Here is a 57,671-nt window from a genome sequence, read left to right as displayed (position 1 = left end):
CCAAACTGCTTTTGTCGAGGGCGAGACCTATGTGGAAGTAGTTCATGGGATTGGTGAAGGAATTCTAAAAAAAATGACTATTGACTATGTAAGCTCTCAAGATTTCCTGAAATTAGTAGCAAGACCCGAAATGATCCGCACGAATCCTGGTGTCACACTAGTCGAGATTTTGGCGCCATCGAGTGATAGGCTACGAAAGTATTTAAGATGATTAATAAACAAGATAAAATTCAGATATTGGATGTGACCCTAAGAGATGGGGAACAAACGCAAGGAGTAAGCTTTTCTTCTGAAGAAAAGTTGAATATTGCCAAATTTTTACTGCAAAGCTTAAATGTGAATCGAGTGGAGATTGCTTCTGCTCGCACATCCAAGGGCGAAACTACAACAGTTCAAAAAATTATTTCTTGGGCAAAATCGGAAAATCTAATAGATCGAATTGAAATATTAGGATTTGTGGATGGAACAAGAACAATCGAATGGATGAATGAGACGGGCGTCAAGACATTGAATCTATTGACAAAAGGATCGCTCAATCATTTAGAAAAACAGCTCCGCAAAACTCCAAAAGAACATTTTTCTGATATAGGAGAAGTGATCCATAGAGCCAAAAAAGAAAATATAAAAGTCAACGTATATCTAGAAGATTGGTCCAATGGGTTTCGCAATAGCCCCGAATATGTAATGCAGCTAGTTGAATATCTCAGATCAGAACCGATTCAGTATTTATTTTTACCAGATACTCTGGGAGTTTTGTCACCTTACGAGACGCATGCGGGAATTGATATGATTCTACAGAAATATCCCGACCTGCATTTGGAATTTCATGGGCACAATGATTATGATCTAGCAGTTGCCAATTGCTTAGAAGCTGTTCGTTCCGGTGCAAAAGGAATCCATGTATCCGTGAATGGACTTGGTGAAAGGGCTGGCAATTCACCGCTCGAAGCCGTTATTACAGCTCTTCATGATAAATTGGATGCTCGAACAAGCATTGTAGAAAAAGAAATCACCAACGCAAGCAGGCTCGTTGAAGTTTTCAGTGGCAAGCGGATATCTGCCAATCGCCCGATTGTTGGAGAAGATGTATTCACGCAAACTGCGGGCATTCATGCTGACGGTGACAAAAAAGGAAATCTATACGCAAATCCTATTCTACCCGAACGATTTGGTCGCTTCAGGAGTTATGCTTTAGGCAAGCTTGCTGGAAAAGCGAGTCTATCAGAGAATCTCAAGAGACTCGGCTTGGTTCTGTCTCAAGAAATGGAAAAAGCTGTACTAGATCGTATCATTGAGTTAGGTGATCAAAATAAAACTGTGACACCAGAAGATCTTCCTTTTATCATTGCTGATCTCTCAGGCAACGCAGAAAATATTGTATTCAAGATTACTCGAGCAAAAGTTGAATCAGGTGTTGGCATAAAACCTTCAGCAGAGATTACTGTAAATTACAAGGGGCAAGATTTTTCTGCTAATGGGAAGGGTGATGGAGGCTACGATGCTTTTATGACAGCTCTAAGAGAAATCACAGATTCACTTTCAATCACTTTGCCTGCATTAGAGGATTATGAAGTGCGAATTCCTCCTGGTGGAATGACCAATGCCTTAGTTGAGACTGTCATCACTTGGAAGAAATCCGATGATCCGATTCCACTTCGGACAATTGGAGTCGATTCCGACCAGCAAATTGCAGCAATGAAAGCTACCGAAAAAATGATGAACCTCATCCTTGCTTAATATATGATCAATCATTTTCTTATTGCAGGATTGGGCAATCCGACTACCCGATACGAAAAAACTCGTCACAATATTGGATTTATCGTATTGGATTCCTATCTTTCCAAAAAAGGAGCAACTTGGAGCAAGGACAAAAATTCCGTCTATGCGAAATTAAATGATTCCCAGATCACAATTCATTTTGCTAAGCCTCAAGAATATATGAATCTTTCTGGCAAGGAAGTTGCTCGAATTGCAAAGTTATATAAAATTCCTGTTTCTCAAATTCTGATCATTCACGATGAGATTGATATTCCTTTCGAAAAAATCAAAAACAAAATTGGCGGTGGAACGGCAGGTCACAATGGTCTCGGTGATATCGTTGAAAGGTTAGGGGATAACGGATTTCACAGACTGAGATTTGGAGTAGGTAAACCAATACATCCAGGTTTTGCTGTTGCTGATTTTGTTTTACAGAATTTTAGCTCCGAAGAAAACGAGAAATTGCCAGCTCTATTAGATGAATCCTGCAAACGAATTGATGAATGGATCAAAGAACGAATCAAAGTTTTAAATAAGAATGATCTCTCTTAATTTAGATGATATGGATATATGACAAATGCGGAAGCAGTTAACTTTCAATTGGTTAAAAAGAGTGAATATAGATGAGTGAGAATCTGACTTCAAATAGCGAAGCGGACTCTTCGCAAGAAAGTTTAGTTCGTTTATTTGCACAAACCGCGTTCACAGTTTTTATCTTGGTCACTACAGTTGTGTTGTTTGGGATCTATGCAAGGCAAGAACTTGTTACCGTATCTGAATGGGTGATACAAAAGATTGGCTATCCAGGTCTTTTCTTTGGAATGTTGATTAGTGATTCACTTCCCGCTTTTGTTCCTCCTGATGCATTTTTGATTCTTTCAATAGCTGCAGAAATGGATCCGATATGGGTAATTTTTACCTGCTCGCTTGGATCCATAATAGGCGGGTCGATTTCCTATTGTGTCGGTCGATACTTAATTCCACGTTTTTCTTTAGGCAGAAGGCTTATATTAAAATACGAAGATAAATTGGTTCCTATGATCCGAAGATATGGATTTTGGGCAGTCGTATTGTCTGCGATGACTCCAGTTCCTTATTCATGGATGGCTTATACTGTTGGATCTTTTCGTATGAAATTCTATTATTTTTTTGGCGGTTCGCTTTTTCGAATTTTAAGAATGACAGTTTATTTTTATGCCATGTTATGGGGATGGTTGTGATTGAAGACGGATACTTATTTCCAAAAAGCTTAGATGAGACGATAGCAGAAGTTCTAGATCTCTATGATTTGCCCATGCGAATTCTCCCTTATGTCAAGCGATATCTCTCGGGCGAGATTCCAGAACAATCTTTAGTTTGTTGCCATAGCGGTTGCGATCCATGCAACGAAACGATTTACAATGCTTTGCAAACAATCAAGAAAAGGCTCGGGCAATCGTGAATCTTTTTTCTAGTCAATACATTCCGTTAGCTCATAAATTACGACCAGAGAACTTTGATTTGGTGCTAGGTCAATCTAGAGTTGTGCGAGATCTTATGCGTTTATCTAAACCGGTTTCGATTCTTTTCTACGGACCGCCCGGAAGTGGCAAAACGACACTTGCTAATATTCTTTCCAGAGTATGGGGACTCCAAACGCGTTCACTAAGTGCTGTGAGTGCTGGTGTAAAAGATGTTCGAGATGTTTTCCAAGAAGCAGAAAAATTGGGAACGATTGCACTTTTCCTAGATGAGATTCATAGGTTTAGCTCATCACAGCAAGATAGCTTACTTGAGGCAGTTGAGACTGGCAAAATTATTTTGATTGGTGCAACAACTGAGAATCCTGGATTTCGAATCAATAGACCTTTATTATCAAGATTGCAAGTTTTTCGCTTAGATCCACTTTCTGAAGATTCATTATCAGAGCTTCTTGATAAAGCATTAGAGAAGTATGGTGAGGGACGATCATTAAAAGAGGAAGCTAAACAACTTTTGATACATTCATCCGCTATGGATGCAAGAAAATTACTGACTACTCTCGAAGCAATAATCTCTCTTAGCTCAGCTGATGAGTCCATTGAGACGGAGCAGGTTCGATCCTATCTAGATTCAAGAGTTCTCGCCTACGATAAGAATAAAGAAAATCATTATGATCTAATATCCGCATTTATCAAATCGCTCAGAGGGAGCGATCCAGATGCAGCAATTTTATATATGACATATATGCTAGAGAGTGGCGAGGATCCAGTCTTTATTGCAAGAAGACTTGTGGTATTTGCCTCAGAAGATATTGGCAATGCATCTGTTCATGCACTTCCTCTTGCAGTAGCCTGCCTTACTGTTACAGAACGAATTGGAATGCCGGAAGCAGGAATATCCTTAGCTCAAGTTACAACTTTTCTTGCATCATGTCCTAAATCAAATGCAAGTTATCTTGCATACAATAGAGCGAAGTCTTATATAACAGAAAAAATTTCCACAATGATAATACCGAATCATTTACGAAATGCACCCACATCTATTCATAAAAAGGAAGGAGCTGGGGCGAACTATAAATATCCGCACAACGATCCAAGGGGTTTTGTGGAAGAATTTTATTTCCCCGATAACTTACGTGAGTCTCCGCCTCAATTTTATTTTCCAACTGAATCTGGAATGGATAAAAATCTAAAAAACCATCTAAAGAATCTCTGGCAAAAACTCAATTGGAAGAAATACGACTAAAATCCTAAAAATTTATAAATTCTCTCTTGACTTATGTCTAAGAGGGGAGACTCTAGAGATAGCTCGTCACTATGGGAACCGCACCGGAAACCTTTGCACCAATCGCAATCCAACTCCTTCTTGGCATAGGATTTTCAGCCATTATACTTGTCTTGGCTTTCATACTCAACCCACGCAAATCTAGCAAACCAGCAGACACTTTCGAATGTGGAGTGGAATATTACGGTGATGCCAGAAGCCTTTTTAATATAAAATTTTATATGGTTGCGGTCTTGTTTATTCTATTTGATATAGAAGCTGTTTTTTTATTTCCTTGGGCTGTGAATTTGATATCATTTAAGCAGGCAGGACTTGGAACTTTTTTATTTCTTGAAATGATTGTATTTCTTGCTGTGTTGATCGTTGGACTCTACTATGTTTGGAAGAAGGGAGCCTTGGAATGGGATTGAAAGATTTACTCACTAGACCTGGCGAAATGCTAGGAGACATGGTTCAAGTTGCAAGCATAGACTCTGTTGTTCAGTGGGGACAATCGTATTCACTCTGGCCGTATCCTTTTGCGACAGCATGTTGTGGTGTTGAATATATGGGAGTGTCTTGTTCTGATAATGATATAGCAAGGTTTGGTGCAGAACGTCCATCCTTTTCCCCAAGACAAGCTGATATGATTTTGGTATTAGGAACGATCACTTATAAGATGGCACCGGTTCTTCGTGAAATTTATGAACAGATGGCTGAACCCAAATTTGTTGTGAGCGTTGGTGCATGCGCATCGTCCGGTGGAATGTTTCATACCTACGGAGTTTTACAAGGAATTGATCGAATTTTACCTGTGGATGTTTATGTACCAGGATGCCCGCCTAGACCGGAAGCCATTCTTGATGCCGTCATCAAGTTGCAAGAAAAAGTAAAGACACAAGGCATTGAAGCCCGAAGGCAAGAAGTCATGCAAAAGATTCAAGAAATCAATCTGCGAAACAAACCTTTGGTGGTTCGATGATAGAGCAAGTCGAAGAATTCTTACAAAAGTCTTTTTCTCATTTTCTGATCGATCAGGATAAGAAAAATTCCAATATTCCTCATTTCTATATCAAGCCTGAGGGAATAGTGCCCATTATCCAAGCACTGAAAGAGCACAAAACTTTGGCTTTTCAATTTTTAAATGACTTAACAGCTGTTGATTGGCTAGGAACGAATATTTCCACTCGCTTTGAAGTTCTTTATTTATTGAAATCTCCCAAGAATCAACATTTTCAGATTCAATTGCGAGTTCCTGTAGAAGAAGGGGATTCCGTTCCGTCGATCACATCTATTTTCAAAGGAGCAAATTGGCCTGAACGAGAAGTCTATGATTTGTTCGGCATTGAATTTCTGAATCATCCGTATATGGAGAGAATTTTATTGCCTGACAATTTTGTGGGTTACCCTCTTCGTAAGGACTATCCTTTGGAAGGTCCAGGTCAAGACTACTTGATCGAGAATCTATTAGAAATCCATACCAAAGAAGATATCACGGAGGGCATTTAAGCATGGTCATGTATGAAAAGACACAAGCTCATTTTGAATCCAAATTCAAAAAATTGCCTGAAGGACATATTCTAGTTAACTTAGGTCCATCACATCCTGCAACTCATGGAATTCTTCAAAATGTGATTCAGCTAGATGGTGAGCGTATCGTTGATTCCGAGTCCGTCATCGGTTACGTACATCGCTGCTTTGAGAAGTTAGGCGAAAGATATGATTACAATCAATTTCTAGTTTGCACAGATCGTATGAATTATGTGTCCACGCCTATGAACAATATCGGATGGATACTTGCTGTAGAATCATTGATGAAGATTGAAGTTCCTGATCGTGTAACCTATGTGCGAATGATCATCGCTGAGTTGTCACGGATTATGGACCATATCGTTTGCGTGGGAATTCTAGGTGTAGATATTGGAGCTTTTTCTGGCTTTCTTCATCTATTCCACCAGAGAGAAAATATCTATCAGATTCTTGAGAAATTAACAGGCGCAAGGCTTACCACAACATTTTGTCGTGTGGGTGGTATGGAGAGAGATATCTATCCAGAATTTGAGGCAGAAGTGAAGCTGCTTTGCAAAATGCTAAGACCAGCTCTCAAAGAATTCAATACTCTACTGATTCGAAATAAGATTTTCAATGAAAGAACTGCTGGAATTGGCGGGATAAGCCAAGAAGATGCAATCTCTTATGGTTATACAGGACCCAATCTTCGTGCTACTGGTGTGGATTGGGATGTAAGAAAAGACAAGCCGTACATGTTCTATGATCGCGTAGATTTTGATATACCTGTCGGTGAAGACGGATCTGTTCTCCATAGAACACTTGTTAGAATGGAGGAAATGGAACAATCCATTCGTATCGTTGAGCAGTTAATCAACAAATTTCCATCGGGTGCCTACCATGCAGATATGCCGAATATTTTCCTTCCAGAAAAGAACAGAGTGTACAATAATATGGAAGAGCTGATCTATCATTTTAAAATTATCATGCATGGAATCAAAGTTCCAGCAGGCGAACATTATTTTGCGACTGAAGCTGCAAATGGGGAATTGGGTTTTTATATCGTGTCACAAGGTGAGAAGACTCCTTGGAGAGTTCATGTTCGCAGACCTTGCTTTTGGTACTATCAGTCTTTTCCGGATTTAATTCGGGGAGGATTGCTTGCGGATTCTGTTGCAACTATGAGTTCACTGAATGTTATTGCTGGGGAGCTTGATTGTTGATTATGGCTTATCAATTCTCTTCACATAACGAAGCAACCTTTAATAAAATCAAAGGGCAATTTCCAGATAAGCGTTCCTTGATATTGCCATGTTTGTATTTTGTTCAAAGAGATATAGGGTATGTGGACAAAGAAGGTATGGAATACATTGCAGAAAGAATCGGAGATCCAATATCTTTGGCTCAAGTCTATGGTGTTGCTACATTTTATACAATGTACAATAAGAAGCCTGTTGGTAAGTTTCATATTCAGATTTGTTCTAATATTTCTTGTTATTTAGCTGGTTCTGATTCAATTACAAAAGGTTTCTGTGATAAATTGGGAATCCAAAAAGGGGATACTTCAACTGACAAAATGTATACAGTTGATGAAGTTCAATGCTTAGGTGCGTGCGGTTTTGGTCCTGTTGTGCAGATCAATGATCGTTATCATGAGAATCTGAGAGCAGAAGATATCGATGGATTGATTGCAGCATTGCGAGCGGAGGTACATTAAATGGCAGAGAGACTACTACTAACAAAATACATCGATGATCCAACCTCGCATACTCTAGAGCATTATAAATCAGTTGGTGGATACGAAGCAATTCGTAAAGCACTGTCAATGGCATCCGATGAGATTACAAATACTGTAAAAGAATCCGGATTGCGAGGTCGTGGTGGAGCTGGATTTCCGACAGGTATGAAATGGTCTTTTATTCCAAAGACGGATAAGCCAAAATACTTGATCTGCAATGGTGACGAGGGCGAGCCTGGCACATTCAAGGACAGAAAACTTTTAGAGAATCTTCCTCATATGCTCATCGAAGGAATGGTGATCGCTGCAAAAGCAATCGATTGCCACCAAGCATATATTTATATTCGAGGAGAGTTCAATAAAGGAATTGATATAGTGAGCAAAGCTGTCGATGAGGCTTATGCTGCAGGATTGCTTGGTAAGAATATTCTCGGACTAGGATTTGATTTAGATCTCGCTGTATATGCTGGAGCTGGTGCATATATCTGTGGAGAAGAATCTGCTCTTATCAATTCACTCGAAGGAAGGAGAGGTCATCCAAGATTGAAACCTCCTTTTCCTGCTATTTCAGGTCTTTATAATTGTCCGACTGTTGTCAATAATGTTGAGACTCTTTGTAACATTCCTCACATTATCAATATGGGCGGAGCCGAATACAAGAAAATTGGAACGGAAAAATCTCCAGGAACACGTGTATTTTCTGTTAGTGGACAGGTGAATCGACCTGGTGTATATGAAATTGAACTGGGAACACCGTTGCTTGAATTGATCAATGTGCAATGCCAAGGGATGAAGGATGGAAAGAAGCTAAAGGCCGTGATTCCAGGAGGATCTTCGGCGCCTATCCTAACAGCTGAAGAAGCTGGAACTGCTACAATGGATTTTGAATCGATTGCATCTCTTAAGAGTATGTTGGGTAGCGGTGCAGTAATTGTCCTCAGTGAAGACGCTGATCTGGTTGAGACGACCTATAGACTTGCATCTTTTTATGCTCATGAATCTTGTGGGCAGTGTACTCCCTGTAGAGAAGGAACTCATTGGGTAAAAGATCTACTCGGCAAAATTCGTAAAGGGAAAGGTAGTCAGAAGGAATTAGATCTTATACTTTCACTCTCACGGAATATGGAAGGTGGAACAACAATTTGTCCGCTAGCGGATGCTTGTGTTATGGCGGTTCGTCCAACGATTCAGAAATTCACGTCGGAGTTCACGTCTAGATTTAAGCAGATTGAGGATTCACTAACCAATCAGGAGGAAGCTGGCGTTCCAGCCTGAAGCACTATGGAATTGAATCTAATTCTTGTTTGGTTACTTAAGTCAGTTTCTTTTTTTATTATTATACTCACGGGATGTGCATATTACACTTTGGCTGAGCGTAAATTTGCAGGCTTCATTCAAGACAGACCTGGCCCCAACCGCGCAGGTCCTTTGGGGCTTTTTCAACCTCTGGCTGATGGAATTAAATTCTTGGCAAAAGAAGAAATCATACCTGCAAATGTCTCTAAAACTATGTATTTGGTTGCACCTGCGATTTCTATGACTTGTGCGATCCTTGCTTGGTCTGTTGTTCCTTTGGGTGGAACAATTTTTATTCCAGAATTTATGCAGGAATTTCTCGGGCTGACTTCTATTGATCTATTGGTTGCTAATCCTGATACGGGAATTTTGGTTTTGATGGCTATATCTGGACTTGCAGTATATGGAATCATGATTGCAGGTTGGTCAAGCAATAATAAATATTCCTTGTTAGGTGGGATTCGAGCAACAGCTCAGATGATCAGCTATGAACTTCCCCTTGGCCTATCCATTGTTGCCATAGTTGTTATGTCTGGATCTCTTCGATTGACAGATATCAATGATATGCAGAAAGGAATGTGGAATATATTTACTCCTGCGGGCTTTATCGGTTTTTTTATATTTCTCACTGCGATTTTCGCTGAGACCAATCGATTGCCTTTTGATTTAGCAGAAGCTGAATCAGAACTGGTCGTTGGTTTTCATACAGAATATGGAGCTTTTAAATTCGCTCTATTTTTTCTTGCTGAATACATGAATATGATAACCATGAGTTGTGTTACGAGTCTTCTTTTCTTTGGTGGATACAATGTTCCTTTTGGAATTTTGGAAGGCTCCCAACTTCAGCCACTATTGGGTGTAGGATTTTTTCTTCTCAAGGTTCTATTCTTTGCTTTCTTTTTTATTTGGGTGCGATGGACTCTACCCAGATTTCGATACGATCAGCTTATGGTAATTGGATGGAAAAAACTTATTCCTTGGTCACTTTTTAATGTATTGCTCGCCTCAGTGTACATAATGTACTTCCGAGATACTTGGTGGAATCTTTTTAATTAATTATGGAATTGATCAACTTACAAACCTTTTCCTTTTATTTTTTTGCAACTACAGCAGTTCTATCAGCGCTTGGAGTAATTCTTCACAGGAATCCTATTTCTGCCGCTGTATTACTAGTCCTTACATTCTTTTCACTCGCTGCAATATATGCAACAATCGGCGCTGTGTTTATCGCAACCATGCAGGTTTTAGTTTATGCTGGGGCGATCATGGTTCTTGTGGTATTTGTTTTGATGTTGCTTTCCCTTCGTTTAGAAAATATTTCCAAACTTTGGGACAATCCGATTCGTAAACTAGGTCTATTTGGTGTAGTTGGGATTTTACTGTTTCTCATTGCTGCGAATATAAGTTTAGGTGTTACGTATCCCAAGGTTTCCGGAAAAGGTGTAAATGCAAATGGTGAGTATGAGTATGTATTTGGACAAAATGATTCTCAAACCAATAATCCTAATTCGCAACCTAATGAATTTTCCAGTAAAGAAAATCTATCAAAGGAACTAAATAATATTTCGAGCAAAGGTCAATCCGATTCAAATGTGGTTTCGGCTAAAGGAAATGTTGCAGCGGTTGGGGCGGTTACTTTTCTCGAATATCTGCTTCCTTTTGAGATGATTTCCATTCTATTGTTAGTTGCTCTAGTTGGTGCTGTAATTCTTGCTAAAAAACGTAAGGAAGAGGAGGGGGTTTAATGGATCCACATATTTCTGGAATACCGCTCAATCATTTCCTGATTCTAGCTGGAATACTTTTTTCAATTGGTGTTGCGGGTGTTCTAACTCGTCGCAATGCTGTTTTAATTTTTATGAGCGTGGAATTGATTTTAAATTCAGCTAATATTGTTTTCGTTGCGTTTTCAAAAGTTTTAGGAACGGTAACAGGTGAAGTGATTGTATTTTTTGTAATGGCACTTGCTGCAGCCGAAGCAGCTGTTGGACTAGCAATTGTAATCGCAATATTTAGGCATAAAAAAACTTCCAATGTGGATGAGATCAATCTTTTACGGGGATAAATTATGTTGGAAATTTTTTATTTAGTTTTAATTTTTCCAGTTCTTGGATTCCTGTTCAATGCTTTTCTTATAAATAGAGCATCCAGTCGTGTTGCAGGAACCATTGGAACTTTGGCTGTGTTTATTCCATTCTTAATTGCTTTGGGTGCTTTTTTTGAATTTCATCCTTTAGAGAGAACAGCTCCTCATCTTTTTACAATTCTACCTTGGATTCGTATTGGTGGCTTTGCTGTAGATTTTGCCTATCAAGTGGACCAACTCTCTCTCTATATGACCTTGATCATCACAGGAATAGGAACACTTATCCATCTCTATAGCATAGGTTATATGAAAAAGGATTCAGGATTCAATAGATTCTTTGTTTATTTGAATCTATTCATTTTTTCGATGTTAAATCTAGTCCTAGCTGACAATTTAGTGCTCACTTTTCTAGGATGGGAAGGTGTTGGTCTATGTTCTTATTTATTGATTGGTTTTGATTACGAAAAAGAATCCGCATCAAATGCTGGAATGAAAGCATTTGTCGTGAATCGAATTGGAGATGTCGGATTTATTATAGGAATGGGGCTTATCTATTGGTATACTGGTTCATTAAAATATATCGATATTATTGCGTCCATTCCACTGATAAGCGAGTTCCAATCCGTTATCAATTGGGTAGCAATTGCATTCTTTGTTGCATCCGTTGGTAAATCGGCACAGATCCCTCTTTACGTTTGGCTTCCCGATGCGATGGCAGGTCCAACTCCAGTATCTGCATTGATTCATGCGGCAACAATGGTAACAGCAGGACTTTTTCTAATCGTCAGACTGAATATAATTTATATAAATGCGGAATCAGCATCTTTGGTGATTGCTTGGATAGGATGCCTTACTGCATTATTTGCTGCAACGATTGCTATATTTCAAAATGATATCAAAAAAATTCTCGCTTACTCGACTGTTTCTCAGTTGGGCTATATGTTTCTTGCCCTTGGTGTAGGCAGTTATGTGGGCGGAATGTTTCATCTTATGACTCATGCCTTTTTTAAAGCACTTCTGTTCTTGGGGGCAGGTTCAGTAATATATGCACTCCATCATGAACAAAACCTACGAAATATGGGTGGTCTTTATTCGTATATGCGAATAACATTTATTACTTTTGCAATCGGTACATTTGCAATCTCTGGTATTCCACCTCTCAGTGGATTCTTTTCAAAGGACTTGATACTTGAGAAAGTGTTCATCTATCCTCAGGGTGGAATGGTGCTATGGTTACTTGGTATTTTTACTGCTTTAATGACGGCATTTTATATGTTTCGTTTGTTGTTTCTGGTATTCTTAAGTTCAACTAGAATAACCGAAAGCAATCGATCCCATATTCATGAGTCGCCGATGACAATGACGATTCCCTTGGTTCTGCTTTCGATTGGCGCGATCGTATCTGGATTTCTTCAGACCCCATTTTTTATGGGAAATATAAAACTTCTAGATCAATATTTTCAACCGATTCTTCAATCAGGAATGGATTTGCAAGCTAGATGGGCCGGGAGCCCGATGCAGTCTGTTCATCTCGATCACAGTGTTGAGATCTTATTAGTTGCAATTTCTATTATTGCCGCCGTCACAGGATTGTTAGTTGCCTATCGATTTTTCTTATCTAAAGCTAAGATTCTATTAGAAGAAAAAGATTATCGAGGATTTGCGAATGTTTTAGTGAACAAATATTTTGTTGATGAATTCTATGATCGCTTTTTTGTTCAAAATTATTTAAAATTATCTAGATGGGTTGCTTTTACCTTTGATTCCAAAATCATCGATCGATTTTTTATGGGAATCGGTCATTCTTTGATGGGTATTGGAAGTTTTTTACGAAAATTCCAAACAGGCTTTGTCGGAGACTACGCATTGTATATAGTGGTCGGTACAATTTTAGCATTGGCGTTTGTGCTTGTGAAGGGAGTTTAACATGCCAGAGTATTTTCTAAGCATAATCATCTTTTTGCCGCTTGTTTCAGTTTTTTTTATTCTATTTCTCAAGAGAAATTCTAGTATAATATGGTTATCAACCGTAACCAGTGGGGTAACTAGTTTACTCAGTATTCTGCTATTTTTATCCTTCGAATTGGATGAGCCAAGTTTCCAATTCGTGCATTGGATTCCAGACTGGATTGTTTCCGGTAAATTGAGTATCGACTATATGGTCGGTTTAGATGGCGTTGGTTTATTGCTATTTTCTCTAACTTCCTTTTTATTCTTTTTATCAAGTCTTACAACCTGGAAGAATATAACAAAGAGAATCAAAGAGTTTCATATATGTCTATTGATATTAGAATTTGCTGTATTAGGTATATTCAGCTCTTTGAATTTAGTTTTGTTTTATGTTTTTTGGGAGCTAATGGTAATACCTATGGCTCTGATGGTTGGGGTTTGGGGTGGCGAGAACCGAGTAAGGGCAGCTTTTAAATACCTTGCTTTTTCTATGGCAGGTTCGCTTCTCATGCTTGCCGGAATCCTAATGCTATATTTCAAAACTGGAACCACATCGATCGAAGCCCTCTCTATTTTTGCAGGAGAGAACTTTTCGTATGGAGCTAAGACTTTTGTATTTCTTTCATTTGCTTTAGCATTCTCAATAAAAATTCCCGTTTTTCCGCTTCATACATGGATGCCTGATGTTCATACAGAAGCACCGACTGTTGGGTCTGTTGACCTTGCTGGAGTTTTACTTAAGCTTGGTATATTTGGATTTATAAGATTCTTAATTCCATTTTTTCCATCTTCTTCTTTGGAGTTTAGAGAGATATTCTCGATCCTTGCTGTAATTGGAATTTTGTGGGGTGCAATGTCTGCTATGGTTCAGACGGATATAAAAAGAATCATTGCTTATTCATCACTTTCCCATTTAGGTTTTACCTTGCTTGGTCTTATGAGCTTTACTGAAGCTGGGGTTGCTGGCGGAATGTTGCAATTGATTTCTCATGGAATCTCCACCGGTATGATATTTATTCTGATCGGAATGTACTATGATCGAACAGGGAAACGCAATCTTGCAGACCTGGGTGGTGCAGCGAAATCTATGCCAGTATTTTCAGTTTTTTTTATGATAGCGATTCTTTCATCAGTCGGACTGCCGGGTACAAATGGATTTGTTGGCGAATTCTTAATTCTCCTGGGGACAATGAAATCAGATTTTTTGTTAGGTGCATTCGCCGCAACGGGCGTAGTTTGGGCTGCTTGTTATCTTTTGTGGGTTACCAAAAAATTGCTTTTTGGTGCAAATAATGATTCCAATCGAAATGTCGCAGACATTGGTTTTCGCGAATATTTCATCTTGATCCCATTGGTTGCTGTGATTTTCTTAATTGGAATATATCCTTCCTATTTTCTTCGAATACTCGAACCATCTGTAAACGTATATCTCAACTCAGCTTCAATAGAAAAGATAGAAGATCGATTGAATAACGGTGGACAAAATACTTTAGATTATCGAGCATTAGGCGGGGTTCCTGCATCCTACGAGCAACGTATCGGTCAGCACAGAACAGGTCGCGAACTTAAAGTAATGGAGAAAATTCACAGAAATTTTATTCCAGTTCCAGACAATCCAGCAAAAACGCAAGATTGGGATTTAGAAGGATTGGATCCAACTAAGATTGAACAATTTATTGATAAAAAACAAGGGGAAGTAGAATGAATATCTCCATACCAGGATCCAATGATTTCTTAGCAATTCTTCCTTATCTTGTTCTTACAGTTTCTGCAATTTTGTTTTTGGTATTTCAATTTGTATTTAAAACCAAAGAACGATTGTTAATACGTGGTCTGTCACTATTCGTAGTAGCTTTATCAATTTACTTTGTTTATGATTCAACATCGACTCCAGGTCTTGGAAGATTTTTTCAAAATCAGATCAAAATTTCAGAACTCACAACTTGGCTCAATATTTTGTATTTGCTTGTTGCTTTCTTTACAATCCTTGCGACTCCGCAGATATACAAAAATAAGATTATCGATTTTCCTGAATTTTTCCCATTGGTTTTGTTCGCAACGGTGGGAATGATGTTTATGACTTCGGGTCAAGATCTACTCGTGATCTTTATTGGACTTGAGATTATGAGTTTATCGTTATATATTCTCGTAGGAATGGGAACGAATTCTACAACTTCATTAGAAGCGACTATGAAGTACTTTTTGTTAGGTGCCTTTAGCTCTGGATTTATGCTATTGGGAATTGCTTTTCTTTTTGGAGGTAGTGGTTCTACCGATTTAGAAACTGCACTTCGCCCGATTGCGCAATCCGGTTATCAAGCAAATTTTACAAGATTGGGATTTAGTCTTTTTCTGATCGGTGTATTCTTCAAGATCGCATTGGTTCCATTCCATTCTTGGACTCCAGATGTTTATGAAGGATCCATGACAACAGTGACTGGTTTTATGGCGTCTGCACCAAAGGCTGCAGGTATGAGCTTGCTCATGATATTATTTATGTTCATTCCGTTCGGAGATAAAACATCCTTTTGGACTCTTGGCCTTGGAATTCTCTCTATAGTTTCTATGACATGGGGAAATATTGTTGCTCTAAAACAGAAAAATCTCAAAAGAATATTAGCTTATTCATCAATATCGCATGCGGGATATGTTGTCGCAGGAATTGTTGCGGGAGCGAATTTGGAAGTTCTTTACTATTTATATATATACGCAATTATGAATATAGCAGGATTCTCGATTATTGCTTATTTAGAGGATACTTCCGAGATTGTAGACTTGGATGGAATTGGTAATTTAATTAGTAAGAAGCCTTGGGTTGCTTTTGGAATCAGTTTAGTCTTTTTATCGATGGCAGGATTTCCTCCGCTTGCAGGCTTCTGGGCAAAATTGTTTTTATTTCAAAAGATTGCGGAATCTGAACTGATGTTGAATCAGGTATTGCTAGTGGTTGGTGTAATCAACTCTGCGATTGCATTCTTTTATTATGCCAAAGTTTTATTATATTCTTTTATGATAGAAAAAGAAGGATTGAATACTTCAAAGGAAATCACTCAAAAAAACTTTGGAATTGTGATAACAATGATTATTGGGGTGGTTTTTATTGGACTTGCATGGTTGGTTTTCCAACCAGCTAGTTTTCTATAATCGAATTTATAAATTCAGATGTCCTATGATGCAATAAATCATTGGATTCATGAATCATTGAAAGATAACTTTATTATTTTAAAAACTGAGGTAGAATATGGCAACAATCACATTATTATCGAATAAAACCAAAATCTCCAATCCAAGTGAAGTTAAAGATTTTTTAGGCAAGCAAGGAATCGAATATCGTTTATGGGAAACATCTTCTGATATCAATAATTTGTTGAATCAAGAATCTTTGAGCGATCAAGAAAAGGAAGAAGTTCTGCTCAAGCTAGACAATCGGTTTCAAGAATTATCAAAAGAATTCGGATACAAGGCCCGGGATCTAATTGTTCTCAATCCAAATGTTCCTGGAATTCAAGATATGTTAGCTAAGTTTGATAAACTTCACTATCACACTGATGATGAAGTTAGATATATTGTAGATGGATCTGGAATTTTCGGATTTTTGATCAATGGACAGAAGTTTACCGTTGAAGTGGAAAAAAATGATTTTATCAGTGTTCCCAAAAATACAAATCATTGGTTCGAATTGGATTCTAAACTTAGAATTAAAGCAGTTCGGTATTTTCTAGATAACTCAGGTTGGGCACCTGTGTATGTTAATGAGAAGGATTTGATTTCTTCTAACTAATTTTTCATTCAAAATGGCTGACTACGAACTGAAGAGTAGTCTTGCCATTGAAGAAGTTCTCTTCTAAACTTCCCCATATAGAAATTGAAGGATTGAGAGATAGATATTTCGATAGCCTCTCACCTTCGTTCCAGATAAGAAATTTTGTTGAACCACATCCCATCACCCGAAATTTTGCATGTTTTCCATTTCCTAAGAAATTGAAATTTAACGGTTTTATATTTTCCATAGATAGGCAAATTGGCTGATTGCCTTGGCCTGTAGGTTCCAAGAATTCCAATTCTCGAATTATTTTCGGAGAAATTTCTTCGGGATTAAGTCTGACATCACTTTTTATAAATTTTTGCTTACTTGGTTTATTCTCAAGCCAATCAATGCTTGCATCATACATTTTCTTTTCTAGTTCAGGGATCTTAGATATTTCGATAGCAAATCCTCCAGCTTCTGGATGCCCTCCAAACTGATCCAATAGATCACTGACTCGTTCAAGTAAACCCAATACATTTTCCGTACCATTTGAACGAATACTTCCGCGCGCTTGACCATGGTCTGGGGTTATGAAAACAGCCGGTCTAGAATAGGTCTCCACTAATCTTGTCGCAACTATTCCTGATACTCCAGGTTCCATATCAGGCTCATAACAAAATATAATTGGATGGAATGTTCTCTCTGGATTTCTTTGGAAATATTTTTCAACACGATGTAAGTTTCTTTTTGTTCGTTCTTTTCTCTCATCGTTGGTTTTAAGAAGAAGATCAGATTTTTGTTCAGCGATTGCTTTATCGTTTGCAATTAGCAGTGAATAGGCGATATCTGTTCGACCCATTCTACCAGCTGCGTTAAGGACTGGACCAATTCCCCATCCCAAGTCTTTGGAAGTGATTCTTGTTGGATTGCCTGGTAGCTTTGACAATAATGCACTCAGGCCAGGATAGCTTGTTTCTATTCCATTTTTAATATTACTCAATGCATCACAAGAATATCTAACTAATGCTCGGTTCTCACCAATTAAAGGCATCATATCTGTAATGGTTCCAATACCTGCAAGACTTGACATTTTGCGAATCGCTGGAATCATATTGGGTATACTTTCAAGTTGTCTAAAGAAGATCCTACTTGCAGTCGAATTATCATTTGTTCCAGGAAGTTCTGATAATTCCACATCAATAGTAGAATTTTCGGATAATGCAGAATTCTCGGTAACTTCAGACAATGATATCTTGATTCCATTTACATAATATTCTGAATCAAATAGATCTTTTCGTATTCTATAAATACGATTGAACTCAGATGATTTTCGAAAAAGTATAGCTTGGCATAATTTTAGTGCAAGGAAGGCAGTACAGATTTTTTTATCCGGATACTTGGAATCTTCTCGCTTGGGATTGATCAGGAATCCAGGGGGAATGGATTTGGGGATTTCATGATGATCGAGAACGATCGTTGCAATACCTTCCTGGTTGAGTTCAGAAATTTCTTCAATATTGGATGTGCCAAAATCTAAAGTAATCAATAAATGCGGTTTTACTTTACGAATTTTGGAAAGCGCTTGCTTGCACAATCCATAAGCTTCGTTATGCGATGATGTGGTGCCTTGAATATCTGAGTTAGGGAAGAATTCAGTCAAGAAATTCTGTAGAATTGAAATAGAGCTTACACCATCCGAATCTTTATCCGAATAAAGCAGAATTGTCTTTCTTGTTTCTAGGCATTCGAGCAGGTGATCTATTGCTTGCTCAATGTCTGGCAGAAGAAAAGGGGAATGAAAAAAAATAGGTTGGAGATCTGTTGATAAATTAAGCAAAAAGGGTAACGACTCTTCATTTGATAGAGAAACTACCCTTTCATTTAGAAGTGAAGGATATAGACCTCCAGAAGATTGAAGTTCAACCAAGCTTGCTCCATGCTTACTTGGTTCAACCTTACCGTCATTGATTACATACTGCAATTGCCAAGGAACCTTGATCCATTCTCAACTTCAAGCATTGGACTTTTAATATCTCCAATCAACTCAGAAGGTTTCTTCAATTCAATTTTATCTTTTGCATCCACATTGCCTTTGAGTTTGCCTTCGACAACCAAAGTGCCAACATCAAGATCGGCTTCAACATCACCAGAAGAGCCAATAATAAGGGTTCCTGATGATTGAATGGTGCCTTTAAAATTACCGTTAATTTTTAAAGTATTGGAATAAACTAAACTTCCGCGAAATGAAATATCTTCACCTATAACTGTATCAATGGAATCTTCTCTCATTTTAACCTCTATTGATAATCTCTTTTATGTCATTCTCTTTGCAAGATCTTGTTTAAGTTATTTATCAAAAAAAATACTTCTCAGGTACGCTTATTGCTAAAACATAGCTATAGACAATGTTTTTTCGTTCTTTTATAGTAATATTTTCTGTATTGTTGCTTAATTTTCAATGGGCTGACTGGACTGTCTTCAGTGCTTTCGAAGATTACCAAGACGAGATTAGCATGGAAGAAGTGGAAATATCTATTTTCCAATTCATTCCATTAAAAAAGACGACTGATTACTTTTGTAAATTGGAGCAATTTTCCGTTACCGAAAGAAGCTTTTATTACATAAAAATCATTCGTCAGAACTCGTATGAATTGATATCTTTCTTTCTGAACGAATACAACCTGCTCAACCTCCCGCCTCCCATTCAAATAACTTAATCAACCAAAGCATTGTATGAATGCTTATTTTTGTATTTCCCGAAAGTTCTTGGAAACGAGAAATATCGAAAAAAAAATAAAAAATTAGGAAGAGCCGATTTTTCGGAATTATTATGATAGAAGGAATCATTCAATTTTCCATGAAGAACAGAATTGCTGTTTTGCTCGGAACTGCAATTTTATTCTTGGTTGGATTATTTAACGCAACGAAACTTTCCATTGATGCTGTGCCAGATATCACGAATGTGCAGGTATCGGCAGTTACTGCGTCGCCTGGCTTATCGCCTCTAGAGGTTGAGCAGTTCATAACATATCCAATTGAATTGGAATTCAATGGTATGCCAAAAGTAAGAGAAATTCGTTCAATTTCTAGAACGGGAGTCTCGGCAGTAACAATTATTTTTGAAGATGGAACAGATATTTATTTTGCCAGACAATTGGTAAATGAACGTCTTAAGCAAGCAGAAGAACTCATTCCAAAAGGATATGGAAAGCCAGAGCTTTCACCAATCTCAACTGGTCTAGGAGATATCTACGAATTTACTTTGTCTTCCGAGAAGCATACAAATGCAGAACTAAAGACCTATCTAAAATGGGAAGTGGCAAGACAGCTTAGATCTGTTAAAGGAATCATCGATGTAAACGTTCAAGGCGGAGACGAAAAGCAATTTCAAATAAAAATTGATCCAAGAAGATTGCAAACTCTGAATCTCACTCTAAGTCATATTGGCGAGGCACTTGAGTCCGCAAATATGAACGTGGGCGGGGGTTATATTTCGAAGGGCGAAGAACAGATCGTTATTCGAGGCGAGAGTCAATTCAAGAACATTGAAGAAATTCGAAGCGTTGCTGTTCGAACATCGTCGGATGGAATTCCGATTCTTCTTGGCCAGATTGCAACAGTCGAAGAAGGTTCTGCACTAAAATTTGGTGTGGCAACCCAGAATGGAAAAGGTGAAGTTGTTGCACTAACAGCCATGATGCTAATGGGTGAGAACTCTCTAGTGGTTGTGGATTCTGTTAAACAAAAAGTTGAAGAAATCCGAGCAAAACTTCCTGAAGGAATGGTAATTCAATCTTTCTATGATCGAAGTGAATTTATTTCTCGGACTTTGACTACGGTTTTTACAAACCTCGTAGAAGCGGCTGTCCTTGTTTTGATTATTCTCATTTTTACATTAGGAAGTCTTAAGGGTGCTTTTGCAGTAGCATTTGCAATTCCTATGTCCATGCTCACTGCAACAATATTTATGAATATTTTTGGTGTTGTGGGTAATTTGATGAGCTTGGGAGCGTTAGACTTTGGACTATTGGTTGATGGGTCCATTGTAATGCTTGAATCGGTTCTGCATGGTTTTATATTGCAGAGAACAGCTCTTGATCTTCAGAAAACCAAACAAGATTTAAACCTTCTCACAGAAGATATAATTTTAAGATCTTGTCAAAAAGTTGCACGCGCATCAACTTTCGCGGTCGCAATTATCTTATTGGTCTATCTTCCTCTAATGACGCTAGAAGGAACTGAGGGAAGGATGTTTCGTCCAATGGCTATTACCGTAGCATTGGCATTAGGTGCTGCTCTATTGTATTCGCTAACTACTTTTCCAGCACTTTTAAGCTTTATTTATAAAGAACCAAACTTCAAAGAACCAGCGTATTGGGAGAAGCTCAACCATTTCTATGATGGACTGTTGGATCGAATGATGGGAATGAGAAACAAAGCTTTGCTTGGTGGAGTTTTGGTTACCATTTTCTGTCTGGGACTCGGTTCTACTTTAGGATCAGAATTTCTGCCAAAGATTGATGAGGGAGAGCTCGAGATCGACTTAAAACGCTTACCTTCTACTGCACTTTCCCATTCTAAAATGCTCAATTCTGAACTGGAAAAATATCTGCTAGAAATTCCTGAGATTACTTTGGCGACCGCGAGAATGGGACGTGGAGATTCTGCATCGGAGCCAATTGGTACCGAGGAAGGAACAATTATGGTTAAGCTTAAGCCACGTAAAGAATGGACTTCAACTGATGATCGTGAAGAACTCATGTCAATCATAATTGATAAAATGGTTTCTAATGTTCCATCAACTTATTTTTCCATTTCGCAACCAATAGAGAACAAAGTGAACGCATTACTCTCGGGATCCAAAGCAGATATTGTTATCAAAATCTATGGGGACGATCTCAACGAACTCAAAAAAATTGCCGAAAACTACGCAAAGACTCTCAAGGGAGTGGAAGGTGCAGCTGATGTTCGCGTTCAACGTTTGTTAGGTTTGCCATTACTTGAAATCAAAGCAGATCGAGCAAAAATGGCAAGGTATGGTGTTTCTTCAGAGGAAATTCTAACAACCGTCGAAACATTGCGAGTAGGATATAATGTCGGTAAGGTGTATGAAGGCTATAAGCGTTTCGATCTTATCATCAGATTGGATGCAAATGTCAGTGATATGGAAGTCTTAGAAAATGTTCCAGTTATGACAAGCCAAGGTAAAACTGTTCCACTTGGACAAGTTGCAAAAATTGAACTTACAGAAGGACCTTCAGCCCTCTATCATGAGAATTTGAAAAGAAGGATTCTTGTTGAGACAAACGTTCGAGGTCGAGATATGATAGGATTTGTAAACGAGTCGATTGAAGCAACTGAACCAATTCAAGCAAGTCTTGCCGAGGGATACTCTGTAGATTGGGGTGGTCAGTTCGAAAACTTCACAAGAGCCAAACAAAGGTTATCCATAGTGGTTCCAGTTGCCTTGATGATTATTTTTGGAATGTTATTTATAGCATTTGGAAATATCTACTATGCTATGGGAGTTTTTATTCTCGTTCCTTTCTCTGCAGCCGGCGGAGTTCTATCTCTCGTTTTGCGAGGATTGCCGTTCAGTATTCCAGCGGGTGTTGGATTTATCGCTGCTGCCGGAATTTCGGTTCTCAATGGAGTAGTTTTTGCATCCCAACTTAAGCTTACATTAGAGAAGACAAAAGATATCGCAAAGGCAGTTCGTATGTCTGCGATTGGAAGTTTGCGCGCAGTTATAACGACAGTTCTTGTTGCAATCATCGGATTTTTACCGATGGCAATTGCTACTAGCGCTGGAGCTGAAGTGCAAAAACCTCTAGCTTCGGTTGTAATTGGTGGAGTTTTGTTTGCAACAATTCTAGCCTTATTGCTCCTGCCTTTAATTTTCCAATTTTTGGTTTCTGCGGCTTTTGATTTGGAGCAATCCAAAGAGAGAAAAAAGCAAGAACTAGAAGATAAATTCTTAGTTGAGAAGGGATTTTCACAAACTTCGCTGGAAAGTTTCGTTGAACCTGTAGAGGATGAACCAAATCCAACAACTAAGAAAAGGAAGAAAAAATGAGCAAAAATTTACACGTATCCCACCCATGGCATGGAATTGATCCAGGTCCGAAAGCGCCAGAGGAAATGGACGTATTCATTGAAATGACTCCAATTGACACAATGAAGTATGAAGTTGATAAAGAATCAGGTTATATTCGAGTAGATAGACCTCAGAAATATTCAAACCACTCTCCTTCACTTTATGGTTTTATTCCTCGTACATATTGTGCGGAAGAATCTGCTAAACGCTGTATGGATCGTTTGGGTCGAACTGGAATTGTGGGAGATATGGACCCATTGGATATTTGTGTTCTAAGTTCCAATCCTATCAATCATGGAAATATTATTTTGACCGCAATTCCCATTGGTGGACTACGCATGATCGACAAGAACGAAGCTGACGATAAGATCATTGCGATATTGAAAGATGATCCAGTTTTTGCACCAATTCGTGATCTAAAAGATCTACCACAGACTTTAGTGAATAAACTAAGGCATTACTTTTTAACTTACAAAGCAATACCCGTTATCAATGAGAATCCCCCCGTAGAAATACCTGAAGTGTATGACCGCGCAGAAGCTCTCATTGTGATCGGTGCTGCAATGAGAGACTATGACAACCATTTTAAGTAAAACAAATTTCTATATTCTAATATTCTTCTGGATAATACAATTTTCCAATTATAAGATTTTCGCTGAGGATAGCAAACTTCTTAGCTTGGATGGAGTAGGAGCAGAAGAAAAAATAGCAAAGCTGAGTCTTGAAGAAATAGAGGAGCTTGCTACCAAAAGCAATCCTCTCTACCTTCAAGAAAAAACAAATATTGGAGCAGCTCGTGGTGATACGATCACAGCTTCGCTCTATTATAATCCGATCGTCGGACTTCAGAGACAATTCATTGGAGCGTCGAGGAATTCAGGACCTGGACTATCTGAGACATATATGACTTTGCAGCAGCCAGTTGACTTGAATGGGGTTATTCCTCAGAGGAAAAAAGTCGCACTCCAAGATTTTCAAGTATCTCTTGCCAAATTTTCTGACTTTGATCGATTGTTTCGACTTAGGTTAAGACAGAATTATTGGTCCTATTTATATCTTACGGAACTTGTGAAATTCCAAGCTGAATTTTTGGAGAATTACAAAGATTTACTCGAACTGACCAAATTCCGTGCAGAAAAAGGTGATATCTCTTGGCTTGAATATGAAAGAATTGAACTAGAGCGGATACAATTAGAAAGAGAATATAAGAATACTCGAATAGAACGTGCAAGGATAGGTAAGGATCTGAGAATTTTAATCGGAATTCGAAACCCTCAAGCCGTTCTCAATTTCGTTGGCAAATTAGAATTTAAATCCACTTCCGAATTGAAAGTTCAATTGGATAGTTTTGATCCAGAAAAAAGACCGGACTATTTAGCGCTACAATACCAAGAAAGTCGAGAAAGACAGAACGTTGAACTCAAAAAAAGAGAAGCATTCCCAACATTAACCATTGGTGGTGAGCTCATGAATAAGGGTCAGGAAAATTATTCTGGAGTTTATGCATCTATTCCTTTGCCCGTATTTGATAGAAAGCAAGGTGAGATATACAAAGCGGAAGAAATAGCTAAAGGTGCAACCCTCAATCTGGAATCCAAAAAAGTAGAAATCAATTCAGAAATTTTTGCAACCAAAAGGGAATTGCTTGTTCGCGAAGAGCAATTGTTAGATTACAGAAAAATCGATCTTCTCAATAAAAACCGCGAAGTGCAAGAAAAATCAAGACTTGCTTACATTCGAGGAGCATCCAATCTGGTAACCTTTCTTGAAGCAGAAAGAAACTTCCTAAACGTCCTTAGAACATATTATGAATTGATTTATTTATATTACAATGCGATCGATCAATACAAAGCTGCCATCGGCAACATCGGTCCACAAGACAACCAATCAGATAAGGTAAAGGTTTCCGCAGAATGAAAAATTCCACCATATTCAAAATCGCAATCGCAGCATTGATCCTCTCGATAATCAGCTACTTTATTTTTACTCGAGGTAAAGCTGAAGGCGAACCTATTTTGGAGGCAGCAGCTTCCACACAAAAGAAACTAACTATACCGGCAGATATCCTAAAAAATCATCCAATAAAAACTGTTTCATTGAAGATGGAAGGAGATTACGAACAAGTGAACCTTCCAGGAACAGTCTCATATGATCTCGCTAAAGTTGCAAGAGTAGGGAGTCGTGTTGGAGGAAGGCTAGTCCATATCCATGTGAACGAAGGTGACTATGTAAAAAAAGGTCAGCCTGTATTTTCCATCTCATCTATTGAGTTAGGTGACATGGAGTCCATGTATAGAAAAGCACTTGCCCGAAAGGAAGCTTTATTTCTACAAGCGGAACGAGCCAAAGAATTGTATGAGAAAAAAGTAACATCCGCTAAAGAATATGAAGTTGCTATGATGGACTATAAGACTGTAAAAACAGAATTGGAGACAAGTAGAAGCGCATTGGAGAATTATGGATTGAATCAATCTGAAATAGTTGGTTTGGAATCTGGCAAATCCTATTCCTTGAATCTTCCGATACGCAGTCCGATTTCTGGAACTGTTACCGAGCGTAATGCTGTGTTAGGTCAAGCTGTTTCTGTGCGTGATAACCTTTTTACCATAGCCGATTTAACAACTCTATGGATCATGCTGGATGTTTATGAAAAGGATCTCAACCAGATTCGAATTGGCACTGAGGCTAAGGTTATGCCTGTAGGCGCTACAGATTCTAGTGATGAAATTACAGCCAAAGTTGCCCACGTAGGAGAAATCATCGACCCTGTTAAGAGAACAGCAGAATTACGCTTGGTAGTGAAGAATGCAAAAGGAAAATTGCGTCCAGGTCAATCGATCAGTGCTGTCGTTCAAGGTTTGGTTTCAAGCGATGAAAAAAAGAAATTCTATTCTCTACCTAGTGTATGTGTGCATTCTATAGAAGGTGAGAAAATTGTTTTTATTCGCAATGATGACGGAAGTTTCACAGCGAAAAAAGTGGAAACCGGGCAAGCAGTTGATGATCGAATTGAGATCATATCGGGAATTGAACTTACGGATGAAGTGATTTCTGATGGATCTTTTTTGCTCAAAAGTGAATACCTGAAAATCTGATTTTTTATTTGACATAACATATATTTCCTTTTTACTTGTATAGTAGTATGAAAGACCTCACTGACAAGCAAGAACTAGTATATAAATTTATTTTGAATTCCATGAAAGAACGTGGAATGCCGCCAACCATTCGCGAGATTGGGGATAAGTTCGAAATCACGGCTAAGGGAGCTTACGATCATCTCAAGGCAATTGAGAAGAAAGGATTTATTAAGACTCAAAAGAATCAGTCTCGTGCAATTGAGCTGACAAGAAACGACGCTCTGGAATCTCTTCCAGCTCAAGTTATGACTATTCCAGTTCTGGGTCGAGTTGCAGCTGGGATGCCGATTCTAGCTGAAGAAAACGTGGAAGGTTATATTCCCATTCCAGACCGTCTTGCGAAAAAACCTGGAACTTTTGCTTTAAGAGTCGTTGGTGATTCTATGATCGAAGCAGGTATCAACGACGGTGATTTAGCAATCATCCAGAAAAAAGAAACCGCGAGGAATGGTGAGATTGTTGTTGCTTTAGTCGAAGATGAAGCTACTCTAAAAGTTTTTTACAAAGAATCGGATCATATTCGACTAGAACCTAGAAATGCCAAATTGAAACCAATAAAATCTAAAAAAGCGCAAGTTATGGGTAAATTGATTGGAATCTATAGATTTTACTAATTGACCTTTGGTCCTTGAATTTTCAGTCTAAACGTAGAGGAAAATTTGAAACCAATCTATACTTCTATTCTGCTTTTTTTCTTTTCGCTAGTTTTGTTCTGTGCACCCAATAAGGAAAATGTTACTGAAGCCGATCTCAATCGAGTTCTAGAAAAACTCGCTCAGACTCGCGTTGCTGAAGGAATCACTGTCAAAGAGGGTGCAACTCTTACTTCGGATCTACAGATATTCAAGGACTCCTGTAAAGTATTTCGCTTAGATCCCGATCAGACACTAGAATTGCTTAGAGAGAAAAAGCCTGAATTGCACAAATTAATTACGAGGTCAGAATGAAATTATCTTCCAAATTATTATATTTCAGTATTGGAATCTTCATTGGAATTACGAGCTTTTATCCATTTCAAAAAGTAAGAGCTTTATCTGGGGAATCTGAAGAGTATCTGCAAATTTTGCATGAAATTGTTTCATATCTGGAAACGGATTATGTTGAGAAAGTAAATGAACCTGAGCTCTACAAAGGTGCAATCCAAGGAATCCTTGCAAGCCTCAAGGATCCTCATACCAGATTTCTATCCAAAGATGAATACAAAGAATTGCAATCGGAAACAAGAGGAACTTTTGGTGGATTGGGAATTGAAGTTATTTTTCTTGATGGTAAAATTGTAATTGTATCTCCCATCGATGATACTCCTGCATCTCGTGCGGGACTTATGCCCGAAGACAAAATCATTGAAATCAACGGTGCCAAAACTCAGTCCATGAATCTAAATGAAGCAATCGGAATGATGCGTGGAGAAGTGGGAACTGGGATCAGCCTCAAAATCGAGCGCAAGAACCAAAAACCTTTTGATGTAGATTTAGTTCGTGAAATGATTAAGATTCAGTATATGAAAACTGCCTTTATCGAAAAAGAAAAAATAGGCTACATACGATTGCTTCAGTTTATGGGTAAAGATACAACAGCGAAAGAATTTGCGGAAGCAGTTTCCGGTTTTGAAAAGAAGGGTGCAAAAGGATTAGTTTTAGATTTTAGAAATAACCCAGGTGGTCTTTTAGATCTTTCGGTTCAGATTTCTGAGCTATTCCTCGAGTCGGGCAAAGAAGTTGTTTCAGTTAGAGGGCGTGAAGGTAAGATGATTCGATCCTATAAATCTGGAAACTCTCCTAATAAATTTCTAAAGATTCCTATTATTATATTGATGAACAACGGTTCTGCGAGTGCCTCAGAAATTGTAGCGGGTGCTTTAAAAGACCAAAAACGAGCGACTTTACTTGGAACCAAATCATTTGGAAAGGGAAGTGTGCAAAATATCTACAATCTTCCACATGACACTGCGGTTGCGCTCACGATTCAAAAATACTATACTCCATCGGGAGTTTCTATACATGGTAAAGGAATTGAGCCTGACTTTGTCGTTGAACCTCTCACAGCACGAGAAGAAGATAAATTCTATCTTGAGAAATTAGCTAAATCTGGAATTCTAAAAGAATTTGCAAAAGAAAAACCAGAATACAATTCTACTAATTCGAATGAGTTCCTCAATCGAATTAAGAAAGAAAAAATTTCCTTACCGGATTCATTTGCTAAGTTTCTTTATTTCTCAGAGACTATGGTTGGTAAGAAACCTGCTCTGATCAATCGGGAATTTGATCCCCAGCTAGAGACTGCAATACAAAAACTTTCCAATCCATGATAGGATTGGGAATCGAATCCTCCTGCGACGAAACATCTATTGGAGTCGTAGAGGATGGGAGGATCATAAGATCCCTCAAGATATACAGTCAGATTGATGCTCACGCAGTTTACAAGGGAGTCGTTCCTGAAATTGCGTCAAGAGCGCATTTAGAAAAGATCAATTCCATTTTGGAATCTGCTTTGCTTGAAGCAAATATTGAGCTAACCGAACTATCTTATGTGGCTGTTGCATCCAATCCTGGACTCATGGGTTCTCTTATGATTGGTGCAATGCTTGCAAGATGTATTGGTTTGGTTCATGGAACACCGATAGTTCCCTGTGACCATCTTGAGGCTCATATAGCAGCTGTTCGGTTAAATAATCCTTCCAAGGCAGATGACTCATCCAAAGTATCCAAGGGCAAAGATAAGTTGGATATAAATGGTGAAGAATTGAATTTTCCGTATCTTGGTTTATTGCTATCTGGTGGCAATTCCAGTCTCTACATCCATCATGGTTGGAAAAAATTAGAAAAAATCGGCGATACATTGGATGATGCTTTGGGTGAAGCCTTCGATAAGGCAGCTTCCATTTTGAAGCTTCCTTATCCGGGAGGACCCCATGTGGAAGCTCAAGCGAACCAATATTTACAAAGGGTTCAAGGTAATCAAAAGGATCTAAAAGTAAATCTACTTCCTAGACTCATGGCTGGAGCTAAGGCAGACGATCTAAGTTTTTCGTTTAGCGGACTTAAGACAGCTCTTCTCTATCTTGTTCGCGACAATCCAAATCTGGATACTGATCGGATTGCATTTGAATTCCAAGAATCCTGCTTTGATCATGTGATCAGAAATATCAAAAAAGCCTGCAAGCTTACAGGGATTTCAACAGTTGTTGCGGGAGGTGGAGTCCTTGCAAATAGCACTCTTAGAAAGAAGCTGGACAATCTGCACGAGTCTGATAATCTAAGAATTATATATCCACAATCAAAACTACTTTGCACTGATAATGGCGCTATGATTGGATGTCTCGGTTATCATTTATATAGTGAAGGATATGTGGAAGGCTTGGACTTTAGAGTAAGTCCTAAAAGATTTATAAATAATACAATGAGTGAAATAAAATGAAAAAGAAACTCGCATGGATTCCGAACACTTTGACCTTAGGCAACTTAACTCTTGGGTTTGCTGCAATGCTCGTTGCATCAGAAATAACAAAAAACGATCCTTCCGCAATTAGATATTATTCCTTATCTGGATTTCTAATAATATTGGCAGCATTATTTGACGGATTTGACGGGATGGCTGCTCGTGCTTTAGACGCTACAACTGAGCTTGGTGCAGATCTAGATAGTCTTGCTGACCTTACTACTTTTGGAATCGCTCCTGGATTTCTTATGTATAAAATGGTATTCGAGGATTTCAAAATAGATTTATTCAACCAGACGGATCTTTTTCCTGTTGGGATGTTGATAGCTGCACTTTTTCCAATTTGTGCTGCATATAGATTGGCTCGATTCAATGTCGCAAGTGATCCACATTCATTTACTGGTCTACCATCTCCTGTTGCAGGAGTCATCGTTGGAATATTTCCAATGGCGACGAAAGTGATTCCTGTTCCTGCATTTTTAGCTATTGCAATGTTTGTTCTAGTTGCAGTTCTTATGGTATCGACGATTCGATATTCTAAACCTCAAGTTGCGATTCGAGGCAAGTTTACATGGGGTAAGTTAGCGATTGTTATTACTGGACTTTTATTGTTGGTATACCAGATCGGTGCTGAGCGCTGGCCTTGGGTTCTATACGGTGTGATCTTTTTCTATGTGTTTAGTGGAATTGTATCTTTTCTTATTTATACAATTCAAGAATTGAAAGTATAGGTTTATTATTTAATAATATCAAGGTGTTTATCAAGATTGGCAATCCTTAAGATTGTCATAACATCTTTAGAAACATTTTTTAACTTAAGATTGCCGTTCTTTTCAGAAAGATATTTCTGTGCGTTGAATATAGCACCAATGCCAGAACTGTCTAGATAGACTGAATCAGTAAATTCTAATACTATATTCAAGTTCCCAGCATCCGCTTGTTGTATGATTGTATCTTTCATCTGGACAGCATTCTTGAGGCTTACGCTTCCATTGATCATTATGGTACAGATTCCGTTTTCTTTTTTGATTTCAGTTGAGAACATAGTTAAGCCCCCAGTTTTTCTATTTTTTCTATGATTTCAACAAAAAAAATAAAAATTCAGTGGAAAAACATAAGGGGGATTTCATTCAATTGTACATCCAACTATGAGAGTAAAATTTTGGGGAGTCAGAGGCTCCATCGGTTCTCCAGTAAGACCAGAATACATTCGATCGAAAATTGAATCGATTCTTACGCTTGCAACACCCATGGATTTGCAGAGTTCAGAAAGTATTCAAAGATTTCTGGACGGCTTATCTTTTTCCCGACACAGTACTTACGGGGGTAACACCACATCTTTAGAGATCCGAGATAAGGAAGATCGCTTGATTCTTCTCGATTCAGGCACAGGAGTTCGTGATCTAGGAAACCAATTGATGGAAAAAGAATTTGGAAAGGGAAAAGGTGAGGCCTATTGGGTAATGACTCATACACATTGGGATCATATACAAGGTATGCCTTTCTTTGTTCCTTTGTTTATTCCTGGTAACAAATTTGAATTTCATACTGCCATGAATAAATTGGAAGAAAGACTTAGATACCAACATGCATTTACTCATTTCCCAGTTCCATTAGATCAATATCTTGCTGAGAAAACATTTATTGAGCATGCAGAGGGCGAGAGTTTTAATTTAGGCCCACATATTTCCGTCACAAGTAAGTCTATGCGCCATCCAGGTGGGAGCTTTTCGTATAGATTCAGTGAGGGTGACAAGTCTCTGATATTTGCGAGTGATGCTGAATTCAATTTAGATGAAATGGATAATATTGATCAGTATCTTGAATATTTTCAGGGTGCAGATGTCTTGGTTTTTGATACCCAATATACATTTGAAGAATCTTTGCAAAAAATTGACTGGGGTCATAGTTCTGCTTCCATGGCAACTGATATTGCTCTTCGAGCAGGGGTCAAGAAATTGGTTATGTTTCATCATGATCCTTCTTATGATGATGAGAAATTGGATGCGGTGTTTTTGCGAGCATTGAAATACAAAGAAATGTTTGACGCATCTGGACGTTTAGAGATAAAAATGGCCTACGAAGGTCTAGAAATTGAAATTTAATTTTAAAAGGAAGCAATTCAATGCACAATAAAAAATCATTCATCATTGGAATCGACGCTGGAACTACAGGAATACGAACCTATTGCTTTAACGATAAAGGCAAGGCTATCTCTTCAGCCTATCAAGAATTCAAGCAGCATTTCCCAAAACCAAGTTGGGTTGAACATGATCCAGAAGAAATCTGGAATAAAACTTTAAAATTAATTAAACAAGCTGTAAGCGAAGGTGGACTTTCTCTAAAGGATGCAGTCGCAATTGGAATTACCAATCAAAGAGAAACAACTGTATTATGGGATAGAAAAACAGGAAAGCCTGTTTACAATGCAATCGTGTGGCAATGTCGTAGAACGTCTGCTTATTGCCAAGAACTCAAATCCAAACACCTGGAACATCTTTTTAGAAAAAAAACAGGACTTGTCATTGATGCATATTTTAGTGGAACGAAGATCAAATGGATTCTCGATAATGTTAAAGGTGTCAGACAAAAGGCTGAAATGGGAGACATTCAATTTGGAACGATTGATTCTTGGCTCTTATACAAGCTAACAGACGGTAGATCCCATAAAACAGACTACACTAATGCTTCTAGAACATTGATTTATAATATTAAAGATAAAGTATGGGATCAAGAACTATTAGATATTCTCTCAATACCGAAGTCCATTCTTCCTGAAGTTCAGAATTCAAGATCCTTATTTGGAACTACACAGAACTTAAAAGGGATTCCTGATGGAATTCCGATCGCCTCCCTCGTTGGTGATCAGCAAGGCGCGCTTTTTGGTCAATTGTGTACAGAAGTGGGAGAAGCAAAAAATACGTATGGAACAGGATGCTTTCTCTTATTCAATACTGGTGACGAATTCAAACTATCCAATAGCGGATTGGTCACAACTTTAGCATTAGGTGGTGAAGGACGAACGGTATATTGTTTGGAAGGATCAATCTTTATCGGTGGTGCTGTAATACAATACTTGCGTGATAATCTTAAGTTTTTTCCTAAATCTGCAGATTCTGAAAAATTAGTAAAAAAATTGAAATCGGAAGATGATATCGTTTTTGTGCCAGCCTTTGCAGGATTAGGCGCACCTCATTGGGATATGGATGCTCGTGGTGCAATATTTGGTTTGTCTCGAGATACGACTCCCGCGCAGATTACGAGAGCAGCACTCAAATCGATTGCGCTTCAATCTTATGAATTGGTAAAAGCTATGGAAAAAGACACTGGCAAATCTTTGAAAGTTTTGCGTGTTGACGGTGGAGCTACTTCCAATAAATTTCTTATGCAATACCAATCAGATATTTTGAATACAAAAGTAGTTCGACCGTCCAATGTTGACACTACTGTTCTTGGAGCAGCCTATCTTGCAGGATTGGAAACAGGATTCTTTCCTTCATTGGCTTACTTAAAATCTTTGGACAATAAAGCAACGGAATTTAAACCTTCTATGAAGCAAGATGCGAGAGATAAAGAAATCAAACTTTGGTTAGATGCAATCTCGAGAATCAAAACTAAATAGGATTGGAATTGCATAATTGTTTATTAGGAAATCTTTTTCTATTTCAATAGGCAAAACCCAGTAGCAAAAATTCAAAGGATTTTCGAGATTTCGTAATTCCGCAACCTATTGTGTATTTGGATGTTGCATAGTAGGGAATTGTAATTATGAGTCCAGGAGGAAGGCGATAGTACTCAATGGACTCAAATTCTCGCAGATGAATGATCGTATCAAATCGAATGATATCTATCCAATCTAGAATTCTAAAGAATAGGTGATTGCCAGATTGCGAGAAAAATTCTATGAATGTCTCCGAATCTCTAATTGAAGTTTGCTCTGCTTGATTGGATGGTTGAGTAATTGTTGTCACAAAATTAAATCGATTTGTATTAGTTCCAACGAATGATTGAATATAATCATCGTTGCCTTGCTTCGGAATTCTATAGCTTATATAATTACCTTCTTCATAATAGATACTTCTCGAAAATCTACTAAATATTAAGGCTTCAATTTTTTCTACCAATGATTCACCTTGCGGCGGTTCCATGCTTGGAGAATTGAGAATACTTGAGAATTTATTCTTAGAGACAGACTTTTCTATGACTCTTCTCACAGGTGCAGATAATGTCGGCAAGGAATGTTTTATAAATCTTTCATCCATCTTTGCAAGTATTTCCTGGAGAAAAATTCCATGGATTAAAGGTAGAATTTCTATATGAAATATTTGGTTTCTCAGGAAATTTGCAAATGTTGGCTCGTGAGCAAAAAGGTTCGCAATTATATCTCTTTCTTCGCTAGGTTTCCCTGCGTATAAAATTTTGACCAACTTAGAAAGTGTATTCTTATCTCCTTTCTTGAAGTAGAGTTTGTCAATTTCTTCTAAAACTTCGTTTTCATTGTAGTTCGGATTAACGATATCACGAAGAGAAAGATAGCGTGTAGAGATCATCTGATTTCTTGTGGTTCGTTCAAGAAAATGTTTCCCTGAGATAAGGCCTCCAATTTGGTATTGGTAAGATTTTTTTGTAAAAATTTCAGGTTTGGGATTAGATTGATTCGATTTGGAAATGTAATCTGGGATATTTATTTCCTTTGATGGATAGTTCCGTCTATTCCAACGAATATCATATAAAAATCTTGGTGCTAGAGAAGGATCAGAGAATAGAGAAGGCAGTTTAGGAATTTTTTTGATCGGAAAATCATAGAAGGATTGAATGGATGAGTCGATTCTAATCACAGAATCGGGACTTCCCTTGAAAAAAAAATAGTTTACTCCTTCTTCGAATAACATTTTAACAATAGTTTTCCTAATTGGAGATTGATGCGAGCAATTCATTAGTCTAAAAAATGTGGAAAATACTCAACTTAAAAATCAGAACATTTTGATCATAGGATCCAATGGTGGAATTGGTTCCGCATTTGCAGAGACTTTGTTCAATGCTGGAGCTAATATTTATGGCACATACCGGAATCATAAACCTACAGAAAGTTTTTGGAATCAAGATCGATTGTACAGGTTAGATCTACACGATGAACTCGTGAATATACAGAATAGCTTTTCGAAAATAATAGAAGAATCCGATCCGACTACAGTCGTTATTGCGTCAGGTTCTGCTTATTACGGAGCATTTGCAGATATGAGTTTAGATGACATTCATCATACCTATCTTGTGGATTTGCTTGCTCCTGTGGCAATAGCTCAGATATCCAAAAGATTTTTTGAGAAAAAAGGCAAAGGACATATTCATATAGTGTCCGCGATTGCTGGGCTCCTTCCTGCTGTAAAGAATATGTCCATTTATACTTCAGCTAAGTTTGGTTTAGTGGGATTCGCACGCGCACTCGCAATGGAATGTGTCGGAACAAATGTAAAAGTTTCTGTGAGTTGTCCCGCAGGTGTTCGAACGGGTTTACCTGAAAATTCCTTAGGAGATAAGGATGGTTTTTTGAAGATTATTCAAGTTTTAAGTAAAAACTTTGAGAATCCGATGGAGGTTGTAGCAGGAATTATTGAAGCTTGGGAAAGTAGGGATGTGGTTGTTCTCCCTACTGAGAAAGCCAAGTCTTTAGCCAAAAAATAAACTTGGTACCGATGGCCGGAATCGAACCGGCAAGAGGTTGCCCTCGGTGGATTTTGAATCCACTGCGTCTACCAATTCCACCACATCGGCATATTGACCACGATAAATATCTAGTCTTCCGCTTCGATATATTTTCCCTTTCCACGGGCAACTATTTTGCCAATTTCATTCTCTATCTCAGCTCTATTCTCAATGACTTTTTTGTTCTTCTTAACAAACCATCCGCGTAAATGCAGAGGCTCATTTACAAAAGCGGGCTGTAAAAAACGAACAGTGAGTTCGCCTGTCTGGGTCTCAAAGTTCATCGCTTCATTGATTTTCATCATGATTTCATCTAATATAGTAGATAAAATTCCAGGATGGATCGTATCCGGTTGACCTTGGAATTTCTCATGACAGGTAAAATCTCCATAAGCTGTCTTTGTGTCTTCGTCGAAGGTGATTTTCAACTGTAGACCATCCTGATTATCTGGACTGGAACCAAAACTCATGTTTTTCTTAGCGACTGCCTTCATATTTTTTCATATTTCTGGGAATGAAGGCTTCTGTCAAGCAGATTTTAGCTTGAATGTATCAAGAAAGGGTGTCTTAATTCACGATGATAGATAGTAGATAGTTATGTTAACCGCACTTTTATTACTCCTCGGACTCTCTGGTGCGGGAGCGGGTCTTTATACTGCTTTACGTGAACCAACTTCCAAGAATCCCAATAAGGATTCAGGATCGGATCGTAATATCTCGGATTCTTCTGGTAGAAATGGATCCAATAGCGGTAACTATGAACAATCTTCAAAATCCAATTCGCAACCAAACCGCAATTCTAACAAAGACCAGCCTGAAAACCTGCCACTCGGAAATTACGGCTCATCGGATTCCAACGAATCAGGCTCCAATGAACGATCCCGCACATCCAAACCGCAAGTCACACATTCAGCCGATGACATCATTAGCAAAAACTCAAAATATTCGCATCATAGAAGACCGCTTCTCAATGCGGAAGCCTTAGTTGAGAAAGAAAATGTTTCTGGTGCTTTGGAGATCTATCAGAGAACGGAAGCAAGAATTCCAGACGAAGAAATTAAGAAAAAACTCATTCAGAATATTGAGGATCTAAAAGGTTACAATCAAAGACAAGAAGCAATCAATAATGAAGATTGGGATGACGATTCCGCATCAGGACAATTTCCTTCAGGTCCCATTCCACTCCGTGATTTAGCAGAAGCTATTCGAGAGATAGCAGAAGCACTTTCTGAATCTCTGCAAAGAGGATTCTATCCTCCAATGCCTTCAGGTATGGCTTCACCACCTTCCATGGGAGGATCTCAAGACCCGGGAGATTATTTACCTGGTGGACAGCCGAGCGGTGGAAGTCCAGGCCAAGCTATTTCTGGAACTCCAATTTATATTCCTTATCCAACACAACCTATTGCTCCACAGCAACCAGGATCGGACACAATGTCCGCTGGAGCTCAAGCTCCAAGTTTTGAAAGGCAACTTCCTCCAGGATATTTTCCTGCACCAATCGTCTATCAAGTAGTAGGTGGCAGTCCGAGTTCTCCTCCTAGTAGTATTCAACAACCAAGCAAGCCTACTTCTTATGCCGACCGCAACACAGGGCCAGAATCATTTGCTCCTTCAAAAGAGTCAGATGAGGTAGAATTTATTCCACCAGATACGCTTACGGATGATTCACCAGATGGTCCAATGGATTTACCAGAGGATACCTTCTTTACTCGCGAGTGGGATAAATTCAAAGACTTGCCATTGGTTGATAGGCGATCGGGTTTAGAACGCCGCATAAGAAAAGATAGGCGATCTGGACTCAACCGTAAAGATCGCAGATCAGGTGATGATAGACGTAAACAAGATCTATTCAAAGAAAGAGAAGAGTATCTTAAGCGCAAAGCAGAAGAAAAGAAGCAGCAACAAAATAAAAAAAGCCCTAAACCTGATGGAAGCCTTTCGGATAGTTTAGAACCTTATTATCCACCATCTCCGATACCTGAAGACCTACCAGATATCAATCTTCCTGATCCGGAAGAATTTACTCGTGAAGATGGAAAACTTTTTAAGCTAACACCTGAAGCAATTGAGCTTAGTACTATTGATCTTCCTGATCCGATCACTCAGAAAATACATGATTCCATAGACGAGAGCAAATTACCTGATCCATCTACAGGAGTTCTACCTACTCAGAATCCTGGAGATGAGATCCAACTTCCGGAACCTGAGAATTTCAAAACAACGCCAGATAGCCCTGTCTCAAATCTGGATCTGCCACAAGCATTTGATCATGAAAAACCAGAAACGAAGGATGAGCTACCGCAAGAAATAGCTGGACTTCCGTCGATTGGTCTACCTGATCCCGAAGATTTTCAATTGGATGGTCGAACTCCTGATGGTATGCCTCGTCCGATGGGCGAGCCGGATCTGGATGATGTAGATTCACCTGATATTGAAATTGTCGATGGCGACTTAGACGAACAACTAGGTGAGCTTGACCCGAAAGAGGAAGAACAGGAACCCGAAAAAATTCTCCATGGTGTCCTCGAGCTCAAACCCCCAGAAGTTGATGATGCTCCATTCTTGACTCTTACCTATGACTTCGGTAAAATTCCACATGGCTTTCGCTTATCTAAAAATTACTCGATCATGGAATATTCATACTTTAAATACAAACCGATGTTAATGAAAGCTCAAGAATTTGCTCGCAGGAAAATGCTAAAGAATGCCTTAAATTACTACCGGGTTATAAAATCCCAAAATATCCCTCCGGAAATGAGAAAAATGATCAACCGTAACATTCGGGATATCACCGAATTTATGGAGAAATTTCTTATGGCCAAAGGCGGCTAGAGTCTAACTAATAGAACTAGTCTAAATATTAAGAGGAAATATATGCCGCAAGTAACATCGCAAGCTCCAGAATTTAAGGCAACTGCCGTAATTGGAGAATCTTTCAAAGAAATCAAATTATCAGAATACAAAGGGAAATGGGTTGTATTGTTTTTCTATCCATTGGATTTTACTTTTGTATGCCCAACTGAAATCATTGATTATGACACAAAGTTGGACGAATTCAAAAAATTGGGTGCTGAAGTTTTGGGTGTCTCTATCGACAGTGAATATTCACATCTTGCTTGGAAGAAGACATCTAGGAAAGAAGGCGGAATTGGTGACATTCGTTATCCTTTGATTGCTGATGTAACAAAAGAAATTTCTAAAAGTTTCGGAGTTTTATTGGATACAGGCGTTGCGCTAAGAGGAACATTTATCATTGATCCAAGCGGAGTGATTCGTCAAGCAACGGTAAATGACTTACCTGTCGGAAGAAATATTGATGAAGCGATTCGTCTCATCAAAGCTTTTCAATTCGTTGAAAAACATGGTGAAGTCTGTCCTGCCAATTGGGACGAAGGTAAGAAATCTATGAAAGCTGATCCAAAAGGATCTAAAGAGTATTTTTCTTCCGTAAATTAATTTCGAACTCAAACTTAGCTCAGTAAAAATTATTATTTATACTGAGCTCAAGTTTGAAAGACTGGACTAGGACAATCGGGGTAGGATATGCACACATTAGAAACACAGGAAACCACAGAATCAAACTTTTACGAAGCAAGTAATTTTCCAAAAGGGTTATCTAAGCGTGTTGTAGAATCGATTTCTCATATCAAGAATGAACCAGGTTGGCTTACAGAATTTCGTCTAAAAGCACTAGAAATCTATTTATCCAAACCAATGCCAACTTGGGGTTTTATCCCTCAGGCAAATATCGATCTAGATAATTATGTACATTATGTTGGATCCAATCAGAAAAAAAAGAAATCTTGGGACGAAGTCGATCCTGAGATATTAAGAAGTTTTGAAAAATTGGGAATCCCAGAGCATGAGAGAAAATTTCTCGCAGGAATCGAGACAATGAATGATTCCGAGACAATTTATGCAAATGTCAAAAAGGAATTAACGGATCTAGGAATTATTTTCTGTGACATTGACACAGCGATCCAAGAATATCCAGACATTGTTAAAAAATATTTGGGAACAGTTGTTACGATTGGTGACAATAAATTCTCAGCTCTCAACTCTGCCGTGTTTAGTGGTGGTTCATTCGCCTATGTTCCGAAAGGTGTGAAGACTCCCATGCCTCTTCAAGCCTACTTTAAAGTAACAGCAGAATCATCCGGACAATATGAACGGACATTGCTAATTGCAGATGAAGGCGCACATATTGAATACAGTGAAGGATGCACTTCTGTTCAAGACAAAGGAACGAATTTTCATACAGCCGTAGTCGAGCTTGTTGCACTTGATGGTGGACGAATCGAATATACAACGATTCAAAATTGGAAAAAAAATATGTACAACTGGACCGTGAAACGGGGACTCTGTCATGCAAATGCTCATATAACATGGACAGATTGTAACATCGGCGCCAATACAATCAAATATCCAGGAATTGTTTTATTAGGGGACAACTCAACTGGGGATGTACTCTCATTAGCATTTGCTGGTAAAGGGCAAGTGCAAGATACGGGAGCTCGAATCATTCATGTAGGTAAGAATACAAGATCCAATATACTTGCCAAAGGTGTATCTCTTGATGGAGGAATTAATTCCTATCGAGGCCTAGTCAAATTCGAATCTTCATCTCAAGGTGCCTTCAGTCATGTCAAATGTGATGGCTTGATGATGGATGATAGATCGCAGTCTCATGCTTATCCCTATAATGATATATCTGGTAATCATGGTACTTTGAATTATGAAGCCACAGTTTCGAAGATAGACGAAGACCAATTATTCTATCTTCAGTCTCGAGGATTGTCAGAAGACGATGCAAAATTGCTGATTATCAATGGATTCTGCGAAGGTGTTACAAAACATTTGGATGTTGAATATTCTGTTGAGATGACCAAGCTCATTCGCATGATTCTTGAAGATGGAAAAGTGATCGAAGAGAATTGATTGCATGAAAGAAGAAATTTTCAACCCGAAAGGAAAATTGATTCCAGAACTCCAAGAGTTCTTAGTTCCATTGGGTGAGCCAAAATTTCGCGCAACACAGATTTTTGAAGGAATCTATAAACATCGTTATCGGACTTGGGATGAATTTACGAATCTTCCTACCGCACTACGAGAGAAATTAAAGAATCATACAGATTTAGAAGAACTTACTGTATCCCATCATCTTGTTTCTGCTGATGGAACCCAGAAGTTTAGTTTCGCTCTATCTCCCGGAAAAGAAATTGAGGCAGTTTGGATTCCTCGCGGAGATGGGGAACGCAAAACAATCTGCATATCATCTCAAGTTGGTTGCACTCTAAATTGTAAATTCTGTGCAACTGGTAAATTGGAATTTCAAGGCAATCTAACAACATGGCAAATTCTTGACCAAGTTTTAACTGTTGAACGAATTGTCGGAGATAGAGCAACTAACATAGTATTTATGGGAATGGGTGAACCATTGCATAATTACTTCGAAGTAATCCGCGCGGCAAAAATCCTAAATCATGAAAATGCCTTCCATTTAGGTGCAAAACGAATTACAATTTCTACAGCAGGAGTTGTTCCTGGAATACACCGATTTATTGACAATAAAGAACCTTTTAATTTTGCCATATCCTTGAATCAACCTGACCCGAATACCCGCAGTGATATCATGGATGTAAATGACAAGCATGACTTAAGCAAATTGGTAGACTCTGCTGCGAGATTCGTGCGAGAGCTGGATCGGTTTATCACTTTTGAATATGTTATGATTCCAGGTGTCAATATGTCATCCGATCATATTAAGCTTCTTGGCAAAATTGCCAAAAAAGTTGATAAATGCAAATTTAACGTTATTCCGCTGAATACAAGTTTTCATGGATGGTCGCGCCCAAGTGACTCCGAAGTCGAACGTTTTGTCCAGGGACTCAAGAAAGAGTCACGGGTACCTGTTATGAATCGCCGTTCTCCAGGTAAAGAAATCGGGGGAGCTTGTGGGATGCTAGCTCTCAGTCGCGATGAAGAAATAGTTTCCATTTCCTAAGGCTTTCTGATAATCGTATTAACGATTATGAAATCTCCAAGATTTTCCATTCTCCTTATTATCTGTTTACTGAATATCGGATTCTTAGCTTCCTGCAAAGATATTATTGAAGAGCAATGCAATGGGGCTTGCGATTATTTTGTTCGCTGCGTAGAAGAGGCGAGAAATATCAAATTAAATCCCAATGATCGAAGTTCGGGTAAGATTCAATGTGTGCAAGGTTGTACAATGATTCAAGGTGATATCTTGAGATGTTACGAGGAAGAGCCAGATTCTTGTGACGGTTTTCGTGAGTGTATTTTACAAAGTGGCGCTTTAGAATGAAAAATATTTTTGTTTTGATCGCTGGACTGTTTGCCATTGTCTATCTATCAACATTGACTCTTGATGTCATCGACATCGACTCATCCCAATACGCAGAAATTGTGCGAGAGATGGTGAGTAATGGCGAATATACTAAAATAACTGACAACGGACGTAAGTATTTAGATAAACCGATTTTGACTTTTTGGACTATCGCTCCATTCTTTAAATTTCTAAGTATAAGCAACTGGGCGTTTCGCCTACCATCAATTATAATCACATTTCTTTCCGTTTGGGTATTGTTCAAATTGGTATTTCTCATTTGGGAGAATGAGAGAAGGGCATGGATTGCATGTCTATCTTATCTAGCAGCACCTGGATTGTATGCTATGGTTGTAGATCCAAAAATTGATGTTTACCTAACAGCTTATATTTTATTTACGCATTACTTCTATTATATGGGTCGGAAGAGAAATCCATTCTATTTCTATCTTATGTATATATCCATGGGACTCGGGTTTATTACCAAAGGTCCCATATCCATGGTAATTCCTGCAATTTCAATTGGCGGAGATATACTTTTTCGAAGGGATTGGAAATTGCTTGGGTCTCTTCGAATTGTAACTGGTCTTCCGTTAACAATTTTTTTCCCGTTATTGTGGTCTTATTTTCTTTATCAAGAGTATTCAACCTATGGACCATCATTTTTTCTATGGATACAATCCTTTGGAAGATTTTACAAAGATTTATATGATGTTAAATATGATCCTTTTTATTTCTACAAAACTTTCGCTTGGGGATTTTTAACATTTTTTCTTCCATTGGCAACGACTGCCTTTTTTATCGCATTTAGATTTATTAAGAAAATTTCGTTCAAAGAATTCTTTCGTAAAATTAGAGAAAATGAATATAAAGATCGAGATTTTACTTTTGGATTCTGGTTATTCTTATTTCTATTTTTGATATCTTTTTCTAAATTCCAACTTCCACAGTATGTCTATTGGGTATTGCCAGCCGGTGCGATTCTTTTTTCGGGAATAGTTGAAGAAGATTTGTTCATGAATGATACGAGAAGGACAAGATTTTCCTATCTGATAATAGGTTTTTTGTATTTTGCTTTTATTTTATTTATTCCCTATTTTATTCTCGAAGATTTTTGGTCGGTATTGTGGATCCCCATTCTTGCGATACTGATACTAGTTTATATCTTAAGAAAGATTCCTCTAGAATTGGCACTTCCCATTGTTGGATCATTCGGTTCTTTACTGCTTGTAAGTCTCTATATATATCCACTGCTTGTAAGCTACCAACCAGCTTCAGAAATTGGTGCAAAGGTACGAGAGATCGAACCTGCGAAAGAAATATTGTATACCTACAGAATTTCAAGTTCTAAAAGATCCTATGGTTTTTATTCAAAGCGACTTTTTAGAAATGTGTATGATAAAACAAAATTTCTAACAGTATTGAATGAAGAATTTACAAGACTAGTTGTTCTACCGGAAGATAGTCTGAAAAATTTTGAGGAATTTATGGACAATCAAATTGAGACTGAGGTTGTTCTATCCAAAGATTCATACAAAGTAGCTACTCCAAAGTTAGAATTCTTTCTCAAGAACAAAAGAAATTTTTTGACAACAAAAATATTGCTTATAAAAGTCAAAAAAAAGCAGTGAAGATTTCCATTTGATCCGATTTTATAATTAGGCTAAGTGCTAAATTAGAAGAAGTGTTTTCTTTTTCTATTTAGCAATAAGTTGTGTATATCTGGTTAACTGGGGTCCTTCTTCTTACAATAACCCGAAGGACCTGTTTTTTCTAATCTTCAATTTCCAAATTTTCTAATGTTTCTAAGAAACCAATCTGCTTCAGTGGGGCAAGATCAACCATATCATCGGCATCCAATATCAATCTATCGTCAACACTATATGCTTGTAGAAGACTTGCACATGCAAGATGATTCGCGCCCAATCTCGTATGAGCTCGCGCTTTGATTACGAGCAATTCCACATCCACTTCACCATTGAATTGAACATATTTATCGATAAAATAGACTGAGTTTTCTGGATCACCAACCAGTAGATAACAAAGCCCGAGAATATCATAATGCAAGAAATGATCTTCCGTATCCATACGAAGAGATTTTTTGAGTGCTGAAATTGCTGAATTGTAATCGCCTCTTTGAAAGAACAGACTTCCAAGTTCAGCCCACATATCCTTTCTTCGAATCCCACGTCCTCGAGTGAGCGTTTCTTGAGCGAGTGCCAGTTTTAAAACATCAATCGCCTCATTGGATCTTTCCATATCTTTGAGAAGGGATGCGAGTGTGAGATAAATTTCTAGATTGTCTTGGAATACCTTAGATGCTTTGGCAAGTAGGGTTTTTGCAGCTTTGAAGCGCTTAGTTTTGATAAGATAGCGAGCATACAGCAAATAACTCCAAGAGTTCTGGGGATAACTCTCAATCAATTGTTCATAGATGTTCTGGGTTTCGTCTGGGTTCCCAACCAGGTGCAAACACCAAGCCTGCCTGGATCGGATCTTTAGAATGGTATTTTCGTCTTTTGTAAAAGCCAGGGCTTTATTGAAGCTATTGAAGGCTCTTGTATAATCTTTCGATTTTTCTTGATCGATGGCTATTTTTGTGAGGGTGAGAAATTGATCCATTTTTTTTGAAATTCACTTAAGCTCTCGCTAATTTCTCCGATGATAGAATTGGGAGTAACTTAAAATGCAAATATCTGGATACAACCAAGCTCAAACAAATGCTTCGAATATGATTGAGAGGATAGCCAATCTGCCCAAGGAGATATTCCAAGCGCAGATGGATACATCCGAAAAACTCATGAAGCTCGCAGTTCAACAAAACATCCAAGCACAAACTGGCAAAGAACGGCTTTTGGATACTATAGCATAATAGTTTGGTCAATTTTATTTTTCCAAACTGTTGAATACTGGTCTCTTTTTCTCATGAAAAGCAGTTATGATTTCTCGAAAATCATGAGAATCCAAAAACCCTGTATTCCAAGCAGCTACAAATTGTAAACCATCGTTTACAGATTTATCCATACAGTAATTCATCACAGCTTTGACTCCGCGAATCACTAGTGCTGGGTTGTCTGCAATTTCCTTGGCTGTTTTCTTGGCACCTACTATTAGATCTTCATAATTATCGAATACTTTAGTAACAAGTCCCATCTGCAAAGCTTCTTCACCTGAGATATCCTTGCCTGTCAGAGCAAGTTCTCTTGTATGTCCTTGTCCAATGATTCCGGGAAGTCTATTAAGAGAACCCATATCAGCGACAATCGCAACTTTAGCTTCCCGTAGTGAAATCATTGCATCGGTTGTGCAGTAACGAATATCTCCGCAAGCCATTAGATCAAGACCACCACCAATGCAATGTTTGTGGACGGCAATGATTGATGGTTTTGGAGAATTTTGAACTTCGTTGAGACCTTTTTGCATATCGATGATCAGTTTATAGAGTTTCTCTCGGTGATCTGCAATCTCGCCTTGGAAAACTCCCTTGAATTCTTGGAAGAATTGAGATAGATCCAATCCAGTTGAAAAGGATTTACCTCGACCTGCGATGATAAAGGCACGAATGGATTTCTCTGCATTGATCTCTGCTACAACTTCAGGAAGGTCTCTCCAAAAAGACCAATCCATAGCGTTTCGTTTTTCCGGTTTGTTCAGATATACAGTTGCTACAGCGTCCTCTTGCTCTATTTCGAAAAATTCAAATTTTGTTTTCATTTGGAACCACCTAGTTTTGGCTGTGCAGTTTGTTCGATTTTTGAAAATTTCCAGAGTTTGTTTTTTACAAAAAAGAATAAACCAAATCCAATCAGTGCCAATGAAATATACTGAGATTGGCTAAATCCATGCCAATAGTATCCGGTTAGAAATTCAGGATTCTGGGATGAGTCGGGAATATTGGACATATTGGGTGGATCAATGAATGGAAAAACAGCCTTGTTGACTCTTAAGAATTCAATGATCAATCGAGCAAAGCCATGAATCATAAGAAACTGGCAGGTAAGACTGAATTTTGGAAAAGGCTGAAACCTTGCCCAGTAATGGAAGTATGCAAAATAACCAAAAGCCATGATGGATTCCATAACAGGAGTATTCCAGACTGGGACGCCAGATGGATGAGCACCGTGGAATTCAAAAACGAAGAAGGGAATGCTTGCATCAGTCGCAAATCCATAACAACCATCACCAGATACAAAGCATCCAAGTCTTCCGATCGCATAACCAATAGACATTGAAGACGCGATTGAATCCAAATAAGATCCATAGTCTAGATGCTTTACTTTCATATAAAGATAAACGAATAGAAAACCTGTGAGAAAGCCTCCATAGAAAACCAAGCCACCACCAGAGAATAGAGAACTCCATACTCCAGGCTGTCCAGGAAATCCACTCCAATGAGTTAGAGGGTATAAATATTTTCCATCGAATCCTGGCATAGATACAAAAATCTGATCCCAAATTTCAAATATAAAAAATACTTTTGCGCCTATCAATGTTCCAATGATTCCGAGAAGGATCATATTGTCCGAATGGGCAGGTTCGAGTCCTCGCCTCTTGAATTCTCTGGGTAACATGTAAGAGGCAACTAAAAATGCCAGCATCATCAAAATGCTGAAAGTGGATGGGCCATCCCAACCGAACGGATTAGGAATGGGTATTCTATCGATCATATTTACTTTTTGAATGGGTTTCTAGTTTTGAGCAATCAAAATATCTAGTCGAGGTTGATGAATTCTTCTGGATCCATTGGTGAATCCAAACCAATTCTAACTTCGTAGTGAACATGGGCACCAGTAGCCTTACCCGTCTGTCCAACAAGAGCAATTTTATCACCACGTTTTACAACATCACCTTCTTTTACAAGAATCTGAGAGCAATGTCCATAGAGGGTAAAAAAGCCATTATCATGATTGATCCGAACACTTCGTCCAAGTCCACCAGTACTAAATTCGGTTTTTGGAATATACCCAGATGCAGTTGCATAGATAGGAGTTCCTTCGGCTGCAGCAAAATCGATTCCCGAATGGAACTCACCCACAGGTAAAATCCCAAAAGGATCCATACGATTGCCCCAAGATGAAGTAACATTTCCGACACCTGCACCTAATGGTCTTCCTCTAGGAATATTCAAAAATATTGATTCTCTCATATCCAGATAATCGATTCCATTATGGAAGACAGGTTCGAGTTTCTTGAGACGAACAGACATCTCCGAATACGCAAGTACAGTCTGTGGATATAAATTGAGATTGGTCTCCATCTCGTTGTAATCTGGACGAAGTAGGGTGATTTCTGGGAAATAGTCTTGAGTGATCAACCTTTTCCATGAAACTTCGTCCCAAGCGAGCATGTTGAGTTTTTCGGTCTGGGATTCCAGATCGCGGACAGATTCTTCCAAATCTTCGGAAAGTAAGTTGTAGTAGATGAACGTCGTCTGGTCTTGGTTGGACGTCAGGAATATCTCCTCATTTCTATCAAAAATAAAGCTGTAATAAACCAAAAATCCCAAACTGAGAACAAAAAGTAGGCTTGCGAGAAAGCTCAAGAAGAGAAGCATCGAAAAAGACATATCTAGGCTGATTACGACCTTTTCGGAATGCGGAATGACCATAAAAGAGATTTTTTCCCGACCTTTGATCTGCCATTTTTTGAATCGGTTTCGCATGCGGATGTACTTCATCTGCATCTTTTCATAGAGAGTAACCGTTTGGGTTAAATTTTCCAAGCCACTTCCTTTGACCCTAATTTTTGCTTGCCTGAGCAGTTTTCTGAGGGATACTTGACTTATCAAATATGTTGAAAATTTTTGCAAATCTTTTCCGGAAGAAAGACAGTTCACTGGACAGTGTTCTGGTCTATCCGGAAGGGAAAAGATACTATCGCGAGTCTCATACCATTCGGAAAACCCAGATTGATCCTGATGCTCTAAAAATCATCCACAGACTGAACAAATTTGGCTATAAAGCCTTTGTCGTTGGCGGCGGTGTCCGCGATCTCATCATCGGCAGAAAGCCGAAAGATTTTGATGTTGCTACTAATGCAACCCCCAACCAGATCAAGAAGATGTTTAACAATTGCCGAATCATAGGTCGGCGTTTCAAAATCGTACACGTTTTATTTAAGGGAAAAGTTATTGAAGTTTCTACGTTTCGTTCCTTACCCGATCATAGAAATGAATCTCATGATAAAGATAAAGACTATCTGATCAAGAAGGACAATGTGTTCGGCACGGCAAAAGAAGATGCCGCAAGAAGAGATTTTACTATCAACTCTCTTTATTTTGATACAAGAAACGAATCGATCATTGACTATGTTGGTGGCTTCGATGATATCAACAATAGAATTCTCCGAGTAATCGGCGATGCTGATATGTCCTTCAAAGAAGATCCTGTTCGTATGCTAAGAGCTGTTAAATTTTCAGTTCTTTTGGGTCTGGAAATTGACAAAAAAACAAAAGCAGCTATCAAGAAAAATCGTTTAGAAATTCTAAAAGCTTCTAGTGCTCGATTGATCGAAGAATACAATAAAATTTTTCGTACTTGGAGGACTTCATTGATATTCAAGGGACTCGCTGAGAATCACCTACTCGATGTTATGATTCCAGAACCTTTTGCTCATATAAAAAAAGATGATAAGTGGGGAGATAATTTCCTCGATTCTGGAGTTGGAAAAAGACTCGCAATAGTTGATAAGTTATTGTCAGAGCGAGAAGAAATGACTCCTTGTATTTTTTATGCTTTGATTGCTTATGATTTAGTGAATGAAGCTCTCGATAAAAGCGAGAGCAGTGCTGCACATCATATAAAAGTCGCGCTGGATCCATTCTGTGATAGTATGGGAGTTTCGAAGCGAGACAAAGATAAGCTTATCAAGATATTTACAAGTCAACCAAGATTCCTGTCCATTGAAGATGAGAAAGCCGACCAGAATGCATTCTTCAAGAAGAAAGATTATTTCTATGATGCGTTTATGACTTTTAAGATCATCGCAATTTCTAAGCAAGATGATCAAGCTTTGCAATCTGCATTTTTCTGGGAAATTTCTCTAAGACAACGTCCAGTGCGCGACTACCACAACCGCAGAAATCATGGATCCAATTCCAATTCAGGAACGAATCCAAATTCAGAGAATCGCAATTCGTCGGAGAATAGATCAGACACTGGCAATTCTAGAAATAACGCCAATCGATCTCAGAGAGAAGATCGATATAAGAATGATGGAGAAAGAAGCAACAATCCATCAGAACGCAATTCATTGGAACGAAATCAACCAGACGGCAATAGACAGAAGCCAGAAAGAAACCAACCAGACGGCAATCGTCATAAACCGCGAAATGATAGAAATCTTCCGGATGGAAATAAAAACTATCCTGCGAGAAATGATAATAATCTACCGGATGGCAATCGGTTGGATGAATCAGAAAATGACAGTGGAGTTGATGGCAATAGAATTGATGGTGTAGGAAATGACGCACCCAATTCTCAACAACCAAAATCTGGTAAGCATCATTCTGGCGGTAAAAGAAACTACCGATCGGGAAGAAAGCGAGGTCGTTCGCAAAATCCTAAGCCTGGCAACAATGGAAATAGTTCCGACTCAAAAGAGCCTGGCGAGACGACTTAAATTATCCAAGACCTTTTGAATAAGGTCTTGGTTTTACCAAATCCTTTCGTTAATAATCTAATCAGTCTTTCGAATTAAGATCAATTCTGTTGTGGGATTGGAAAAATCACTGTTGTGATAGTTCCTTTCTCATTGGATTGTTCATCCAGAGTTGCTGTTAGCTGCTCGGTTAAGATTTGTATTAACATAAGACCAAATCCAGTCTTCTTAGATCCGTCTTCTTTCTTTGCATGAATGCCAATTCCATCATCAGAAATTCTGATCTGGTATAGATTGTTCGGTAGTTTTTTACCTACAATCTGCACAACTCCAGAATCCCTTCCTTGAAATCCATGCTTGAGACAATTCGTTATCAGCTCATTTACAATAATTCCAATAGGAAACAACTGAAATGTTTCTAGAAAAATATTTTCAATTTCTTGGATAATAGATATGCTATGACTATTTTTTATTTTTGTGATTTCGCTGATTAGAGATTCTAAGTAGCCTTGAAGTCCTGTAGTTTTGAAGTTTTTGGATCCAAATAATTTCTCATAGATAATCATCATACTTGTTACACGATTAGTTGCATCTTGCAATGCATCAGATAACTGTGTATCGCTTGCAGCTTGCGCCTGCAAATTCAATAGAGATGCAATCGTAGTCATATTGTTCTTGACTCTATGATGTACTTCCTTGAGAAGAATTTCTTTTTCTACTAATAGAGATTTGATCCTATTCTCTTGCTCGGTTCTCTCCGTGATGTCTTGCGCCATACAGATCGCTCCGAGCAATACACCTTGAGAATTCTTGATTCCTGCGTTTTTCCATTCGCATAGAATCTTTCGTCCATCCTTCGTAAGATTCCAATTTTGCCGATTGAACTCATCAATTCGACCCGCAGAAAATCGCTTTCGTATTTTCATAAGAATGGATTTTTCTCTTGGATCTAATATGGTTCCAATCGCTGATCTGCCAATGATTTCTGATTTAGAATAGCCAAACATTTTTTCTGCAGCTGGATTCCATTCCATAATAGTAAAATCGTTATCTAAGAATAAACATGCAATTGGCATGCTTTCTATTTGCAACTTGCTGATCTCAGCTTGGTATATCAATTCTGATTCAATTCGGTTGGATTCTGTTACATCATTGGCATATCCAATGATTCGAATGCAATTTCCATTCTCATCCACAACAGGATTCATTTTGATGCGAATCGAAAGAATGGAATCGGGTAAAGATATTCTATATTGGGTTTCTATAAAAATTTTGTTTTCGATTAGATTCTTGTAGTTTTCTATAAGCTGAGGTCTATCTTCGGGAATCACTCGATCCATAAAGGCTTGTGGATTTTTGTAAATTTCTTCTTCAGATATTTTGAATAGTTTGGAAAAGCTGGGTGTGATATAATTGATTCGATTCGTCTTTAAGTCTTCTATCCAGAAAATTTCTGTAAGATCCTGAGTTATCTGATCAAAGTAATTGCTTTTATTGATTATAGCGCGGTTGTCTTGAACATATTGGATAGCAGACTTTATATTTTCTAGGATGAATCTGGGCGGAGTATTCGCAGGCAAATATGCATAAAAAAGATCACTTGGGCTTTTTACTTTTTTCGAATGTTCATGCTCTGATCCAATTAAGATTATGGGAATACTACCATTTGAATTGCTGTATCTATCAAAAATTTCTTGGGTGATATTGGAAGAGGCATGGTCTAGATCCAACACAATGAGGTTTATATTATCTTCCTGAGACTTGGGAACCAGATCTAGGTTGTCGGATGTCTCCGGAATACTGAGCGTTTCTAATCCCAAGTCCACCAATTGAGGCGCAATTGCTTCCTCAACGAGGGCAGGAATTCCTACAAGAAGGACAGGATTAGATTTTTTTGGAGTCATTGCTTATTTTCTCTACAAAAATTAAAAAATATCGATTTAGCTTAAAAAAAACTCTCTTGTAAAATTGCATATCATTCGAAGATTTCCATAGGGAAAAATTTTCATAAAATAAAAAATTTTTTCACAGCTCAATATTTCCTGATTACCTGCATTTTTACTCAATTTTATCCAAAAAACACTAATTTACTATCAATATCTAGAGATTAATTATAGCTTTTCGATCTCCGATCATTGGAACGTAAGAAGAAATAGACCAAAAAACCAGACATACAGACAGAAGGCCAGGAAGGCGTTCTAGTCCGTGATCACGTTTCAAGGAGGAAACTATGATCATTAACCACAACTTATCCGCGATTAACTCGCATCGAGTTCTTAAGTTCCAGAACGAAGAAGTTTCTAAAAACATGGAAACTCTATCTTCTGGTATGCGAATCAACCGTGCCGGAGACGACGCTTCCGGTTTGGCAGTTTCGGAGAAAATGAGAACTCAGGTAAAGGGACTCAGGCAAGCAGAGAGAAATGCTGAAGACGGTATGTCCATGATTCAAACCACGGAAGGTTACATTCAAGAGATGAATGATATCATCCAAAGAATTAGAGTTCTGGCAATCCAATCTTCAAACGGTATCTATACCCAAGAAGATAGGCAGATGATCCAAGTTGAAGTTTCCCAGTTGGTAGATGAGGTAGATCGAATCGCTTCTCAAGCAGAATTCAATAAAATGAATCTTCTTCAAGGTGATTTCGCTCGTGGTTCTCGTTCTGCATCTATGTGGTTCCACATAGGACCAAATCAGCACCAAAGAGAGAGAGTATTCATTGCAACAATGACTGCTAAATCTCTAAGCTTGAGAAAAGAAGATAATTCACTTCTAACTCTTTCTACAGCTGATTTTGCAAACGAAGCAATCGCAGTACTTGATGATGCTCTTTACAAAATAAACAAACAAAGAGCGAATCTAGGTTCATACTTTAACAGGTTGGAACATGCTACGAAAGGTCTCATGAACGCTTATGAGAATACTCAAGCATCTGAATCTAGAATCAGGGATGCGGACATGGCTGAAGAAACAGTTGCTTTTACCAAGAATCAGATTCTCGTTCAATCGGGAACTGCAATGCTTGCTCAAGCAAATGTTAGACCACAGTCAGTTCTATCTCTATTGAGATAATTCAAGACCAAACTCTAAATCGGGGCTAGCTCTAGTCCCGATTCTATCTCTAAGTTCATAAGGCAGACAACTCTGGTTAGTCCCAGTAGAGGTTTGCCTTTTTTGTTTATTCATATATTATGAACAATTAATATAAAAAAATAAAAAAATATTGATTTTTTTTCTATATTATGTTAAGTTAGAATGTGAAAGGGGATATTAATATAAACTTTCCTTTGGCGCATGTTTCTATGTCGGGCTGCTGATCCCCTTTGCGGCCGGACATGGAATGTCCGACTAATCAATATTAATTGGTTAGTAGAAAGCAAAGGAGTGTGAACGATGATTATCAATCACAACATGAGTGCGATTAATGCGCATCGTGCTCTAAAGTTCAATCAGACGGACGTAGATAAGTCCATGAAGGCGCTCGCATCGGGTATGAGAATAAATACCGCAGGTGACGACGCTTCAGGGCTTGCTGTGTCGGAGAAGCTAAGAACTCAGATAAGGGGTCTTAGACAGGCGGAGAGAAATGCTGAGGATGGAATGAGTTTCATTCAGACAGCTGAGGGTTTTCTGGATCAATCGGCACAAATAGTCCAGAGAATGCGAGTTCTTGCTGTTCAATCTTCGAACGGAATCTACTCCACGGAAGACAGGCAGATGATTCAAGTAGAAGTATCTGCTCTGGTTGATGAGATCGATCGAATTGCTTCTCAAGCAGAGTTTAACAAGTTTAAGCTTTTTGAGGGACAGTTCGCAAGAGGTTCAAGAGATGCATCCATGTGGTTTCATATGGGTCCAAATCAACACCAGAGAGAGCGTTTCTATATTGGAACGATGACTGCAAAGGCTTTGAAAATGGTAGGCGATGACGGTCGTCCAATTTCTCTATCAACACCAGAGAAATCGGATAACTTGATTGGTCTAGCGGATGCAGCTTTGGATAAGATCATGAAGCAGCGTGCTGACATGGGTGCTTATTACAACCGAATGGAATACACTTCCAAAGGTTTGATGGCGGCTTATGAGAACATGCAAGCTTCAGAGTCAAGAATCAGAGATGCTGATATGGCAGAAGAGATGGTTGCGTATACAACTAAACAGATATTGGTGCAGAGTGGTACGGCGATGCTCGCGCAATCAAATATGAAGCCAGCTTCAGTTCTTAAACTTTTGACTTCCGTCTAAAGCGGATGCCCCCGGTCAAACGGGGGTTTTTTTTATTATGGGTTAGATTGCGATCCATCGAATCATTTTAATCTCCCCAATTGTCTTTCACTTCTGATCCAGGGTAGGTAACAACACTTGTCTCAAGAAGAAGAGTCATCTGATCTAAGTAGATGAAGAAAGGACCTTTTTGTTGGAATGGAGATGAACTCAACCTAATGCCTTTTAGTTGGAGTGGAATCTGTAGAGACTGGATGAGTCTTAGATTCTTTGGAGGGATATTCAATTTTACTTCTAATCTTCTCCAGCCTTCAAATTTGAGACTACCTAGATCCAAATATATATCTGATGATTTTTTCTGTTCCAAAATCAATTTGGCTGTCATATCCACATTTTCAGAATAGACCCAAAATATCAGCCGTATGGGAATTCCTAGAGGGAAATAAATTGCTGACTTCGGACGAATCTCCACCTTATCAATCCCAGGTTGCTCTACATAACTATGTATCATAAAAGAATATTTGTTGGTGAGTGGAAATAAGTTTTTGAAGAAAGCAGATTCTTTTGTATATGCTTCATTTTCTGGTTTTTTGGAAATAAATTCTGTATGGTTGAGAAATGAGTTACCTCGAAAAATTTCCCATGGATTCTGTCTTTCGAATGAATCGATCAGGAATAATTGATAGCTTGCGCGGCTCTGGACAATTTTTTCTAGAAGCTCGACTCGTCCTAGTTCGTCGCGATCAATCTTGGTTGGTGCCGAATGGAATGGAAAAAAGATTGCCGTAATTAGAAAAAAAATCAATGCTCTAGAGATCGGTCTAAGAGAAACCGATATAATAAATACCATGGCTGATCGAGAAAATGTTAAAATTGTAATATCTGCTGCTCTCATTGTTGTTGTAGCATCCATGGGGATCTATGCTTTTATCTATCGGGATAAAATCTCACAAATGTTACCAAATTGGCAGACAAAGGGAAAAACCGAGCGCATGATCTCGGATGAAGGGACTGATTCTAGCTCACCTTTGCCAATTCCGAGCGGTATGGAGCCTTCTGACGAAGATAAAGAGTATCTGGGATACAAAACTGACCCAGAAACCAAAAACTATCCTGATATTCCTCTCAATAAAGAAACGCAAAGCCCTCCCAAGTCAGATCCGACGGCGAGTTTTACGGGAACTGAATCCAAATCGGATCAGATGAATCCTGCAAATAAAATGATCGAAAGCTATCCGAAAGAAACTACGGGAATTGTAGATTCTCCCAAAAAATCAGATTCGGACAATTCGGGAATGAAGACTTCGGTTGATTCGAACAAAACGACAACCAAGACGACCGAATACAAACCGAACGTTGACAGAAACTGGACAGAGAAAAAACCCACAACAAGAACTGCTCCCACTGACACAAAAAAACTCTCCAGTGATAAAAAGAAATCATCAGACAAAAAACAAACTTCAGATAGAAAACAGACCTCAGTAACCAAAAACACAACCAAAACCACGTATCCCAAATCGACAACCACGGTTAAGAATACATCTAGCAAACAAAACACATCAGCATCGAAAGTATCGAACGTAAAGAACTCAACGACTAGTTCGAGCGCTAAGTCCAATGATATGAACGAAAGAATCCGAAACCTTGAATCGAAGTTAAACGTTCATATGCAAGACACAGGCAAAAGACTGGACGGAATCGAGAGAAGATTGGAAAAACTAGAAAGACAATTAGAATCGAGATAGTTGTTCATGAATTTATCCGAAAGGTATTTCCGGATTCGAGATGAAGCAATCGCAATCTCTGGTAATCCAAACCTCTGCTTGATTGCTGTATCCAAACGACATCCTTACTCTTCACTGAGAGATGCATTTATGGGTGGAGTTTTGGATTTTGGAGAGAATCAAATCTCTGAGGGTCTCGGCAAAATCCAAGAATGGAAAGCTGAGTTTCCCGAACGCAATATCTATTTCCATCATATTGGTCCCGTTCAAACAGGTAGTCTTAGAAAGTTATTTGGGAATTTTCAATTCACTCACGGAGTAGGAAGTCTCAATACATTAAAAGAATTGAAGAAACGCTCAGACAAAGAAGTTTCTTCTCTGAAGTATTTTCTGCAAGTAAACCTCACATTAGAAGATAGTAAGAATGGAATACTCGAAGAAGAAGTTACGCAAATTCTTGGATCGATTCAGGATTATTCATCGGATCGATTGATTTTTGCTGGACTAATGACTATGGGCCCGACTGATGAAGATCCGATCAAGACTCGTGAAGTCTTCAAGAAACTTCGTTTGATCCGAGATGATCTATGCCCAGGAAAAAGTCTATCTATGGGAATGTCTGGTGATTATAAGATTGCTCTCGAAGAAGGATCGGATATAATAAGGATCGGGACTGCCATTTTTGGAGAAAGAAATTATGGATAAGATGCGTATTGGATTTATTGGTCTGGGAAATATGGGATATGCCATCTACAATGGAATTGGTGACGATTATATAAAACTTGCTTATGATCCAATTCCCAAGTATATTGAAGAAATAGAATATTCGGAATCGGTTCGAGAGATTGCAGATAAGTCGGAAATTTTGATTATCTGTGTGAAACCTCACCAAGTAGAAAAAGTGATCCGAGAAATCGAATCTCCTAGAACCATCATCTCGATTGCTGCGGGAATCGACTATAAATCTCTTGTTAGTTGGGCAGATCCGGAATCTAGAGTCATTCGCACCATGCCCAATCTTCCTTTGCAATCGAAAACTGGAGTGATCGCATACTTCGGTAACACAGAAGAATATTCGATCATCGAATTGTTATTCTCCAAATTGGGTAAGACTGTAGCACTCGAAAAAGAAGAGTTGATGGACGCTGTGACCGGGCTCTCTGGTTCAGGACCTGCATTCGTATTTAGCTTTCTGCAAGCTATGGCAGAAGGTGGAGTGAAGTCTGGTCTTGCTTACAGTGAATCTCTAAGTATAGCGATTGAGACCATAGCCGGATCCATGAGCTATCTAAAATCAGAACTAGAAAAAGACGGATCGATTCATCCCATGGAACTTCGCAATCGAGTGACTTCTCCTGGCGGAACAACGATCTATGGAATCTCCGAATGGGAGAAGAATAAAGTCTCTTATGGAATCGCTGAGTCTGTATTCCAAGCAAGCAAGAGATCCAAAGAATTAGGCAAAAACTGACGATCTCGTTTTGTTCAATAAATTATTTCCTCGCTCACTTGCCAGATCGTCAATAATTTATTTCCTCGCTTACTTACTTACTTACTTGCTTACTAGCTAACCAATAATTTATTTACAAATCAATGATTGTCTGAACAGCATTTCTATCGATTAATAGATTCCGTCGGCATCCCATTGGAAAGATACGCCAGGCATAATATAGATTTCTAGAGTTGTCTGTCTGCTCGAAGTTGAGATCTCAGAAATACCAATTAGGGAAGATCTTGCACTGTAGTCAGAGCGATTGACTGCACTGAGTGTATCACCGAAATATTCAGAATAGGTTCTTTTGAAATCTTGACGAATCATCCCAATATCCAAACTGAAACGGCAATATCGAAAAGAGGATTCAAGAAAGAAAATATTTCCTTTGTCGGATGCCTTGCCCGCATAGATCGGAAGAGCTCCCGCATAACCTTGGTTCTCACCGATTGTCTGTGTGATAAATTGCGCACCAAAGACAGAAAAATTCCCAGATCGATTGAGCAATTCGAATCGACTGCGAATCTCCCACCAATCTGTGAGCTTCATCTTTATAAGTATACCAGGAAGAATTCCTCGCATGGAATATTCTGCGTTGGCATCACCACCAAACGACCATGTTGTGCGACTGTCTGGACTGCCAGCAACTGGTCTGCTGGAAGTATAAGATCCATAAGAGATTTGGTTTTTTTCTGAGTATTGGTGGATGTTGATCGAAGGTCCAATCATAAGCCAACCAAGAACAGGATGAATATACGACAGACGGAAATGCTGGCTTTTGCCCTCGAAACGTAGTAGACGATTGCCTTCAAAGGCAGACGCCCAGTAATTCGGAGTTCTTGGTGAAACAAATTCAACAGAGGCTGGATTGCCTCGTCCGAATTTACCTAAGGTCCAATCTTCGGCAAACTGGATCTCGAATTTATTCTTATATCCGTAAGTTATATCTCTGTATTGAGGTGTGGTTGCAAGATTTTTGGATTCTTTGACGGGAATCGCCAAAGGTGAGTTAGGATCTGCATTTTGTCTCAAGGCAGAGTTGACTAGCCAATTTTGTCCAGTCTCATTGAGAATGGCTGAGTCCAATCTTCC

At 38.5% G+C, this 57,671-nt stretch carries 56 protein-coding genes, 1 tRNA gene and 1 pseudogene (2 of these 58 cut by a window edge); 45 read left to right on the top strand and 13 right to left on the bottom strand.

Going from position 1 to position 57,671, the window contains the following annotated elements:
• The 19 genes from O4O04_RS12895 to O4O04_RS12805 all read left to right on the top strand — a co-directional run.
• A protein-coding gene (locus O4O04_RS12895) for a Smr/MutS family protein (RefSeq protein ID WP_272532153.1) crosses the window boundary here: on the top strand, positions 1 to 211 show its 3' portion. Its footprint begins 65 nt before the window's first position; 211 of the gene's 276 nt are visible here — the last part of the coding sequence; its start codon lies beyond the left edge, outside the window; it ends in the stop codon at positions 209 to 211.
• Positions 208 to 1,737, top strand: a complete 1,530-nt coding sequence (locus tag O4O04_RS12890) for an alpha-isopropylmalate synthase regulatory domain-containing protein (protein ID WP_272532152.1) — start codon at positions 208 to 210, stop codon at positions 1,735 to 1,737. Before O4O04_RS12895 ends, O4O04_RS12890 begins: the two co-directional genes overlap by 4 nt.
• A 3-nt stretch (positions 1,738 to 1,740) precedes the next feature.
• Positions 1,741 to 2,310, top strand: coding sequence for an aminoacyl-tRNA hydrolase (gene pth, locus O4O04_RS12885; protein WP_272532151.1), 570 nt, complete (start codon positions 1,741 to 1,743; stop codon positions 2,308 to 2,310).
• A 71-nt stretch (positions 2,311 to 2,381) separates the two neighbouring features.
• Positions 2,382 to 2,978, top strand: a complete 597-nt coding sequence (locus O4O04_RS12880; protein WP_272532150.1) for a YqaA family protein — start codon at positions 2,382 to 2,384, stop codon at positions 2,976 to 2,978.
• The gene (locus O4O04_RS12875; RefSeq protein ID WP_272536097.1) at positions 2,978 to 3,199 is read left to right on the top strand and encodes a hypothetical protein; all 222 of its coding nucleotides are present in this window, start codon (positions 2,978 to 2,980) and stop codon (positions 3,197 to 3,199) included. The genes O4O04_RS12880 and O4O04_RS12875 overlap by 1 nt, the downstream gene beginning before the upstream one ends.
• Entirely contained in the window at positions 3,193 to 4,464 is a 1,272-nt protein-coding gene (locus tag O4O04_RS12870; protein ID WP_272536096.1) for a replication-associated recombination protein A, read from the top strand. The genes O4O04_RS12875 and O4O04_RS12870 overlap by 7 nt, the downstream gene beginning before the upstream one ends.
• Positions 4,465 to 4,535: 71 nt before the next feature.
• Positions 4,536 to 4,913 (top strand): NADH-quinone oxidoreductase subunit A, encoded by a 378-nt coding sequence (locus O4O04_RS12865; protein ID WP_272532149.1) that lies wholly within the window; start codon positions 4,536 to 4,538, stop codon positions 4,911 to 4,913.
• Positions 4,904 to 5,464 carry an NADH-quinone oxidoreductase subunit B gene (locus O4O04_RS12860; protein WP_272532148.1) on the top strand — a complete coding sequence of 187 codons (561 nt, stop codon included), beginning with the start codon at positions 4,904 to 4,906 and terminating at the stop codon, positions 5,462 to 5,464. The genes O4O04_RS12865 and O4O04_RS12860 overlap by 10 nt, the downstream gene beginning before the upstream one ends.
• Positions 5,461 to 5,991, top strand: coding sequence for an NADH-quinone oxidoreductase subunit C (locus tag O4O04_RS12855; RefSeq protein ID WP_272532147.1), 531 nt, complete (start codon positions 5,461 to 5,463; stop codon positions 5,989 to 5,991). The genes O4O04_RS12860 and O4O04_RS12855 overlap by 4 nt, the downstream gene beginning before the upstream one ends.
• Positions 5,992 to 5,999: 8 nt before the next feature.
• Positions 6,000 to 7,214, top strand: a complete 1,215-nt coding sequence (gene nuoD / locus O4O04_RS12850) for an NADH dehydrogenase (quinone) subunit D (protein WP_272532146.1) — start codon at positions 6,000 to 6,002, stop codon at positions 7,212 to 7,214.
• Between the two features lie 2 nt (positions 7,215 to 7,216).
• The gene (locus O4O04_RS12845; RefSeq protein ID WP_272532145.1) at positions 7,217 to 7,708 is read left to right on the top strand and encodes an NADH-quinone oxidoreductase subunit NuoE family protein; all 492 of its coding nucleotides are present in this window, start codon (positions 7,217 to 7,219) and stop codon (positions 7,706 to 7,708) included.
• Entirely contained in the window at positions 7,709 to 9,004 is a 1,296-nt protein-coding gene (gene nuoF / locus O4O04_RS12840; protein ID WP_272532144.1) for an NADH-quinone oxidoreductase subunit NuoF, read from the top strand.
• A 6-nt stretch (positions 9,005 to 9,010) separates the two neighbouring features.
• Positions 9,011 to 10,081 carry an NADH-quinone oxidoreductase subunit NuoH gene (nuoH, locus tag O4O04_RS12835; protein ID WP_272532143.1) on the top strand — a complete coding sequence of 357 codons (1,071 nt, stop codon included), beginning with the start codon at positions 9,011 to 9,013 and terminating at the stop codon, positions 10,079 to 10,081.
• A 2-nt stretch (positions 10,082 to 10,083) separates the two neighbouring features.
• Positions 10,084 to 10,770: an NADH-quinone oxidoreductase subunit J family protein gene (locus tag O4O04_RS12830; protein ID WP_272532142.1), complete on the top strand. Its 687-nt coding sequence runs from the start codon at positions 10,084 to 10,086 to the stop codon at positions 10,768 to 10,770.
• Positions 10,770 to 11,090 carry an NADH-quinone oxidoreductase subunit NuoK gene (gene nuoK / locus O4O04_RS12825; protein ID WP_272532141.1) on the top strand — a complete coding sequence of 107 codons (321 nt, stop codon included), beginning with the start codon at positions 10,770 to 10,772 and terminating at the stop codon, positions 11,088 to 11,090. Before O4O04_RS12830 ends, nuoK begins: the two co-directional genes overlap by 1 nt.
• 3 nt (positions 11,091 to 11,093) lie before the next feature.
• On the top strand, positions 11,094 to 13,037 hold the full coding sequence (nuoL, locus tag O4O04_RS12820; RefSeq protein WP_272532140.1) for an NADH-quinone oxidoreductase subunit L: 1,944 nt from the start codon (positions 11,094 to 11,096) through the stop codon (positions 13,035 to 13,037).
• A gap of 1 nt (position 13,038) precedes the next feature.
• The gene (locus O4O04_RS12815; RefSeq protein ID WP_272532139.1) at positions 13,039 to 14,766 is read left to right on the top strand and encodes a complex I subunit 4 family protein; all 1,728 of its coding nucleotides are present in this window, start codon (positions 13,039 to 13,041) and stop codon (positions 14,764 to 14,766) included.
• The gene (locus O4O04_RS12810) at positions 14,763 to 16,205 is read left to right on the top strand and encodes an NADH-quinone oxidoreductase subunit N (RefSeq protein ID WP_272532138.1); all 1,443 of its coding nucleotides are present in this window, start codon (positions 14,763 to 14,765) and stop codon (positions 16,203 to 16,205) included. The genes O4O04_RS12815 and O4O04_RS12810 overlap by 4 nt, the downstream gene beginning before the upstream one ends.
• Before the next feature lie 97 nt (positions 16,206 to 16,302).
• Positions 16,303 to 16,842, top strand: coding sequence for a 1,2-dihydroxy-3-keto-5-methylthiopentene dioxygenase (locus tag O4O04_RS12805; protein ID WP_272532137.1), 540 nt, complete (start codon positions 16,303 to 16,305; stop codon positions 16,840 to 16,842).
• Positions 16,843 to 16,846: 4 nt separating this feature from the next.
• Here the strand turns inward: O4O04_RS12805 and recJ are convergent, their stop codons facing one another.
• Both recJ and O4O04_RS12795 read right to left on the bottom strand, forming a co-directional pair.
• Positions 16,847 to 18,790, bottom strand: coding sequence for a single-stranded-DNA-specific exonuclease RecJ (gene recJ, locus O4O04_RS12800; protein WP_272532136.1), 1,944 nt, complete (start codon positions 18,788 to 18,790; stop codon positions 16,847 to 16,849).
• Positions 18,778 to 19,098 carry a bactofilin family protein gene (locus tag O4O04_RS12795; RefSeq protein WP_272532135.1) on the bottom strand — a complete coding sequence of 107 codons (321 nt, stop codon included), beginning with the start codon at positions 19,096 to 19,098 and terminating at the stop codon, positions 18,778 to 18,780. The genes recJ and O4O04_RS12795 overlap by 13 nt, the downstream gene beginning before the upstream one ends.
• 116 nt (positions 19,099 to 19,214) lie before the next feature.
• Between O4O04_RS12795 and O4O04_RS12790 the strand changes: the two genes are divergently transcribed.
• The 10 genes from O4O04_RS12790 (at position 19,215) to O4O04_RS12745 (ending at position 30,212) form a co-directional block, all read left to right on the top strand.
• Positions 19,215 to 19,526 (top strand): hypothetical protein, encoded by a 312-nt coding sequence (locus O4O04_RS12790; RefSeq protein WP_272532134.1) that lies wholly within the window; start codon positions 19,215 to 19,217, stop codon positions 19,524 to 19,526.
• A gap of 113 nt (positions 19,527 to 19,639) precedes the next feature.
• A complete protein-coding gene (locus tag O4O04_RS12785) occupies positions 19,640 to 22,885 on the top strand; it encodes an efflux RND transporter permease subunit (RefSeq protein ID WP_272532133.1) in 3,246 nt (1,081 codons plus the stop codon).
• The gene (locus O4O04_RS12780; RefSeq protein ID WP_272532131.1) at positions 22,882 to 23,499 is read left to right on the top strand and encodes an inorganic pyrophosphatase; all 618 of its coding nucleotides are present in this window, start codon (positions 22,882 to 22,884) and stop codon (positions 23,497 to 23,499) included. The genes O4O04_RS12785 and O4O04_RS12780 overlap by 4 nt, the downstream gene beginning before the upstream one ends.
• Complete coding sequence (locus O4O04_RS12775; protein WP_272532130.1) at positions 23,480 to 24,823, top strand: TolC family protein; 1,344 nt, start codon at positions 23,480 to 23,482, stop codon at positions 24,821 to 24,823. Before O4O04_RS12780 ends, O4O04_RS12775 begins: the two co-directional genes overlap by 20 nt.
• A complete protein-coding gene (locus O4O04_RS12770) occupies positions 24,820 to 26,001 on the top strand; it encodes an efflux RND transporter periplasmic adaptor subunit (protein ID WP_272532129.1) in 1,182 nt (393 codons plus the stop codon). Before O4O04_RS12775 ends, O4O04_RS12770 begins: the two co-directional genes overlap by 4 nt.
• A gap of 47 nt (positions 26,002 to 26,048) precedes the next feature.
• Positions 26,049 to 26,657 (top strand): transcriptional repressor LexA, encoded by a 609-nt coding sequence (gene lexA / locus O4O04_RS12765; protein WP_272532128.1) that lies wholly within the window; start codon positions 26,049 to 26,051, stop codon positions 26,655 to 26,657.
• Positions 26,658 to 26,702: 45 nt separating this feature from the next.
• On the top strand, positions 26,703 to 26,990 hold the full coding sequence (locus O4O04_RS12760) for a hypothetical protein (RefSeq protein ID WP_272532127.1): 288 nt from the start codon (positions 26,703 to 26,705) through the stop codon (positions 26,988 to 26,990).
• Entirely contained in the window at positions 26,987 to 28,351 is a 1,365-nt protein-coding gene (locus O4O04_RS12755) for a S41 family peptidase (RefSeq protein WP_272532126.1), read from the top strand. Before O4O04_RS12760 ends, O4O04_RS12755 begins: the two co-directional genes overlap by 4 nt.
• Entirely contained in the window at positions 28,348 to 29,460 is a 1,113-nt protein-coding gene (tsaD, locus tag O4O04_RS12750; RefSeq protein WP_272532124.1) for a tRNA (adenosine(37)-N6)-threonylcarbamoyltransferase complex transferase subunit TsaD, read from the top strand. Before O4O04_RS12755 ends, tsaD begins: the two co-directional genes overlap by 4 nt.
• Complete coding sequence (locus O4O04_RS12745) at positions 29,457 to 30,212, top strand: CDP-alcohol phosphatidyltransferase family protein (protein ID WP_272532123.1); 756 nt, start codon at positions 29,457 to 29,459, stop codon at positions 30,210 to 30,212. The genes tsaD and O4O04_RS12745 overlap by 4 nt, the downstream gene beginning before the upstream one ends.
• A 5-nt stretch (positions 30,213 to 30,217) precedes the next feature.
• Here the strand turns inward: O4O04_RS12745 and O4O04_RS12740 are convergent, their stop codons facing one another.
• Positions 30,218 to 30,526: an STAS domain-containing protein gene (locus O4O04_RS12740; protein ID WP_272532122.1), complete on the bottom strand. Its 309-nt coding sequence runs from the start codon at positions 30,524 to 30,526 to the stop codon at positions 30,218 to 30,220.
• 103 nt (positions 30,527 to 30,629) lie between these two features.
• Between O4O04_RS12740 and O4O04_RS12735 the strand changes: the two genes are divergently transcribed.
• Complete coding sequence (locus tag O4O04_RS12735; RefSeq protein WP_272532121.1) at positions 30,630 to 31,586, top strand: MBL fold metallo-hydrolase; 957 nt, start codon at positions 30,630 to 30,632, stop codon at positions 31,584 to 31,586.
• A 20-nt stretch (positions 31,587 to 31,606) separates the two neighbouring features.
• Positions 31,607 to 33,103: a glycerol kinase GlpK gene (gene glpK / locus O4O04_RS12730; protein WP_272532120.1), complete on the top strand. Its 1,497-nt coding sequence runs from the start codon at positions 31,607 to 31,609 to the stop codon at positions 33,101 to 33,103.
• A 43-nt stretch (positions 33,104 to 33,146) separates the two neighbouring features.
• Here the strand turns inward: glpK and O4O04_RS12725 are convergent, their stop codons facing one another.
• A complete protein-coding gene (locus O4O04_RS12725) occupies positions 33,147 to 34,373 on the bottom strand; it encodes a flagellar motor switch protein FliG (RefSeq protein ID WP_272532119.1) in 1,227 nt (408 codons plus the stop codon).
• 58 nt (positions 34,374 to 34,431) lie between these two features.
• Here O4O04_RS12725 and O4O04_RS12720 point away from each other — a divergent pair, with 58 nt between their 5' ends.
• Positions 34,432 to 35,163 carry an SDR family NAD(P)-dependent oxidoreductase gene (locus O4O04_RS12720; protein WP_272532118.1) on the top strand — a complete coding sequence of 244 codons (732 nt, stop codon included), beginning with the start codon at positions 34,432 to 34,434 and terminating at the stop codon, positions 35,161 to 35,163.
• Positions 35,164 to 35,166: 3 nt separating this feature from the next.
• Here the strand turns inward: O4O04_RS12720 and O4O04_RS12715 are convergent.
• Positions 35,167 to 35,253, bottom strand: a tRNA-Leu gene (locus O4O04_RS12715).
• Between the two features lie 20 nt (positions 35,254 to 35,273).
• The gene (locus O4O04_RS12710) at positions 35,274 to 35,678 is read right to left on the bottom strand and encodes a PaaI family thioesterase (protein ID WP_272532117.1); all 405 of its coding nucleotides are present in this window, start codon (positions 35,676 to 35,678) and stop codon (positions 35,274 to 35,276) included.
• Positions 35,679 to 35,781: 103 nt separating this feature from the next.
• Between O4O04_RS12710 and O4O04_RS12705 the strand changes: the two genes are divergently transcribed.
• The 6 genes from O4O04_RS12705 (at position 35,782) to O4O04_RS12680 (ending at position 43,167) form a co-directional block, all read left to right on the top strand.
• Complete coding sequence (locus tag O4O04_RS12705) at positions 35,782 to 38,019, top strand: hypothetical protein (protein ID WP_272532116.1); 2,238 nt, start codon at positions 35,782 to 35,784, stop codon at positions 38,017 to 38,019.
• A gap of 42 nt (positions 38,020 to 38,061) precedes the next feature.
• Complete coding sequence (locus tag O4O04_RS12700; RefSeq protein WP_272532115.1) at positions 38,062 to 38,643, top strand: peroxiredoxin; 582 nt, start codon at positions 38,062 to 38,064, stop codon at positions 38,641 to 38,643.
• Positions 38,644 to 38,730: 87 nt separating this feature from the next.
• Complete coding sequence (gene sufB / locus O4O04_RS12695; RefSeq protein ID WP_272532114.1) at positions 38,731 to 40,125, top strand: Fe-S cluster assembly protein SufB; 1,395 nt, start codon at positions 38,731 to 38,733, stop codon at positions 40,123 to 40,125.
• 4 nt (positions 40,126 to 40,129) lie between these two features.
• A complete protein-coding gene (gene rlmN, locus O4O04_RS12690; protein WP_272532113.1) occupies positions 40,130 to 41,191 on the top strand; it encodes a dual-specificity RNA methyltransferase RlmN in 1,062 nt (353 codons plus the stop codon).
• Between the two features lie 27 nt (positions 41,192 to 41,218).
• Entirely contained in the window at positions 41,219 to 41,515 is a 297-nt protein-coding gene (locus tag O4O04_RS12685; protein WP_272532112.1) for a Cys-rich protein, read from the top strand.
• Entirely contained in the window at positions 41,512 to 43,167 is a 1,656-nt protein-coding gene (locus O4O04_RS12680) for an ArnT family glycosyltransferase (protein ID WP_272532111.1), read from the top strand. The genes O4O04_RS12685 and O4O04_RS12680 overlap by 4 nt, the downstream gene beginning before the upstream one ends.
• Before the next feature lie 142 nt (positions 43,168 to 43,309).
• On the opposite strand, the gene O4O04_RS12675 is transcribed toward O4O04_RS12680, so the two are convergent.
• Positions 43,310 to 44,158, bottom strand: coding sequence for a tetratricopeptide repeat protein (locus O4O04_RS12675; RefSeq protein ID WP_272532110.1), 849 nt, complete (start codon positions 44,156 to 44,158; stop codon positions 43,310 to 43,312).
• Positions 44,159 to 44,222: 64 nt separating this feature from the next.
• Between O4O04_RS12675 and O4O04_RS12670 the strand changes: the two genes are divergently transcribed.
• Positions 44,223 to 44,408: a hypothetical protein gene (locus O4O04_RS12670; RefSeq protein ID WP_272532108.1), complete on the top strand. Its 186-nt coding sequence runs from the start codon at positions 44,223 to 44,225 to the stop codon at positions 44,406 to 44,408.
• 14 nt (positions 44,409 to 44,422) lie between these two features.
• Here O4O04_RS12670 and O4O04_RS12665 read toward each other — a convergent pair whose 3' ends face one another.
• The 3 genes from O4O04_RS12665 to O4O04_RS12655 are packed head-to-tail and all read right to left on the bottom strand — an operon-like array spanning position 44,423 to position 47,258.
• Positions 44,423 to 45,250, bottom strand: coding sequence for a crotonase/enoyl-CoA hydratase family protein (locus O4O04_RS12665; protein ID WP_272532107.1), 828 nt, complete (start codon positions 45,248 to 45,250; stop codon positions 44,423 to 44,425).
• Positions 45,247 to 46,203 carry a prolipoprotein diacylglyceryl transferase gene (locus O4O04_RS12660; protein WP_272532106.1) on the bottom strand — a complete coding sequence of 319 codons (957 nt, stop codon included), beginning with the start codon at positions 46,201 to 46,203 and terminating at the stop codon, positions 45,247 to 45,249. The genes O4O04_RS12665 and O4O04_RS12660 overlap by 4 nt, the downstream gene beginning before the upstream one ends.
• A gap of 44 nt (positions 46,204 to 46,247) precedes the next feature.
• A complete protein-coding gene (locus O4O04_RS12655) occupies positions 46,248 to 47,258 on the bottom strand; it encodes a M23 family metallopeptidase (RefSeq protein WP_272532105.1) in 1,011 nt (336 codons plus the stop codon).
• A 71-nt stretch (positions 47,259 to 47,329) separates the two neighbouring features.
• On the opposite strand from O4O04_RS12655, the pseudogene pcnB reads away from it, so the two are divergent.
• Positions 47,330 to 48,790: pseudogene (gene pcnB / locus O4O04_RS12650) on the top strand (polynucleotide adenylyltransferase PcnB); the annotation flags it as partial.
• Between the two features lie 446 nt (positions 48,791 to 49,236).
• Here the strand turns inward: pcnB and O4O04_RS12645 are convergent.
• Positions 49,237 to 51,039 (bottom strand): sensor histidine kinase, encoded by a 1,803-nt coding sequence (locus O4O04_RS12645; protein WP_272532103.1) that lies wholly within the window; start codon positions 51,037 to 51,039, stop codon positions 49,237 to 49,239.
• A 326-nt stretch (positions 51,040 to 51,365) separates the two neighbouring features.
• On the opposite strand from O4O04_RS12645, the gene O4O04_RS12640 reads away from it, so the two are divergent.
• Positions 51,366 to 52,211, top strand: a complete 846-nt coding sequence (locus O4O04_RS12640) for a flagellin N-terminal helical domain-containing protein (RefSeq protein WP_272532102.1) — start codon at positions 51,366 to 51,368, stop codon at positions 52,209 to 52,211.
• A gap of 321 nt (positions 52,212 to 52,532) precedes the next feature.
• On the top strand, positions 52,533 to 53,384 hold the full coding sequence (locus O4O04_RS12635) for a flagellin N-terminal helical domain-containing protein (RefSeq protein ID WP_272532100.1): 852 nt from the start codon (positions 52,533 to 52,535) through the stop codon (positions 53,382 to 53,384).
• Positions 53,385 to 53,451: 67 nt separating this feature from the next.
• On the opposite strand, the gene O4O04_RS12630 is transcribed toward O4O04_RS12635, so the two are convergent.
• Positions 53,452 to 54,213, bottom strand: coding sequence for a flagellar filament outer layer protein FlaA (locus O4O04_RS12630; RefSeq protein WP_272532099.1), 762 nt, complete (start codon positions 54,211 to 54,213; stop codon positions 53,452 to 53,454).
• Here O4O04_RS12630 and O4O04_RS12625 point away from each other — a divergent pair.
• The 3 genes from O4O04_RS12625 to proC are packed head-to-tail and all read left to right on the top strand — an operon-like array spanning position 54,212 to position 56,558.
• Complete coding sequence (locus tag O4O04_RS12625) at positions 54,212 to 55,108, top strand: hypothetical protein (RefSeq protein WP_272532098.1); 897 nt, start codon at positions 54,212 to 54,214, stop codon at positions 55,106 to 55,108. The two genes, O4O04_RS12630 and O4O04_RS12625, sit on opposite strands and share 2 nt — an antisense overlap.
• A 6-nt stretch (positions 55,109 to 55,114) precedes the next feature.
• Positions 55,115 to 55,792 carry a YggS family pyridoxal phosphate-dependent enzyme gene (locus O4O04_RS12620; protein ID WP_272532097.1) on the top strand — a complete coding sequence of 226 codons (678 nt, stop codon included), beginning with the start codon at positions 55,115 to 55,117 and terminating at the stop codon, positions 55,790 to 55,792.
• Positions 55,785 to 56,558 (top strand): pyrroline-5-carboxylate reductase, encoded by a 774-nt coding sequence (proC, locus tag O4O04_RS12615; RefSeq protein WP_272532096.1) that lies wholly within the window; start codon positions 55,785 to 55,787, stop codon positions 56,556 to 56,558. The genes O4O04_RS12620 and proC overlap by 8 nt, the downstream gene beginning before the upstream one ends.
• A gap of 150 nt (positions 56,559 to 56,708) precedes the next feature.
• On the opposite strand, the gene O4O04_RS12610 is transcribed toward proC, so the two are convergent.
• A protein-coding gene (locus O4O04_RS12610; protein WP_272532095.1) for a hypothetical protein crosses the window boundary here: on the bottom strand, positions 56,709 to 57,671 show its 3' portion. 303 nt of this gene lie beyond the right edge of the window; the window shows 963 of its 1,266 coding nt (coding positions 304-1,266); its start codon lies off the right edge, out of view; the stop codon is at positions 56,709 to 56,711.

The sequence above is a fragment of the Leptospira sp. GIMC2001 genome, from assembly GCF_028462125.1.
Classification (GTDB): Bacteria; Spirochaetota; Leptospiria; order Leptospirales; family Leptospiraceae.
This window is presented reverse-complemented; position numbering and strand designations above follow the sequence as displayed.

Bases quoted from the DNA above. Each gene is read 5' to 3' on its own strand.
- O4O04_RS12785 (WP_272532133.1), top strand. From the start codon at position 19,640: ATGATAGAAGGAATCATTCAATTTTCCATGAAGAACAGAATTGCTGTT.
- O4O04_RS12860 (WP_272532148.1), top strand. From the start codon at position 4,904: ATGGGATTGAAAGATTTACTCACTAGACCTGGCGAAATGCTAGGAGAC.
- O4O04_RS12880 (WP_272532150.1), top strand. From the start codon at position 2,382: ATGAGTGAGAATCTGACTTCAAATAGCGAAGCGGACTCTTCGCAAGAA.
- O4O04_RS12665 (WP_272532107.1), bottom strand. From the start codon at position 45,250: ATGAAAACAAAATTTGAATTTTTCGAAATAGAGCAAGAGGACGCTGTA.
- O4O04_RS12805 (WP_272532137.1), top strand. From the start codon at position 16,303: ATGGCAACAATCACATTATTATCGAATAAAACCAAAATCTCCAATCCA.
- O4O04_RS12670 (WP_272532108.1), top strand. From the start codon at position 44,223: ATGCAAATATCTGGATACAACCAAGCTCAAACAAATGCTTCGAATATG.
- O4O04_RS12625 (WP_272532098.1), top strand. From the start codon at position 54,212: ATGGCTGATCGAGAAAATGTTAAAATTGTAATATCTGCTGCTCTCATT.
- nuoF (WP_272532144.1), top strand. From the start codon at position 7,709: ATGGCAGAGAGACTACTACTAACAAAATACATCGATGATCCAACCTCG.
- lexA (WP_272532128.1), top strand. From the start codon at position 26,049: ATGAAAGACCTCACTGACAAGCAAGAACTAGTATATAAATTTATTTTG.
- O4O04_RS12845 (WP_272532145.1), top strand. From the start codon at position 7,217: ATGGCTTATCAATTCTCTTCACATAACGAAGCAACCTTTAATAAAATC.
- nuoK (WP_272532141.1), top strand. From the start codon at position 10,770: ATGGATCCACATATTTCTGGAATACCGCTCAATCATTTCCTGATTCTA.
- tsaD (WP_272532124.1), top strand. From the start codon at position 28,348: ATGATAGGATTGGGAATCGAATCCTCCTGCGACGAAACATCTATTGGA.
- pth (WP_272532151.1), top strand. From the start codon at position 1,741: ATGATCAATCATTTTCTTATTGCAGGATTGGGCAATCCGACTACCCGA.
- O4O04_RS12735 (WP_272532121.1), top strand. From the start codon at position 30,630: ATGAGAGTAAAATTTTGGGGAGTCAGAGGCTCCATCGGTTCTCCAGTA.
- O4O04_RS12790 (WP_272532134.1), top strand. From the start codon at position 19,215: ATGTTTTTTCGTTCTTTTATAGTAATATTTTCTGTATTGTTGCTTAAT.
- sufB (WP_272532114.1), top strand. From the start codon at position 38,731: ATGCACACATTAGAAACACAGGAAACCACAGAATCAAACTTTTACGAA.
- O4O04_RS12710 (WP_272532117.1), bottom strand. From the start codon at position 35,678: ATGAAGGCAGTCGCTAAGAAAAACATGAGTTTTGGTTCCAGTCCAGAT.
- O4O04_RS12865 (WP_272532149.1), top strand. From the start codon at position 4,536: ATGGGAACCGCACCGGAAACCTTTGCACCAATCGCAATCCAACTCCTT.
- O4O04_RS12775 (WP_272532130.1), top strand. From the start codon at position 23,480: ATGACAACCATTTTAAGTAAAACAAATTTCTATATTCTAATATTCTTC.
- O4O04_RS12640 (WP_272532102.1), top strand. From the start codon at position 51,366: ATGATCATTAACCACAACTTATCCGCGATTAACTCGCATCGAGTTCTT.
- rlmN (WP_272532113.1), top strand. From the start codon at position 40,130: ATGAAAGAAGAAATTTTCAACCCGAAAGGAAAATTGATTCCAGAACTC.
- O4O04_RS12630 (WP_272532099.1), bottom strand. From the start codon at position 54,213: ATGGTATTTATTATATCGGTTTCTCTTAGACCGATCTCTAGAGCATTG.
- O4O04_RS12890 (WP_272532152.1), top strand. From the start codon at position 208: ATGATTAATAAACAAGATAAAATTCAGATATTGGATGTGACCCTAAGA.
- O4O04_RS12725 (WP_272532119.1), bottom strand. From the start codon at position 34,373: ATGTTATTCGAAGAAGGAGTAAACTATTTTTTTTTCAAGGGAAGTCCC.
- O4O04_RS12680 (WP_272532111.1), top strand. From the start codon at position 41,512: ATGAAAAATATTTTTGTTTTGATCGCTGGACTGTTTGCCATTGTCTAT.
- nuoD (WP_272532146.1), top strand. From the start codon at position 6,000: ATGTATGAAAAGACACAAGCTCATTTTGAATCCAAATTCAAAAAATTG.
- O4O04_RS12770 (WP_272532129.1), top strand. From the start codon at position 24,820: ATGAAAAATTCCACCATATTCAAAATCGCAATCGCAGCATTGATCCTC.
- O4O04_RS12740 (WP_272532122.1), bottom strand. From the start codon at position 30,526: ATGTTCTCAACTGAAATCAAAAAAGAAAACGGAATCTGTACCATAATG.
- O4O04_RS12700 (WP_272532115.1), top strand. From the start codon at position 38,062: ATGCCGCAAGTAACATCGCAAGCTCCAGAATTTAAGGCAACTGCCGTA.
- O4O04_RS12645 (WP_272532103.1), bottom strand. From the start codon at position 51,039: ATGACTCCAAAAAAATCTAATCCTGTCCTTCTTGTAGGAATTCCTGCC.
- O4O04_RS12830 (WP_272532142.1), top strand. From the start codon at position 10,084: ATGGAATTGATCAACTTACAAACCTTTTCCTTTTATTTTTTTGCAACT.
- O4O04_RS12705 (WP_272532116.1), top strand. From the start codon at position 35,782: ATGTTAACCGCACTTTTATTACTCCTCGGACTCTCTGGTGCGGGAGCG.
- O4O04_RS12635 (WP_272532100.1), top strand. From the start codon at position 52,533: ATGATTATCAATCACAACATGAGTGCGATTAATGCGCATCGTGCTCTA.
- O4O04_RS12675 (WP_272532110.1), bottom strand. From the start codon at position 44,158: ATGGATCAATTTCTCACCCTCACAAAAATAGCCATCGATCAAGAAAAA.
- nuoH (WP_272532143.1), top strand. From the start codon at position 9,011: ATGGAATTGAATCTAATTCTTGTTTGGTTACTTAAGTCAGTTTCTTTT.
- O4O04_RS12810 (WP_272532138.1), top strand. From the start codon at position 14,763: ATGAATATCTCCATACCAGGATCCAATGATTTCTTAGCAATTCTTCCT.
- O4O04_RS12815 (WP_272532139.1), top strand. From the start codon at position 13,039: ATGCCAGAGTATTTTCTAAGCATAATCATCTTTTTGCCGCTTGTTTCA.
- O4O04_RS12660 (WP_272532106.1), bottom strand. From the start codon at position 46,203: ATGATCGATAGAATACCCATTCCTAATCCGTTCGGTTGGGATGGCCCA.
- O4O04_RS12620 (WP_272532097.1), top strand. From the start codon at position 55,115: ATGAATTTATCCGAAAGGTATTTCCGGATTCGAGATGAAGCAATCGCA.
- O4O04_RS12855 (WP_272532147.1), top strand. From the start codon at position 5,461: ATGATAGAGCAAGTCGAAGAATTCTTACAAAAGTCTTTTTCTCATTTT.
- O4O04_RS12685 (WP_272532112.1), top strand. From the start codon at position 41,219: ATGAAATCTCCAAGATTTTCCATTCTCCTTATTATCTGTTTACTGAAT.
- proC (WP_272532096.1), top strand. From the start codon at position 55,785: ATGGATAAGATGCGTATTGGATTTATTGGTCTGGGAAATATGGGATAT.
- O4O04_RS12745 (WP_272532123.1), top strand. From the start codon at position 29,457: ATGAAAAAGAAACTCGCATGGATTCCGAACACTTTGACCTTAGGCAAC.
- nuoL (WP_272532140.1), top strand. From the start codon at position 11,094: ATGTTGGAAATTTTTTATTTAGTTTTAATTTTTCCAGTTCTTGGATTC.
- O4O04_RS12755 (WP_272532126.1), top strand. From the start codon at position 26,987: ATGAAATTATCTTCCAAATTATTATATTTCAGTATTGGAATCTTCATT.
- glpK (WP_272532120.1), top strand. From the start codon at position 31,607: ATGCACAATAAAAAATCATTCATCATTGGAATCGACGCTGGAACTACA.
- O4O04_RS12795 (WP_272532135.1), bottom strand. From the start codon at position 19,098: ATGAGAGAAGATTCCATTGATACAGTTATAGGTGAAGATATTTCATTT.
- O4O04_RS12780 (WP_272532131.1), top strand. From the start codon at position 22,882: ATGAGCAAAAATTTACACGTATCCCACCCATGGCATGGAATTGATCCA.